Origin of the sequence: Solidesulfovibrio sp. DCME, assembly GCF_049995385.1 — a bacterium.
In the GTDB taxonomy this organism is placed as follows: domain Bacteria; phylum Desulfobacterota; class Desulfovibrionia; order Desulfovibrionales; family Desulfovibrionaceae; genus Solidesulfovibrio.
Genome location: NZ_CP188261.1, coordinates 2910014 through 2966507, shown reverse-complemented (window position 1 = coordinate 2966507; position 56494 = coordinate 2910014). Strand labels below are relative to the sequence as shown.

Annotated in this window: 57 protein-coding genes, 2 tRNA genes and 1 pseudogene (1 of these 60 only partly in view); 34 read left to right on the top strand and 26 right to left on the bottom strand. The window is 60.1% G+C overall.

Features of this window, described 5'->3' with window-relative positions; all coding sequences use genetic code 11:
• Positions 1-434: the beginning of a glycine cleavage system aminomethyltransferase GcvT gene (gene gcvT, locus ACP59X_RS13095; RefSeq protein WP_428558982.1), read on the bottom strand. Its footprint begins 655 nt before the window's first position; 434 of the gene's 1089 nt are visible here — the first part of the coding sequence; its start codon is at positions 432-434; its stop codon lies beyond the left edge, outside the window.
• Between the two features lie 61 nt (positions 435-495).
• The gene (locus ACP59X_RS13090; protein WP_428558980.1) at positions 496-2253 is read right to left on the bottom strand and encodes a hypothetical protein; all 1758 of its coding nucleotides are present in this window, start codon (positions 2251-2253) and stop codon (positions 496-498) included.
• Between the two features lie 471 nt (positions 2254-2724).
• Between ACP59X_RS13090 and ACP59X_RS13085 the strand changes: the two genes are divergently transcribed.
• The 3 genes from ACP59X_RS13085 (at position 2725) to ACP59X_RS13075 (ending at position 5652) form a co-directional block, all read left to right on the top strand.
• Entirely contained in the window at positions 2725-3699 is a 975-nt protein-coding gene (locus ACP59X_RS13085; RefSeq protein WP_428558978.1) for a GAF domain-containing protein, read from the top strand.
• 88 nt (positions 3700-3787) lie between these two features.
• On the top strand, positions 3788-4813 hold the full coding sequence (gene mreB, locus ACP59X_RS13080; RefSeq protein WP_428558976.1) for a rod shape-determining protein: 1026 nt from the start codon (positions 3788-3790) through the stop codon (positions 4811-4813).
• A gap of 23 nt (positions 4814-4836) precedes the next feature.
• Positions 4837-5652 carry an inositol monophosphatase family protein gene (locus tag ACP59X_RS13075; RefSeq protein WP_428558974.1) on the top strand — a complete coding sequence of 272 codons (816 nt, stop codon included), beginning with the start codon at positions 4837-4839 and terminating at the stop codon, positions 5650-5652.
• A gap of 87 nt (positions 5653-5739) precedes the next feature.
• Here the strand turns inward: ACP59X_RS13075 and ACP59X_RS13070 are convergent, their stop codons facing one another.
• The gene (locus ACP59X_RS13070; protein WP_428558972.1) at positions 5740-6270 is read right to left on the bottom strand and encodes an NUDIX hydrolase; all 531 of its coding nucleotides are present in this window, start codon (positions 6268-6270) and stop codon (positions 5740-5742) included.
• Between the two features lie 53 nt (positions 6271-6323).
• Here ACP59X_RS13070 and rimI point away from each other — a divergent pair, with 53 nt between their 5' ends.
• The 17 genes from rimI to ACP59X_RS12985 all read left to right on the top strand — a co-directional run bounded on the left by rimI (position 6324) and on the right by ACP59X_RS12985 (position 25142).
• Entirely contained in the window at positions 6324-6818 is a 495-nt protein-coding gene (gene rimI, locus ACP59X_RS13065) for a ribosomal protein S18-alanine N-acetyltransferase (protein WP_428558970.1), read from the top strand.
• 150 nt (positions 6819-6968) lie between these two features.
• Positions 6969-8171 (top strand): phosphoglycerate kinase, encoded by a 1203-nt coding sequence (locus ACP59X_RS13060; protein WP_428558968.1) that lies wholly within the window; start codon positions 6969-6971, stop codon positions 8169-8171.
• The gene (gene tpiA, locus ACP59X_RS13055; protein ID WP_428558966.1) at positions 8168-8926 is read left to right on the top strand and encodes a triose-phosphate isomerase; all 759 of its coding nucleotides are present in this window, start codon (positions 8168-8170) and stop codon (positions 8924-8926) included. Before ACP59X_RS13060 ends, tpiA begins: the two co-directional genes overlap by 4 nt.
• Before the next feature lie 42 nt (positions 8927-8968).
• Positions 8969-9361, top strand: coding sequence for a preprotein translocase subunit SecG (secG, locus tag ACP59X_RS13050; RefSeq protein ID WP_428558964.1), 393 nt, complete (start codon positions 8969-8971; stop codon positions 9359-9361).
• A gap of 9 nt (positions 9362-9370) precedes the next feature.
• Positions 9371-9456: transfer RNA gene (locus ACP59X_RS13045), tRNA-Leu, on the top strand.
• A gap of 164 nt (positions 9457-9620) precedes the next feature.
• The gene (locus ACP59X_RS13040) at positions 9621-11951 is read left to right on the top strand and encodes a DUF6538 domain-containing protein (RefSeq protein WP_428558961.1); all 2331 of its coding nucleotides are present in this window, start codon (positions 9621-9623) and stop codon (positions 11949-11951) included.
• A gap of 144 nt (positions 11952-12095) precedes the next feature.
• Positions 12096-12803: an ERF family protein gene (locus tag ACP59X_RS13035; protein WP_428558958.1), complete on the top strand. Its 708-nt coding sequence runs from the start codon at positions 12096-12098 to the stop codon at positions 12801-12803.
• 91 nt (positions 12804-12894) lie between these two features.
• Positions 12895-14133, top strand: coding sequence for a hypothetical protein (locus tag ACP59X_RS13030; RefSeq protein ID WP_428558956.1), 1239 nt, complete (start codon positions 12895-12897; stop codon positions 14131-14133).
• A gap of 11 nt (positions 14134-14144) precedes the next feature.
• The gene (locus ACP59X_RS13025; protein WP_428558954.1) at positions 14145-15122 is read left to right on the top strand and encodes an AAA family ATPase; all 978 of its coding nucleotides are present in this window, start codon (positions 14145-14147) and stop codon (positions 15120-15122) included.
• A gap of 19 nt (positions 15123-15141) precedes the next feature.
• Complete coding sequence (locus tag ACP59X_RS13020) at positions 15142-16161, top strand: DUF3150 domain-containing protein (RefSeq protein WP_428558952.1); 1020 nt, start codon at positions 15142-15144, stop codon at positions 16159-16161.
• A gap of 14 nt (positions 16162-16175) precedes the next feature.
• Positions 16176-16793, top strand: a complete 618-nt coding sequence (locus ACP59X_RS13015; RefSeq protein WP_428558950.1) for a hypothetical protein — start codon at positions 16176-16178, stop codon at positions 16791-16793.
• Positions 16794-16830: 37 nt separating this feature from the next.
• A complete protein-coding gene (locus tag ACP59X_RS13010; protein WP_428558948.1) occupies positions 16831-18039 on the top strand; it encodes an IS256 family transposase in 1209 nt (402 codons plus the stop codon).
• 295 nt (positions 18040-18334) lie between these two features.
• Positions 18335-18856: a transposase gene (locus ACP59X_RS13005; protein WP_428558946.1), complete on the top strand. Its 522-nt coding sequence runs from the start codon at positions 18335-18337 to the stop codon at positions 18854-18856.
• A gap of 917 nt (positions 18857-19773) precedes the next feature.
• Positions 19774-20100, top strand: a complete 327-nt coding sequence (locus ACP59X_RS13000) for a type II toxin-antitoxin system RelE/ParE family toxin (RefSeq protein ID WP_428558944.1) — start codon at positions 19774-19776, stop codon at positions 20098-20100.
• A complete protein-coding gene (locus tag ACP59X_RS12995; RefSeq protein WP_428558942.1) occupies positions 20094-20378 on the top strand; it encodes a helix-turn-helix domain-containing protein in 285 nt (94 codons plus the stop codon). Before ACP59X_RS13000 ends, ACP59X_RS12995 begins: the two co-directional genes overlap by 7 nt.
• 636 nt (positions 20379-21014) lie before the next feature.
• Positions 21015-22370 (top strand): group II intron reverse transcriptase/maturase, encoded by a 1356-nt coding sequence (gene ltrA / locus ACP59X_RS12990; RefSeq protein ID WP_428558878.1) that lies wholly within the window; start codon positions 21015-21017, stop codon positions 22368-22370.
• A gap of 378 nt (positions 22371-22748) precedes the next feature.
• A complete protein-coding gene (locus tag ACP59X_RS12985) occupies positions 22749-25142 on the top strand; it encodes a PAS domain S-box protein (protein WP_428558940.1) in 2394 nt (797 codons plus the stop codon).
• Positions 25143-25887: 745 nt separating this feature from the next.
• Here ACP59X_RS12985 and ACP59X_RS12980 read toward each other — a convergent pair.
• Positions 25888-26235 (bottom strand): antibiotic biosynthesis monooxygenase family protein, encoded by a 348-nt coding sequence (locus ACP59X_RS12980; protein ID WP_428558938.1) that lies wholly within the window; start codon positions 26233-26235, stop codon positions 25888-25890.
• A gap of 335 nt (positions 26236-26570) precedes the next feature.
• Positions 26571-27104, bottom strand: a pseudogene (locus ACP59X_RS12975) (IS3 family transposase); the annotation flags it as partial.
• Positions 27105-27257: 153 nt separating this feature from the next.
• Between ACP59X_RS12975 and ACP59X_RS12970 the strand changes: the two are divergent.
• Positions 27258-28466, top strand: a complete 1209-nt coding sequence (locus ACP59X_RS12970; RefSeq protein WP_428558936.1) for an IS256 family transposase — start codon at positions 27258-27260, stop codon at positions 28464-28466.
• Here ACP59X_RS12970 and ACP59X_RS12965 read toward each other — a convergent pair.
• The 3 genes from ACP59X_RS12965 to ACP59X_RS12955 form a co-directional block, all read right to left on the bottom strand.
• Entirely contained in the window at positions 28382-28720 is a 339-nt protein-coding gene (locus tag ACP59X_RS12965; RefSeq protein WP_428558933.1) for an IS3 family transposase, read from the bottom strand. The genes ACP59X_RS12970 and ACP59X_RS12965 overlap by 85 nt on opposite strands.
• Positions 28721-28842: 122 nt before the next feature.
• The gene (locus ACP59X_RS12960) at positions 28843-29127 is read right to left on the bottom strand and encodes a transposase (RefSeq protein WP_428558930.1); all 285 of its coding nucleotides are present in this window, start codon (positions 29125-29127) and stop codon (positions 28843-28845) included.
• Between the two features lie 477 nt (positions 29128-29604).
• The gene (locus tag ACP59X_RS12955; RefSeq protein ID WP_428558928.1) at positions 29605-29844 is read right to left on the bottom strand and encodes a hypothetical protein; all 240 of its coding nucleotides are present in this window, start codon (positions 29842-29844) and stop codon (positions 29605-29607) included.
• Between the two features lie 679 nt (positions 29845-30523).
• Between ACP59X_RS12955 and ACP59X_RS12950 the strand changes: the two genes are divergently transcribed.
• The 5 genes from ACP59X_RS12950 (at position 30524) to ptsP (ending at position 37102) form a co-directional block, all read left to right on the top strand.
• Positions 30524-31309, top strand: a complete 786-nt coding sequence (locus tag ACP59X_RS12950) for a DUF2092 domain-containing protein (protein ID WP_428558925.1) — start codon at positions 30524-30526, stop codon at positions 31307-31309.
• A 417-nt stretch (positions 31310-31726) separates the two neighbouring features.
• Positions 31727-31996, top strand: coding sequence for a hypothetical protein (locus ACP59X_RS12945; RefSeq protein WP_428558923.1), 270 nt, complete (start codon positions 31727-31729; stop codon positions 31994-31996).
• A 537-nt stretch (positions 31997-32533) separates the two neighbouring features.
• The gene (dhaK, locus tag ACP59X_RS12940; protein ID WP_428558921.1) at positions 32534-33592 is read left to right on the top strand and encodes a dihydroxyacetone kinase subunit DhaK; all 1059 of its coding nucleotides are present in this window, start codon (positions 32534-32536) and stop codon (positions 33590-33592) included.
• A gap of 150 nt (positions 33593-33742) precedes the next feature.
• Complete coding sequence (gene dhaL / locus ACP59X_RS12935; protein ID WP_428558919.1) at positions 33743-34372, top strand: dihydroxyacetone kinase subunit DhaL; 630 nt, start codon at positions 33743-33745, stop codon at positions 34370-34372.
• Positions 34373-34489: 117 nt separating this feature from the next.
• Positions 34490-37102, top strand: coding sequence for a phosphoenolpyruvate--protein phosphotransferase (gene ptsP / locus ACP59X_RS12930; RefSeq protein WP_428558917.1), 2613 nt, complete (start codon positions 34490-34492; stop codon positions 37100-37102).
• 160 nt (positions 37103-37262) lie between these two features.
• Here ptsP and ACP59X_RS12925 read toward each other — a convergent pair whose 3' ends face one another.
• The 5 genes from ACP59X_RS12925 to ACP59X_RS12905 all read right to left on the bottom strand — a co-directional run bounded on the left by ACP59X_RS12925 (position 37263) and on the right by ACP59X_RS12905 (position 41278).
• On the bottom strand, positions 37263-38081 hold the full coding sequence (locus ACP59X_RS12925; RefSeq protein ID WP_428558915.1) for an alpha/beta fold hydrolase: 819 nt from the start codon (positions 38079-38081) through the stop codon (positions 37263-37265).
• Between the two features lie 7 nt (positions 38082-38088).
• Positions 38089-38376, bottom strand: coding sequence for a hypothetical protein (locus tag ACP59X_RS12920; RefSeq protein ID WP_428558912.1), 288 nt, complete (start codon positions 38374-38376; stop codon positions 38089-38091).
• 298 nt (positions 38377-38674) lie between these two features.
• On the bottom strand, positions 38675-39184 hold the full coding sequence (locus tag ACP59X_RS12915) for a cyclic nucleotide-binding domain-containing protein (RefSeq protein ID WP_428558910.1): 510 nt from the start codon (positions 39182-39184) through the stop codon (positions 38675-38677).
• 199 nt (positions 39185-39383) lie between these two features.
• Positions 39384-39710, bottom strand: coding sequence for a hypothetical protein (locus ACP59X_RS12910; protein WP_428558907.1), 327 nt, complete (start codon positions 39708-39710; stop codon positions 39384-39386).
• Between the two features lie 1175 nt (positions 39711-40885).
• A complete protein-coding gene (locus tag ACP59X_RS12905) occupies positions 40886-41278 on the bottom strand; it encodes a response regulator (protein ID WP_428558905.1) in 393 nt (130 codons plus the stop codon).
• Positions 41279-41378: 100 nt separating this feature from the next.
• Here ACP59X_RS12905 and ACP59X_RS12900 point away from each other — a divergent pair, with 100 nt between their 5' ends.
• Together ACP59X_RS12900 and ACP59X_RS12895 are read left to right on the top strand one after the other, a co-directional pair.
• Positions 41379-41549 (top strand): hypothetical protein, encoded by a 171-nt coding sequence (locus tag ACP59X_RS12900; protein ID WP_428558903.1) that lies wholly within the window; start codon positions 41379-41381, stop codon positions 41547-41549.
• A gap of 12 nt (positions 41550-41561) precedes the next feature.
• Positions 41562-41837, top strand: coding sequence for a hypothetical protein (locus tag ACP59X_RS12895; RefSeq protein WP_428558901.1), 276 nt, complete (start codon positions 41562-41564; stop codon positions 41835-41837).
• A 70-nt stretch (positions 41838-41907) separates the two neighbouring features.
• On the opposite strand, the gene ACP59X_RS12890 is transcribed toward ACP59X_RS12895, so the two are convergent.
• The 9 genes from ACP59X_RS12890 to ACP59X_RS12850 form a co-directional block, all read right to left on the bottom strand.
• Positions 41908-42102 (bottom strand): hypothetical protein, encoded by a 195-nt coding sequence (locus ACP59X_RS12890; protein WP_428558899.1) that lies wholly within the window; start codon positions 42100-42102, stop codon positions 41908-41910.
• A complete protein-coding gene (locus ACP59X_RS12885; protein WP_428558897.1) occupies positions 42099-42404 on the bottom strand; it encodes a hypothetical protein in 306 nt (101 codons plus the stop codon). Before ACP59X_RS12885 ends, ACP59X_RS12890 begins: the two co-directional genes overlap by 4 nt.
• Before the next feature lie 58 nt (positions 42405-42462).
• Positions 42463-42966: an ERCC4 domain-containing protein gene (locus ACP59X_RS12880; protein WP_428558895.1), complete on the bottom strand. Its 504-nt coding sequence runs from the start codon at positions 42964-42966 to the stop codon at positions 42463-42465.
• Positions 42950-43120: a hypothetical protein gene (locus ACP59X_RS12875; RefSeq protein WP_428558893.1), complete on the bottom strand. Its 171-nt coding sequence runs from the start codon at positions 43118-43120 to the stop codon at positions 42950-42952. Before ACP59X_RS12875 ends, ACP59X_RS12880 begins: the two co-directional genes overlap by 17 nt.
• Positions 43117-43719 carry a hypothetical protein gene (locus ACP59X_RS12870; RefSeq protein WP_428558891.1) on the bottom strand — a complete coding sequence of 201 codons (603 nt, stop codon included), beginning with the start codon at positions 43717-43719 and terminating at the stop codon, positions 43117-43119. Before ACP59X_RS12870 ends, ACP59X_RS12875 begins: the two co-directional genes overlap by 4 nt.
• Positions 43631-44083 carry a hypothetical protein gene (locus ACP59X_RS12865; protein ID WP_428558888.1) on the bottom strand — a complete coding sequence of 151 codons (453 nt, stop codon included), beginning with the start codon at positions 44081-44083 and terminating at the stop codon, positions 43631-43633. Before ACP59X_RS12865 ends, ACP59X_RS12870 begins: the two co-directional genes overlap by 89 nt.
• A 384-nt stretch (positions 44084-44467) precedes the next feature.
• Positions 44468-44710: a helix-turn-helix transcriptional regulator gene (locus tag ACP59X_RS12860; protein ID WP_428558886.1), complete on the bottom strand. Its 243-nt coding sequence runs from the start codon at positions 44708-44710 to the stop codon at positions 44468-44470.
• A gap of 173 nt (positions 44711-44883) precedes the next feature.
• Positions 44884-45708: a hypothetical protein gene (locus ACP59X_RS12855; RefSeq protein ID WP_428558883.1), complete on the bottom strand. Its 825-nt coding sequence runs from the start codon at positions 45706-45708 to the stop codon at positions 44884-44886.
• A gap of 108 nt (positions 45709-45816) precedes the next feature.
• Positions 45817-46731, bottom strand: a complete 915-nt coding sequence (locus ACP59X_RS12850) for a tyrosine-type recombinase/integrase (RefSeq protein ID WP_428558881.1) — start codon at positions 46729-46731, stop codon at positions 45817-45819.
• A gap of 573 nt (positions 46732-47304) precedes the next feature.
• On the opposite strand from ACP59X_RS12850, the gene ltrA (ACP59X_RS12845) reads away from it, so the two are divergent.
• Positions 47305-48660, top strand: coding sequence for a group II intron reverse transcriptase/maturase (ltrA, locus tag ACP59X_RS12845; RefSeq protein ID WP_428558878.1), 1356 nt, complete (start codon positions 47305-47307; stop codon positions 48658-48660).
• A gap of 18 nt (positions 48661-48678) precedes the next feature.
• On the opposite strand, the gene ACP59X_RS12840 is transcribed toward ltrA (ACP59X_RS12845), so the two are convergent.
• The 4 genes from ACP59X_RS12840 to ACP59X_RS12825 all read right to left on the bottom strand — a co-directional run bounded on the left by ACP59X_RS12840 (position 48679) and on the right by ACP59X_RS12825 (position 50843).
• Positions 48679-49026 (bottom strand): Arm DNA-binding domain-containing protein, encoded by a 348-nt coding sequence (locus tag ACP59X_RS12840; protein ID WP_428558876.1) that lies wholly within the window; start codon positions 49024-49026, stop codon positions 48679-48681.
• 172 nt (positions 49027-49198) lie between these two features.
• A tRNA-Ser gene (locus ACP59X_RS12835) sits at positions 49199-49292 on the bottom strand.
• A 62-nt stretch (positions 49293-49354) separates the two neighbouring features.
• Positions 49355-49900 (bottom strand): tRNA adenosine(34) deaminase TadA, encoded by a 546-nt coding sequence (gene tadA / locus ACP59X_RS12830; protein ID WP_428558874.1) that lies wholly within the window; start codon positions 49898-49900, stop codon positions 49355-49357.
• A gap of 133 nt (positions 49901-50033) precedes the next feature.
• Positions 50034-50843 (bottom strand): phosphoribosylformylglycinamidine synthase subunit PurQ, encoded by an 810-nt coding sequence (locus ACP59X_RS12825; RefSeq protein WP_428558872.1) that lies wholly within the window; start codon positions 50841-50843, stop codon positions 50034-50036.
• Between the two features lie 186 nt (positions 50844-51029).
• On the opposite strand from ACP59X_RS12825, the gene ACP59X_RS12820 reads away from it, so the two are divergent.
• The 5 genes from ACP59X_RS12820 (at position 51030) to rapZ (ending at position 56344) form a co-directional block, all read left to right on the top strand.
• A complete protein-coding gene (locus ACP59X_RS12820; protein ID WP_428558870.1) occupies positions 51030-52661 on the top strand; it encodes a CTP synthase in 1632 nt (543 codons plus the stop codon).
• A gap of 173 nt (positions 52662-52834) precedes the next feature.
• Positions 52835-54271 carry an RNA polymerase factor sigma-54 gene (gene rpoN, locus ACP59X_RS12815; protein ID WP_428558868.1) on the top strand — a complete coding sequence of 479 codons (1437 nt, stop codon included), beginning with the start codon at positions 52835-52837 and terminating at the stop codon, positions 54269-54271.
• Positions 54272-54321: 50 nt separating this feature from the next.
• Positions 54322-54870, top strand: a complete 549-nt coding sequence (hpf, locus tag ACP59X_RS12810) for a ribosome hibernation-promoting factor, HPF/YfiA family (RefSeq protein WP_428558866.1) — start codon at positions 54322-54324, stop codon at positions 54868-54870.
• Positions 54871-55323: a PTS sugar transporter subunit IIA gene (locus ACP59X_RS12805; protein WP_428558864.1), complete on the top strand. Its 453-nt coding sequence runs from the start codon at positions 54871-54873 to the stop codon at positions 55321-55323.
• Positions 55324-55456: 133 nt separating this feature from the next.
• Positions 55457-56344 (top strand): RNase adapter RapZ, encoded by an 888-nt coding sequence (gene rapZ, locus ACP59X_RS12800; protein ID WP_428558862.1) that lies wholly within the window; start codon positions 55457-55459, stop codon positions 56342-56344.
• Positions 56345-56494: the final 150 nt, after the last annotated feature.

Sequence of the window (56494 nt, the reverse complement as noted above, 5' to 3'; positions counted from 1 at the left end):
TTGGCCGTTTCGGCCGAGGCGTCGACAAAGGACAGGCCGGCCGGCAGCCGGGCGGCCACGGCGGCGAAATCGACCTCGATGCGCGCGCCGTTGACCACGAGCATGTAGTCGTCTGGGGCCAGGCAATAGACGATGAGGTCGTCGACCACGCCGCCCTCGGGATTGAGCAGAAAGCCATAGCGGCACTTGCCCGGGGCCAGGGTGTCCAGGTCGTGGGTGACGGCCTTGCCCAGGGCCGCCGCGGCTCCCGGGCCCGAGAGGAAGAATTCGCCCATGTGGCAGATGTCGAACACGGCGGCCTTGGCCCGGGTCTGCTCGTGCTCGGCCAGGATGGACGTGTACTGCACTGGCATGTCGAAGCCGGCGAAGGGGACCATCTTGGCTCCGTGGCTCCTGTTCCAATCCGAAAGAGGCGTTTGCGTCAGTTGTTCCACGGGGTGCTCCGCTTGTGGTTCGAGGTCCGCGCTTGCGCGCGATGGGGGTGCCGCTGGGGCGTCAGCTTTGGGCGACCAGCGGCACGACGATGCCCTTGTCCTTTTTGGCCTTGCGGATGGAACGGAACTCGTCGAGCAGGGCCACCAGGCGGCCGTAGGTCTTTTTCACCGAAAGCCCGTAGGCCGACAGTTCCGTGTCCTTTTTCCGGATGTAATTGCGCAGCAAATAGCGTTCGTTGAGGATCATGTCTCCAAGGGACAGGACGCGCTCGACGAGTTGGTCGAAATAGTTGACGATTTCGAACTTCAGGTCGTTGAGTATTTCGGTGAAGAGGGCCAGCATGCGCTGGTAGCTCAGATTTTCGCCCTTGTAGTTTCGGTCGACCAGGTCTTCGAGGATCTTCACCTTGCGGGCCTGCTGGATGTAATTGTATTTGCTCCAGACTTCCTGGTAGAGTTCGCGCATGGCGCTGAAGTCGTCGTAGTGGTCGGCGCTTAAGAGATAGTTGTCCAGGACCTTGACCACGTTGGAGTAGAACTCGTCGGAATAGCCGATGATGCGCCGCTGGTGCTTGGCCAGCCAGGCGTAGAGGAATTTGAGCTTCTTTTCGTGGGTGTCGGTGTTTTCCACGATTTCGTTGCGCTTGTAGACGATGCGGCCGTTGTATTCGCCGCGCACGATGTCGTTTAAGCGCAGAAACAGGCTGTAGGTGTCCTTGACCAGGTTGAGGCGGTAGTAGGTCTTGCCCGTGACCGGGTGGATGACCTCCTGGCTGGCCACGGACAGGGCCCGGTCCTGGCGGACGTTGTTGGGGTCGTACTTGTGCTGGCGGTAGACCACCCGGGTGATGACTACCCGGCGGTCCGGGTCGACGAAATAGCCGTTTTCGGCCAGGGCCCGGATGGCCTCGGTCTGGTTCTTGTCCACGGCCACCAGGGCGATCTTTTCCACGCGCGGGTAGAACCGGGCCTCGGGATGGGAAGAAAGCGTGGTGATGGTCCGGTCGGTCTGGCCGAGCACCCGCACCAGAAACCGCTCGCCCATGCGGAACAACCGCCTGGCGAAAAGGGCCGAGGAGGTGCGCCGTTCGGACACGATGGGAAAGCCGTAGAGCTCCATGAGAAACTGGTAGACGAAATTGCGGTGGCGCTCGTAGCGCCGGTCGTCGCCGACCACGAACTTCTTGATGTTGAGCCCGAAACGCTTGAGCTCCGTGTCCAGGTAGGACGGGAAGGAGCAATAGACCCCCGAGAGGTAGAAGTCGTTTTGGCTATCCAGCGACATGACGTGGGCCCGGTCCATGTCGAGGATGGTCGGCAGCAGGCCGGCGTAGTTTTCCAGGCTCGTCACGTCGGTTTCGGAAAATTCCCGGCGGAAGCGGTCCTGGGCGGCCTTGGACAGCCGGGCGCAGAAGGCCCGGGTGTTCTGGCCGAAGATGGAGGTCTCCAGCGGGCACTGGTCCCGGTAGGTCTCGTCGGTGTAGTCGAGCAGGCAGTGCAGGATGTCGTACTGGAAGATTTCCTGGAAATACTTGAGCGGCCGGGCCAGGGCCACCATGGAAAAGCCCGGCAGGTCCTTGTATTCGAAGGCGTCGGCCTCGAAGGAGGGCAACAGTTCGCGGAAATCCACCACCGGGTAGTTGCCGTGCTCGAAATAGGGCTTGAGCAGGCACTCCTTGATGTGTACCCAGTCCAGGAAGCGCTTGAGGTCGGGCAGGCTCCGGACGCGCAGGATCTCCCCTTCCTTGCGGCGGTGTTCTTCCGCCAGGAAGGGGGCTTCGGCGACCTCGCTGAAGGCTTGCGTCCAGTCGAAAACCATGGCCATCCCGTGTTGTTGGCGTTGCCCCGGCCACTTCGGCCCGGTCCGGGGAAAACGTTTACATACCCCAAACTCCGGTATTGATAAAGGGCTTCGCCGCCGGGTGTCCCGGCCGGCCGTGGGGCCTCGTGCCCGCCCCGGGCGATCCGCCCACCCTGCCGGAGCTTTTGCCTGGGCCGGCCCGTGGCGGCCCGTCTCCGTCCTCCCTGGCGTGGTGCCGCGCCTGGCTGGCTGTGCCCAGGAGCACCGCGCCCGTCCCGGCTCCGGCCTCATTTGACGCGGGGGGCCGGGCTTCGTATGATACCCCCTTCGTAACCGCCGGGCCGGGTCCCGGCCACGGAGGGGAAATGGCCGCAGTCCGCCCGAAACGTCCCACACCGGTCGCGGCCCGCCCGCGCTACGTCATGATGCCGCACCGCGCGCCGGGAGCCTTGGCCCGGCCTTGCCGCCCCAGCCGTTCCTGACGCCGCCATGCCCGAAACCCCCTTCTACGACCAGCTCCTGGCCATCGTCGGCAACGTCTTCGACGCCTATTCCGCCGTGCTGTTCTTGCCGCAGGCCGGGGGTGGCGTCTGCCGGGCCGCCGCCGCCTTCAGCCTCGGCGACGCCCTGGACCGCGACGTGGCCATCAGCCCGGGCATGGGGCTCGTGGGCTGGATCATCCGCGAGTCCAAGCCGCTGCTGATCAGCAACTTCGACCGGCGCCGGGGGGTGCTGGGCTACTACCGCGGCGGCGAGGAGGAGCGCATCCGGGCCTTTATGGGCTATCCCGTGCCGGAAACCGGCGGGGCGTTGTGCCTGGACAGCCGCAAGACCTATACCTTCGGCGACAAGGACCTCAAAATCCTCTCCCAGTTCGCCGCCCTGGCCGGCAGCCACCTGGCCCGGTCCCGGGAGGTGGAAACGAGCCTCTACGAACACCGCTTCTACCAGTGTCTGGGCCTTATCGCCAGCCTCCACCGCAAACACCCCAAATGGGAAGCCTTCCGCCAGGGATTGCTGGAGCTTCTGGCCGCCACCACCGGCTACCGCTACTGCCTGCTGGCCGTGCGCGACGAATCGGGCCGCTCCTACTACCTGGAAGGGGCCAACGAGAGCCCGTTTCACGGCGGCCGCGAGGCGGCCATGCGCTTCACCGTGGGCCAGGGGCTGGTCGGCTGGGTGTTCAAGAACCAGACCCCGGTCTATTCCGGCGAAAAGGACGAGGCCGGGGCCACGGGCCTGCCCCTTTTCGGCCTGGATATCGCGGCGGCCGAATGCAAGAGCGTCCTGTGCCTGCCCATCCGCTTTTCCCGCAAGACCCGGGGCGTGCTCACCCTGGCCGATCCCAGGTCCTTGCCCGTGACCGAGGAGCTCAAGACCTTCGTGGCCATGGTGGCCGAGAACCTTGCGCTTTTCCTGGAAAACCTGCATCTGCGCACCCGGTTGGCCCTGCCTTCGGCATAGACTTTTTGCCACGCGCCATCTACCATGCCGCCACTGTGGCGACGTGGGGTTTTTCCCCGGGCATCCGAACCGCAATGCGAGCGTGGGCATGTTTTTCAGCAAATTCTTCCGGTTTCTCGGGAAAGATCTGGCCATGGACCTGGGCACGGCCAATACCTTGCTCTATACCCCCACCGACGGCATCGTGCTCAACGAGCCCTCGGTCGTGGCCATCGACACCCGCACCGGCGAGCTGATCGCCGTCGGCTCCGAGGCCAAGGAGTTCCTGGGCCGCACCCCCGAGCGCATCCGGGCCATCCGGCCCATGAAGGACGGCGTGATTGCCGACTTCGAGGTGACCCGGGCCATGATCGCCTTTTTCATCCGCAAGGTCCTGGCCGGGTTCCGTTTCGCCAAGCCGAAAATCGTCATCTGCGTGCCCACGGGCATCACCCAGGTGGAGAAGCGGGCCGTGGTCGAGTCGGCGCAGATGGCCGGCGCCCGCGACGTCAAGCTGGTGGAGGAGCCCATGGCCGCGGCCATCGGCGCGGGCCTGCCCATCGAGAAGCCCTCGGGCAACATGGTGGTGGACATCGGCGGTGGCACCACCGAAGTGGCCGTGGTCTCCCTGTCGGCCATCGCCTACGCCGAGTCCGTGCGCGTGGCCGGCGACGAGCTCAACGAGACCATCCAGCGCTTCGTCCAGGACGAATTCCAGATCCTGATCGGCGAGAACATGGCCGAGGAGATAAAAATCCGCATCGGTTCGGCCATGCCCCTGCCCGAGCCGCTGTCCATGGACGTGGCCGGCAAGTCGCTCATCGACGGCACGCCGACCACGGTCACGGTCACCGACGCCCACGTCCGCGAGGCCATCAAGGAACCCGTCAACATCATTGTCAATGCCGTCATGAAGGCCCTGGAGAAGACCCCGCCCGAACTCGTCACGGATATCGCTCGAAACGGCCTGCTGCTGGCCGGCGGCGGGGCGCTGCTCCAAGGCCTCGACGCCCGCATTAGCCAGGAGACCAACCTGTCGGTGCTGCTCGACGACGCGCCCCTGACCACCGTCGTTCGCGGCACGGGCCGGGCCATGGAAGACCGCCTGCGCTACCGCGACGTCTTCATCAACTAGCACAAGCAAAGCGACGCACGCCCATGCCCATCGACCCCGCCGCCGTGCTTGCGGCCGCGCTTGCGGCCGTGGATGCGTCCGACGCGCGCATCCGCGAGGACTTCGCCGCCCCGCGCGGGGTGCGCCACAAGGGCCGCATCGACCTCGTCACCGCAACCGACCTGGCCGTGGAGGCCCTGCTTAAGGAGCGCCTGGCGCCGCTTGTACCCGGCGCGGCCTTCCTGGCCGAGGAGACCGCCGCGGCCACGGTGCCCACCGGCCCGACCTGGGTCATCGACCCCGTGGACGGCACCACCAATTTCGCCCACGGCTTTCCCTTCGTCTGCACGTCCGTGGCCCTCTACGACGGCCAGACTCCCGTGCTCGGCATCGTCAGCGCCCCCATCCTGGGGCAGCGCTTCCATGCCCTGGCCGGCGGCGGGGCCTTTTGCAACGGCGCGCCCATGGCCGTTTCGGCCGTGGCCGAGCCGGTCGACGCCCTGGTGGCCACGGGCTTTCCCTACGCCCTCACCGACCGCCTCGACGAGATCGCGGCCGATTTGCGGGCCATGCTGACCGCCACCCAAGGCATCCGCCGGCCGGGCTCGGCCGCCCTGGACCTGGCCTACGTGGCGGCCGGTCGGCTGGACGCCTTCTACGAAATGGCGCTCAATCCCTGGGACGTGGCCGCCGGCGTGCTGCTCGTGACCGAGGCCGGCGGCACGGTCACGGGATACCGGCCCCGGGCGCCGTACCGGCTGGGGGATTTCCGGGTCCTGGCCAGCAACGGCCGGCTGCACGAGGCCATGCTGGCGCTCCTTGGGGCAGGACAGGCACGCCCTCCGTGCTGCGCCCCTTGAAAAATACGGGAGTATTTTTCAAGAAAAAACAAGTATTTTTAGCTGGTTTTTCCCTGAACAAGCTCCGTCCTGGTTGCAGGCGCGCCCCTAGACGGGGAAGAGGACTTTTCGCTCGGAAAAACGTATCACGGCCGGGGTGAGCAGGTCGCGGTAGTCGCGCACCAGGGCGGCCAGTTCCGCCGCGTCCACGAAGACGCCGCCGGCCACCTCGTTCGGGTTGGGGCGGGGCGGCCGGCCCAGGCGGCCGGCCGTGAAGAGGGTGACGAATTCATAGGCCGTTTCCTCGCTGGCCGGGACGGCGTCGAGCCAGGCGAGGCTTGGGGCCGTTAGCCCGAGTTCTTCCTGAAGCTCCCGGGCGGCGGCCTCCTGGCGGGATTCCCCGGCCCGGACGTGGCCCGTGGCCGAGAGGTCGAACCGGTTGGGGTAGAGGCTTTTTTGCGGGCCGCGCTTTTGCAGGTAGAGCTTGCCCTGGTCGTTGAAGACCAGCACCATGACCGAACGGTGGAACAACCCCTGGCGATGAGCCTCGGCCAGGGGCATGACGAGCAGGGGGCGGTCGGTCGCGTCCACGATATCCACCAGTTCCGGCGACGGGCCGGTGGGGCGTTTTTTGGCCATCCTGTCTTCTCCCGGTGTTGGAACCGAAACCGCTATGCCACAGGCCGCGTGCCATGAAAATCCCGCCCATCGGCGAGCCTGCCCGGCTTGGCCCGGACAGCGCCGCCGCCCTGGCCGCCCTTGAGGCGCGCTGTTTCCCCGATCCCTGGGACGCGGCCGCCTTCACCGCCGCCTTCGGCCGCGCGCCCTTTGCCGCCTTCGGCCTGGCCGACCCGGGGGGGGAGGGCCTTTGCGCCTATGCCACGCTCCATTTTCTTTGCGACGAGTTCGAGGTGCTCAATATCGCCGTGGACCCGGCCCGGCGCGGGCTTGGCCTGGCCACGCGGCTGCTGACCCACGTCTTGCAACAAACGGACAAAATGGGCATGAACCGGGGGTACTTGGAAGTTCGCGCCGGCAATGCCCCGGCCAGGCGGCTGTATGCGCGCCAGGGGTTCGTGGAGGTCGGCCGGCGCAGGCGCTACTATCCCGACAACGGGGAGGATGCCCTGGTCATGGCCCGGGAGATGTTGCCAGCCAGGGAAGGGGCGGCCGGCGACGGCCGTTGAGGCCTGCCGGCGACCCGGGCGGTGGGAGCCCTTTCGGCCAGGTCGCGGCCTTGCGCCGCCGCCTGTCCGGAACTTGGAACATGCGAACGTTTTTGGGGGAAGATGCTGCGCGCATTTTTCCGGTCGCACCTTTAGCGTCAAGGAGTCTGCATGGCACTCATCCGCATCGACCAGATCGACGTCAAGGGCAAGAAACTGCTGATCCGCGTGGATTACAACGTGCCGCTCAAAGGGGACGTCATCACCGACGACCTGCGCATCCGGGCCAGCCTGCCGACCATCGAATACGCCCTGTCCCAGGGCTGTTCGCTCATTTTGTGCTCGCACCTGGGCAAGGCCAAGGGCGAACCCGACCCCAAGTATTCCCTGGCCCCGGCGGCCAAGCGCCTGTCCGCGCTCATCGGCCGCGAGGTCAAGATGGCCCCGGACTGCCTGGGCGAGGCCACCAAGGCCATGGCCGCGGCGCTGGCCCCCGGCGAGATCCTCATGCTCGAAAACCTGCGTTTCCACCCCGGCGAGACAGCCGGCGACCTGGACTTCGCCAAGGACGTCATGTCCATGGCCGAGGTCTACGTCAACGACGCGTTTGGCACGGCCCACCGGCCCCACGCCTCCATGGTGGCCTTCGCCAAGGTGGCCAAGCAGTGCTGCGCCGGCTTTTTGCTCATGAAGGAATGGAAGTTCCTGGGCGAGGCCGTCCAGTCGCCCACGCGCCCCTTCGTGGCCGTTTCCGGCGGGGCCAAGGTCTCCTCCAAGCTCGGGGTGCTCAAAAACCTGCTGTCCAAGGTCGACGCCATGGTCATCGGCGGGGCCATGGCCAACACCTTCCTGGCCGCCCAGGGCTACAAGGTGGGCAAATCCCTGATCGAACCCGACCTCTTTGACGCGGCGCTCGGCATCCTCAAGGAGGCCAAGGAGCGGGGCGTGGGCTTCTACCTGCCCGTGGACTGCGTCATCTCCATGGACGCCGGCAAGCCCATCGCCGAGATGCAGCCGGCCGGCCAAGTGCCGTTTGGCGCCGTGCCCGACGGCGCGGTCATCCTCGACATCGGCCCGGTGACCTGCGGCCTTTACGCTCTGGTCATCGAACCGGCCAAGACCGTGGTCTGGAACGGCCCCATGGGCGCCTTCGAAAACCCGGCCTTCGCCCAGGGCTCCTACACCGTGGGCCACATCGTGGCCGGGGTGCGGGGACTGAGCATCGTCGGCGGCGGCGACACCGACGTGGTGGTGCACCAGGCGAACCTGGCCGACCAGATGGCCTTTATCTCCACGGGCGGCGGCGCGTCCCTGGAATTCCTCGAAGGCAAGGAACTGCCGGCCTTTGCGGCGCTGAAGGAGTGCCAGTCATGAAAAAGCTCATGGCCGCCAACTGGAAGATGTACAAGCTCGCCGGCGAGGCCGGGGACACGGCCGCCGCTTTGCGGGCCGCCCTGGACGGCAAGCTGCCGGCCGACCGCGAAGTGCTTGTCATCCCGCCCTTCACGGCCCTTGGCCCGACGCGGCAGGCCCTGGACGGCGCGGCCGGCTTCGCCCTGGGCGCCCAGAACTTCTACCCGTCCAAGCAGGGCGCCTTTACCGGCGAGATCGCGCCGGACATGCTCCTGGACGCCGGCTGCCGCTATGCCCTGGCCGGGCATTCCGAGCGTCGCCACATCCTCGGCGAGGACGACGCATTGGTCGGGCGCAAGGTGGCGTTCGGGCTTGCCGCCGGGCTTTCCATGATCCTGTGCGTGGGCGAAAAGATCGAGGAGCGCCAGGCCGGGGAGGTGGAGGCGGTGGTCTCCCGCCAGTTGACGGCGGGCCTTGCCGACGTGCCCGCCGATGTTTCCCCCGACGCTGTGGCCATTGCCTATGAGCCGGTGTGGGCCATCGGCACCGGGCTTACGGCTGGTCCGGCCGAGGTGGACGAGGCCCACGCCGTGGTCCGGGCGCGCCTTGTGGCGCGTTTTGGCCCGCAAATCGGGGCGAAAATCCGCATCCTGTATGGCGGGAGCGTGAAGCCGGGCAACGCCGGGGAGATTTTAGGGATTGACAATGTGGACGGAGTGCTGGTAGGTGGCGCGAGCCTTGAGGCTGGAAGCTTCGCGGCGATTGTGACGGCCTGATGAACGCGCGGCCATGTCCGCGAAAATAACGGGAAAAATCAGTTGACAACGCTCATAATTACGGTACATGTACTCGCCTGCGTCGCGGTGATCATCCTGGTTCTGCTCCAGTCGGGCAAGGAAGGGATGGGTGTCATCTTCGGTGGCGGCAGCCAGTCGGTGTTCGGCAGCACGGGTGCCGGTGGGTTGCTGGTGAAGTTGACGGCGCTTTTTGGGGCGATCTTTCTTATCACGTCGCTTGCCTACAACGTGTACTCGGGGTCGCACAAGCGCTCGGCCAAGTCGGTGATGATCGACGCCAGCGGGACGCCCATCGCGCCGCCGGCCGGCGTGGTGACCGAAGCGGGCAAGGATGCGGAGCCCAAGAAGGGTGTCACGTTCGAGGACGTGCCGCCGCTGGCTCCCAAAGTGCCTGGCGAGGCTCCGAAGCAGTAGACGATATTTGCCGAAGTGGTGGAACTGGTAGACACGCCATCTTGAGGGGGTGGTGGGCCATGCCCGTGGGGGTTCGAGTCCCCCCTTCGGCACCACATCTGTAAAGGGGTTCAGGCTGTAACAGCTTGAACTCCTTTACTTTTTTCAGGGGTTGAAATGGGCCGTTTTTCGATCCCGGCCTGCGAAAAATCCTTGAAATGAGTGAATCCGGTTTTTGGTACAAAGTGTTGGTACAAAATGCCAACGCCAGGAGGCCCCCATGCGGGCTTCACCTTCGGCTTGTCCCTCCCTCTCCCCAGGTACGAAATCCCCTTCCCATTTAGTCCTACGAAACGGCACGTGGCATTTCCGTATGGCCGTTCCTGGGCCATGCCGTTCGCGTTTAGGCGGCCTCCGCGAGTTCAAGGCGTCCCTCAAGACCGGCGTCCTCCGTGAGGCCAAGTTATTGGCAGGAAAACTTGCGGCCAACGCTCACCTCGTCTATCTTCATGCTCAAAAGAACTCGAGTCAGCTGGAAAGGCATGACAGGCAGACCCTTCGTGTTTTGGCCAAGTCATGGCTTTTGAATGGCCTTGATTGTTACGAAGCCGAGCATCTGTCCTGTGATAGTTGCATGAGTGCGGATTTGCGGACTACTTGCGTAAGTAGTTTTAGCAATATATCTGAGTGCGACGAACAACGACAATTGTCTCATGAATTTTTATGCGATAGTGCAAAGACTGGTGTTGAGTCGTTGGAAATAGAATGCGTAATTGTTCCTGGCCGTGACTCCCTTGGAATTGATAAATTTTCTGACAATCTTGCTATCGGTATGGTTAATGAGTTTTCAAGTTCCGCTTTATTTAGGCACCGTGAAGAGTTGTGTAAAACCAATGTTTCGGACGCCAGTTATAAGGTTGGACAAATAGTTTGCAATGATAAAAGTCCAAAGAAATTTGACATTGATGTTGCCGATAGAAGTGTTGATAGAATTTTTGACGTAATTATTGAATTAATTGGTGGCGGCATGTTTGACTACAAAAAAATCAGAGCACAGTTGGCTCAGTCGTTAGCCAACCTACTGGAAGAGCCAAATAAGCAACCAATTTCTCAAAAAGAAATCCAGGAAAGGTTCAATGGATATCTTCGTGCGCTCCTTGAGAAAGATGACATGGATATTCATCCTCGGAAAGGAGTGATTGGGCCTGGAATTGAGTTGACAGCCGCTCAGCTTTTAGCAAGTAATGCCAAACTCCTTAGTCATCTTGTTAATGATCCAGATACATTGGTGAAATTTGTGACAGAGTGCATTCCGATGTTGATATCTGAAGGGGTTTTTAAGCCAGATGAGATTTCGAATGAAAATGTTTTGCAAATTGTGAAAGCGCATTTGAAATGTCAAGTGCTTAGCAATAAGATTAGAGCGGCAAGATCGAATGGTGATTACATCATGGAGCAGGCTGTTTTTGCTGCTCCTTATAAACAATATCCTCCTGTTGCTGAAGAAGTAGTTGTCCAAATGGCTGAGTCTTATTCTGTTGGAGGGGAATTGATGTCTGATTTTATTGAGAAGTACATCCAGACAAAGATTTCTGACGGGGCTTGGAAAGGACATAGTGTTGGTGATCACAGAGTTCGACTCGCTAATTTGGTTGAAATTCTCGAAAACAAAATAGTTTCGACTGTTTCTAGAGAAGATATGCGCCGTTTTCGTGATGTTTTGCGGAGACTGCCTCCAAATAGGACAAAATTAAAAGCGTACAGAGGTAAGACCATAGAAGAAATTTTAAAAACGAACCCCGAAGATGTCTTGAGTGTCAAGACTGTCAATATGATTGTCGAGGCTGCATCAAGCATGTTTGATTGGGGTGTGCGGGAAGGACATTTGTCCCAGAATCCAGCGAAAGGGCTTTCCCTCAAGGACGATAGGCAGGAGATTGGCCTGCGAGATGCTTTTTCGCTTGAAGATATTCGGAAAATTTTTGCAAGTGATAATTATGTAAAAGGAAGCTTTAAACATCCTTCCTTCTTTTGGGCTCCGCTTATAGCTGTATATACGGGTATGCGCCTCGAAGAGGTGTGTCAGTTGAGTTGCGACGATATATATGAGCCCGAACCAGGAGGGGTATGGGTCATAGATGTCAACGTCAAACCTTCTCGTGATGGGAACGTGCATAAACTGCTGAAGAATAAGAACGCAGCCCGAACCATTCCTGTTCATCCGGACTTGATTCAGGTTGGGCTTCTTGAATATCATGCAGGTCTCAAGAGAAGCGGGGTTGAAAGGCTTTTCCCCGAATTAAATAAGACAAATTTATCGCCAAAGTTCGGCAAGCAGCCTGGAAAATCCTTCGGAAAGTTGGTTAAGTCTTTAGATATTTCCGGAAACAAGACCTTCCATTCGTTGCGACATTCTTTTAGTGACTTTTTTAAATTGAAAGGTCTTCATAATGATATTTTTCGACAGATATTTGGACACGAAATACCGAGTCTGGCAGGAAGGCAATATGGATCCAGGTTTGATGCTCAGAGGTGTTATGAAGAAATTATTTCAAAGATTGACTACGGGATTGACCTGTCTTTGATCAACTCGAAACCGTTTCTTCTGTAGTGATGTGTAAAGAATAGATTGTTGTGTCTAATGGTGTTGTTCAATGATTTTTAAATATATATTATTGTTCTGATTTAAAGGAAGATATCCGTTCAAACGCCATTCGAGGCGACAAGGGAGAACTTTTAGATAAGTAGGTACAATATGGAAGGCTATCAATCTCCAGAAATTTCAGAGTTAGCTAAGGCCCTTATTAACGTACAGCGAACAATTCAGCCTGCGATTAAGGATGCCACCAATCCTTTTGTTCAAAATCGTTACGCAACGCTCAATAGTGTTATGGAATCCTGCCGCGAAGCCTTACTCAGCAACAGCATTTGGATGACGCAGTTCCCGGTTCCTGCCGAACCAGGTTACCTGGGCTTGGTCACAAAATTGACCCATGCCGAATCCGGCCAATGGCAATCCTCATTGGCCGTGGTACCGTTACCCAAGGCTGACCCTCAGGGCATGGGTAGCGCCATGACGTACGCCAGACGGTATTCACTCAGCGCCATGCTGGGCATCGTCATGGATGACGACGATGGAGAACATGCAAAAATATCTCCGAAAACGGCCGATCCTTCTAAAAGGCCGCAGAATGCCCATTTGGCGCACAAAGACGCTCCTTGTGAACTTCGTCCTGGCCAAGTCGCTAAAAACGGCTCAAACTCGAAGCCTGGCGTTTCGAATCCGTTAGCGTCCCTGCCCAGGATCGATGGCATTTCCTACCAGACCGTTGCTGCCGAAGATGGGCGGACCTGCGTCATTGCCACGGGAAACACAGCGGCGAAAAAGGACATGCTCGCTGAAATTGGCTTTCGGTGGAACCCGCAACGCAAGGTGTGGTGGATGTATGCCAAGGCCTCCTGACCGGTCGCAAACAAATCAATCAACGTAAGAGGGCTGCCCACACGGGTGGCCCTCTTCGTTTTGGGGGATCGTTATGCACAGGAAATTCGCCATGCAAAAAGATCAAGCCTCGGTCTTGCTTGGAATTCTCTCGCAAGGTCTCAAGCGGTATGCTGCCCTTTCCACGCAAAAATTCCTTGGCGATCGCACGGGGTACGTGGGGCTCAGCGACGTGGGCCGGGCCATGGAATGCATGCGGGCGACGGTGGCGTCCAAACTGTCGCCGGCAGGGGGAGGGGACCTTGGCGCGACACCGGACGTGGTGCAGGCAACGCTGCGCCGGCATCTGACCCTGCAGCGCGGGCACTGCTTCGAAGACCTGGTCGGCCATGCCTTACGCGCCCACGATCTTCTCCTCATGCGGCAACTGGAGATCGAGATCATGCACCAGGGCACGCCCCTTCGCGCCCACCTGGACTTCGTGCTCGTGAGTCCGACGCCGGTGCCCACAGTGCGCATCCTGGAGTGCAAAAGCGCGCAGCGGTTGCCGGACGCGCTGTACACTTCTTACGAAACGCAGGTGTACGGGCAGGTTTGCCTTCTTCATGCCGCCTGGAACACCAAGGCCTTCTCGCTGCGGGACGCCACTGGCCAGGTGTGCTCCTCTCGCCTGACCTTTCCCGAAATCTGCCAAGCCTGCCTTGGCGTAAAATTGCCCAACAGCCCCGAGCAGGTCGACCTGCAGGCTTGGGTCCTGTGCCTGTCCATGACGGATGGCAAAGCGTTTGGGCCGTATGTGGCCCATCCGGCCATGCTGGAGATGTGCCTGAAGACCGCGTCCGCGCTTTGGGGGCACGTGACGGCCTGTCGGGAAGGCCGGGGCGACCTCGACACATTGCCCACGGCCCACGGCTGCCATGGGCTCTGCGGCTACTGCGATTGGAATGCGGACTGCCCGAAGTTTCGGGGGGAAGAGCATCCCGACTGGGAAGGGGATCTGCGAACGCTTTTTACCCTGAAGGCGAAAAAGCAGGCGCTCGAGGAAACGATTCAGGAAAAGGAGGAGGTGATCCGGACCGCCTGCGCTCTGAGCCAGGCAAATCACGCCTGGATTCGGGCCGGAGGCTACCGCTGCAAATTGGCGCAGCAAAACGGGCGGCGTAGCCTCGATACGGAGAAACTCCGTCAGGAAGTCGTTGCCCTCACAGGGTCCGCTGCCGAGGCGGAGCAGCTTCTCGCCCGGTGCCAGACGCGAGGGCAACCTACGACACGACTGCTTGTGCGGGCGATGCGCGCCACACCAGAGGCCACCGATCCTACGGTGGCCTCTTCGTTTGCAACCGCAACTTGATGGAGAATGCCATGGAAAGCGACCTGCAGGAGCTCGATGCCCTGGAAGCCACGGAACTGGATGCCGGGATGGTGTTCAGCGGCACGCCGTCCGGGAAGGGGGTCCGGGGATTTGCCGCGCCGTGCCGCTACACGCCGATTCCGTCCCTGGATTACGTGTTCCACGAATCGAGCCGCGACATCATTGTCTGGTTTTTAGAAAGAAGCGATCCGCTCTACGTGTTTGGCCCAACGGGCTCCGGCAAGACCTCTCTAATCAAGGAACTGGCCGCGAGGCTCTACTATCCCGTCTTCGAGGTGACGGCCCACAGCCGATTGGAATTCGCCGATCTGGCCGGCCACCTGGCCGTGCGCGAGGGCTCCATGGAATACGCCTATGGTCCCTTGGCCCTGGCCATGCGCTACGGCGGCCTTTTTCTGCTCAACGAAATCGATCTGGTCAGTCCCGATGTGGCCGCCGGCTGCAACGGCATCTTGGATGGCCAGCCGCTTTGCCTGGCCGAAAACGGCGGGGAACTCGTGGTGCCGCATCCCATGTTCCGGTTCGCGGCCACGGCCAACACCAACGGCTCCTTTGACGAAACCGGGCTCTACCAGGGGACGCTGCAGCAAAATCTGGCTTTCATGGACCGCTTCTGGTTGTGCGAAGTGGGGTATCCCGAGGCCACGGCCGAGCTTGCGCTTTTGGAGCGCCGGGCGGCGCAACTGCCCGAGTCGGTACGATCCCGCATGGTGGAGTATGCCCAGGAGGTGCGCAAGCTCTTCGTCGGGCAAGCCTCGGGCGAAATCGCCAAGACGATCGAGGTGACCTTTTCCACCCGCACGTTGCTGCGCTGGGCCGCGCTGACCCTGCGTTTCCAGCCCCTTTCCCGTCAGGGCATCCAGCCGGTGACCTATGCCCTGGACCGCGCCCTGGCCTACCGGGCCACCCGGGAAACCCAGGCCCTGCTCCACGAACTGGCCCAGCGGATGTTTCCGCTGACGGCATAACGAAGCCCTTGGAGGAAAAATGGATACGCCCATTCTTTCCGATATCCGTGTGTTGGACAACATCCTGGCCGTCAACCTCAACGTCACCTTGTGGTCGGCCCGCAGGAAGCTGACTCTCGAAGACTTCGGTCCTGTGGACCTGCCGCCGGAAGATCTGGCTTCCCTTGGCAGCAAGCGCATCGCGCCGCCGGAGAGTCTGCGCATCTTCGGCACGCTCAAGGCGCGGGCCTTTGCGCTCCTGGACCGGCACGGCATCCGCTTTCTCGGAGGCTGGGCCATCCCCGAGGACAAGGCGACGGAAATCGTCCAGGAACTGACCGTGATCCGCGACGAGTTTTTTGCCTGCAAGGAAGCGTTTCTGGCCGAATACGACGGCCTAGTTCGGGATTGGATCGACAGGCATGCCGCGTGGGCCAACATCTTGGCCAACGCCACCGTTGGTAGCGACTATGTGCGCTCCCGGCTGGGGTTTGCCTGGCAGTTCTACAAGGTTGCGCCGCTGATGGGGCATCCCGATGCCGCGACCATGGCCGCTTCTGGTTTGTATGAGGAGGTGGAGCAGCTTGGCGCAGCGCTTTTCACCGAGATCGCCAAGTCTGCCGATGAGACCTGGCGCAAGGTGTATGCTGGCCGCACGGAGGTCACCCACAAGGCGCTTTCGCCGCTTCGCACCATGTACCAAAAGCTCATGGGCCTGACCTTTGTCGAGCCCCATGTGGCTCCGGTGGCGGAGATCCTCGAAATGGCGCTGTCGCGTCTGCCGCGCAAGGGGACCATTGCCGGCACCGATCTGCTTATGCTCCAAGGCCTGGTCTGTCTGCTGCGCGATCCGGATGCGCTGATTGAGCACAGCCAAAAGGTCATCGAAGGCTACGGCCCGGCCACGGTGCTGGACGCGGTCCTGCGCGCGCCGTTGCCGGCCGGGGATGCCCGCGACATGGACGAGATGCTGGATGGTCCGGAGGGGGAGTCGCTGGACGTTGCCCCCATGCCCGAGCCCGTGGCCGGGGCCCGGATACCCAGTATGGGACTTTGGTGAGCGCCATGGGAGCCATGCGCCACGTGCTGCGTTCCCTGCCGCTTCTGGCGGCCGTCCTTGGCGATGCCTACGGCGTCTCCGTGGTCATGGGCGGCAAGGACGCCCATACGGACGGGAAGGTCATTTGCCTGCCCAGTTTGCCGGCGGAAGGAGAGGCGACGCTGCTGCCCCTGGTTCGGGGCCTGATCGATCATGAGGCGGCCCATATCCGGGAAACGGACTTTGCCGCGCTGGCCGCCTGGCCGGCGACACCGTTTTCCAGGCACATCTGGAACTCGCTGGAGGACTGGCGGGTGGAGAACAAGCTGGGAGACCTCTTCCCAGGCTGTCGCCACAACTTTAGGTGGCTGATTGAGCATTACTTCGCAGGCGCAAACGACAGGGCCGGGGACACCACCCCGGCCTTGTCCGTTTTAAATGCCATCTTGCTCACCGTGCGCTGCTGGGACGCACCAAGTGTGTTGGACAATCGGGACAAAGCGGTGGCCGCCATCGAGGCTGACTTGCCCGGGCTGTGGCAGGGTAGCGTCCACGGAGGTGGTGTAAATTCTGAAGTCGTCCAGGCCGGGGGAGAGCCTCCGGCCCGGACGGAATGGGCGAGGTGGCCATCGGGTCAATTGGCTGTAAGGTGAAGTTACGACGCCGCACCTGCAACCAAAGGAGACCACGATGGCCGAGGACAGCATGGCATTAATCGAGCTGATGCAAAAGGCCGACGGCGGCGATTTTCTCCGCTCCCTGGCGGAAGCCGTCCTGCAGCTTCTCATGGAAGCCGATGTGGACGGCCTCATCGGGGCCAGCCGCCACGAGCGAAGCCCCGAGCGAGTCAGCTACCGCAACGGCTACCGTGACCGCAGCCTTGATACCCGCATCGGCTCCTTGCAACTGCGCATCCCCAAGCTGCGCCAGGGCAGCTACTTTCCGCCCTTCCTGGAGCCACGCAAGACCAGCGAACGCGCCTTGGTGGCCGTCATCCAGGAAGCCTGGATCGGCGGCATCTCCACGCGGCGCGTGGATGATCTGGTCCAGGCCATGGGCCTTTCCGGCATCTCCAAGTCCCAGGTGTCCAAGCTGTGCAAGGACATTGATGAACGGGTCCATGCCTTTCTTTCTCGGCCGCTGACCGGCGAATGGCCCTATTTGTGGCTGGACGCAACCTACCTCAAGCAGCGCGAAGGCGGCCGGGTGGTCAGCGTCGCCGCCATAATCGCCGTGGCGGCGAACACCGAAGGCCGCAGAGAAATCGTGGGACTGCACATCGGCCCCAGCGAGGCCGAGCCGTTCTGGTCTTTTTTCCTCAAAAGCCTTCTTTGTCGGGGACTTGGCGGCGTGAGGCTTGTCGTCTCCGACGCCCATGAAGGCCTCAAGGCCGCCATGGCCAAGACGTTCGGGGCCACGTGGCAACGCTGCCGGGTCCACTGGATGCGAAACGCCTTGGCCCGGGTTCCCAAGTCCCAGCACGCCATGGTCTCGGCCGCCCTGCGCCAGGCCTTTTTACAGCCGGATGCGGCCAACGCCAGCCAGACCTGGCGGCATGTCGCCGATCAGCTTCGTGGAAAATGGCCACGGCTCGCCAGCTTCATGGACGAAACCGAGCACGACGTGCTGGCCTACATGACCTTCCCGGCGCAGCATCGGGTCAAGCTGCACAGCACCAATCCGCTGGAAAGGCTCAATAAAGAAGTGAAGCGGCGGGCGGACGTAGTCGGCATCTTCCCCAACGAACAGTCCATCATCCGGCTCATCGGGGCCATCTTACTGGAGCAAAACGACGAGTGGCAGCTGCAAAGCCGCTACATGCAGGTCGAGGCCATGGCCGAACTCAACACCCAACCAAACGAGGCGCAGCCAGCCCAAATTCCACCAAGAGCAGCCTGACCGAGGGCCACCTCAAGCACACCAGAATTTACACCACGTTGACGGACGTGACCGTGCATTTTCAGAATTCTCTTTAAAAGGTTTGCCTCAAAATGCCCATGAAAGACTTGTCAGGCTACATTGTAGCGAACGATTGATTGGGCATATTAGTCGTGATTCGACAGAAATTAACGCCAGAGAAAAACCAACTAAAAAAATGAATCCGCCCAAACCCAAAAAACGCCGCCGCAGGGGGCGGCCGATTAATAGCAAGACAAAGCCAAAGACAAAGAAGCTACTTGAGCGACAGATAGAAATGACTAGCGACGAAGCCAGAATGACTCTTCCTATGGCATGTGATATCGGTGCTAAATCTAGCAGTAAGGGGCATTTTCGTCGATGGATTGGATATAAATTACATATTGATTCGGCGGATGGTCAAATTCCTATCAGTTGTATACTTACTTCTGCTTCACTACACGATAGTCAAGCAGCCATACCGTTGGCAAAAATGTCCGCTGAACGAGTAACAAGTCTCTATGACTTGATGGATTCAGCGTACGATTCCAAAACAATTCGCGACTTTAGTCGTTCATTGGGGCACGTTCCGATTATTGATTTTAACAAAAGACGCAATGGAATAAAAAAAGAAATGGAGCCAGCAACTAGCATTCGATACAGAGAAAGAACTAATTCTGAACGTGTTAACAGCCGTCTTAAAGATGATTTTGGCGGAAGAAGTCTTATGGTTCGTGGTGGACCTAAGGTTTTTGCTCATCTTATGTTTGGCATCCTTGCGTTGACAGCAGATCAATTGATTCGTTTGTTGACAGTATAGCAACAATATGATTTTGATACTCATAAATCAGGATATTCGTTTCTGAATTATGTGAAAAATAGAAACACGACAGCATTAAAACACATTAGTGTTTAAAAATGAGCACTCATGCCCGTTGGAATGTGTTAATTCTGTAGCTCGTATTATTTTTGCAAAACCCTCATCTGTTAATAAAATATCGTTTTGCATAAAATGCGGCACCTTAGCTTTCTCTTTGTCATGACATAATCTCAGCACAGTTAACCCTAGAGAATTATTTGTCATGTTGTGAGTTTAAATTTAATATTAAATATTATGCCATATAAAATATTTGTTTGCAAGCATTCGCTAATCCTTCAATCTGTTTTACTCGCATATTTCAATCTAACAACATGTAATTATTTACTATTCACATTCTCCTATCCTCTTCAATCCCCGTTTCTCCTCCCCCCGTGAAAAAATCCCAGCAAACCCCTTGACCTCCCCGTACCAAATCCGTATTTACCCCGAGCCAACGACGCGCCAACGAAGCCAACGGTTTTGGCCCCCAACTTTTTCTTGGGAACGAAAGATTTGGGGTTGACTTCGGGACGAGTTTGGGGCATTTAGCCTGTTCCCTGATTCTGTTTATAGGACCGTAGCTCAGGGGGAGAGCGCTTGCTTGACACACCACAAGCGTGATTTAACCCCTTAAAATCCTTCAAAAAGCCCCTGTGAAAAAGTGATCTCGTTGGCGAGTAGCCAACGGGATCTTCTTCTTTTTATTGGTTTGGAATTCGTACTTTGGCGCAGCTTTGGTCAGCCGTTGGCGTGACTGTGGCGGTGGCTGCCAACCGCCTCTCTTTACTTATTGATTTTATTATATATTCGTCAATGAGCCCGCCTCATCTTTAGCAATACCCCTTGACGGCTAGTAACATATTTGTTATCTATAGGCTGTGGCATGGGAAATACTCTATTATAGCGATTGGTTGCAGGAGGAGATCTTGGCGATGCCAGTTACCCTCCAAGCTCGTTATCTGCACCTTACGGCACGAATGCGAATATTCGGCGCTGATCTTGGGTTACCGCATACCAGGGCGATGGGAGATGGTCTCTTTGAACTTCGTTTGAAAGGTGCTGAAGGAATCGCCAGAGTTTTCTATTGTACTCTTGTCGGGAAGAAAATCGTCATGCTTCATCACTTTATCAAGAAATCGGAGAAGACTCCCAAGCGGGAGTTGGTGGTTGCGATAAGACGAATGCAGGAGGTTAAGGCATGTTAACCCATGAAGAACTTTCAAAAAAGATGCTTGCGAATCCTGCTGTTAAGGAAGCCTATGATGCCATGGCCCCAGAGTTTGCTCTCCTGGATGAACTTCTGCGGGCAAGAAAAGAAGCTGGTCTGAGTCAGGCCCAGGTGGCTGCCTTGATGGGAACTAAAGCCCCGTCCGTCGCCCGCTTGGAATCTGCTCTGTCCAGCGGTAAACACTCGCCGTCCGTGGCGACACTGCGAAAATATGCCAAGGCGGTAGGTAAAGAACTGCTTATTCAGTTGAAATAGTTTGTATTTCACTGCCAAGCTCAAAAACGAAGAAAAACGCGCTTTTGGAGCCTCCCCTGGACCAGGATCGCAGAGTGCTGGTGCGCCAGGCCAAGCCTGGAGAAGGAGGATGTAAGGAATGCTGAAACCTTCTTTGAAACCCTACGGGTACCCAAGCCCGTCCGGCCAAGTGTGCTGACAGCCGGAACCGAGTGTTGCGCGGACTGGAGCAATCCAGGACGTGAAGCGTACACAGGGAGTTTGTAGGCCTTGCTATTGAGCCCCGAAATTGCGTTCCCGCGGGAGCTGACGACTTCAGAATATCGGAAGGCACCATCTGGGGGCAAGACAGCATCGCTCTCAGGTCCCGCCGGGGTCGAAGAACAAGGCATGCGGACAGGGGGTTTCCCAGGAACCTGGGAGACCCTGTCGTCTCCGCTTGAGAATACGGAAGGGAAGAGCCGGTAATTTCTTCCAGGCCTATCCCGGGTTCGTCTGCTCGGGAACAGGAGCGAAAATCCAGACGACAAGCGGTATCCGAAGGCGAAGGAAACGAAGTCTGAGGAGATGGACGGCAGGGAGTCGGAACGCCTCATAGTACCGATGAATCAGGGGAACCCACCCGGGGACCCAGAGGAGGGAAGGAGGCGTCTGTTCATGGAACTTCTGGAGGGAAAGATGCATGGGAAATCGAGCCCGGAAAGCGTCTCAACGAAACTGCAGAAGGTAGCGGATCTGGCCAAGCAAGCGCCGGAAATGGTGTTCACGACGTTGGCCCACCATATCGACCTCGTCTTTCTGAAGGAAGCATTCCACCTCACCAGGAAGGACGCGGCGTCAGGCGTGGATCAACAGACAGCAGCGGAGTACGAGGAACAGCTGGATAGGAACCTGACGTCGCTTTTGGATCGTTTCAAGAGCGGAACGTACAAGGCCCCTCCGGTCAAGCGGGCGTATATCCCCAAGACAAACGGGGCGGCCCGTCCGATCGGCATCCCGACCATCGAGGACAAGGTACTGCAACGCGCGGTAACCATGGTTCTGGGAGCGGTCTACGAGCAAGATTTCCTCTCTTGCTCATACGGTTTCCGTCCCGGCCGGTCCTGTCACCAGGCGTTGGAGACGCTGTGGCGTGGCATCATGGGCATAGGTGGCGGGTACGTCTACGAAGTGGACATCCGCAAGTTCTTCGACACGTTGGATCATGGACATCTTCGGAGCTTTCTTGACCTGCGGGTGCGCGATGGTGTGATACGACGGGTCATTGATAAGTGGCTTAAGGCTGGAGTTCTCGAAGCAGGCCAGCTTGTGTATCCAGACGCCGGCACGCCACAAGGAGGAGTGATCTCGCCCCTTCTGGCGAACATCTACCTTCATGAAGTCCTGGACAAATGGTTTGAGCACGTCGTCAGACCGCGTATGCGAGGTGAGGCGTTCCTCATCCGCTACGCTGATGACTTTGTCATGGTCTTCAGCAACGAGATGGATGCCCGGAAGGTCGAGGAGGTGCTGCCGAAGCGACTTGGTCGGTTCGGTCTCGCCGTTCACCCAGAGAAGACTCGCTTGGTGCGATTCCTGCCGCCTTGTGGCGGATCAGGAGGTACTGGACACCAAGGGTTCAGCTTCGACCTGTTGGGTTTTACCCACTACTGGGGCAAGTCGCTCAAGGGAAATTGGGTTGTCAAGCGCAGGACGGCAAAAGATCGTCTTGCCAGGGCCTTGAAATCGGTAGGGGAGTGGTGTCGATTCAATCGGCATAGTGATATCGCCGATCAGTACCGGACTCTCATACTCAAAATCAAAGGTCATTGCCAATACTATGGGATAACCGGTAACTCCCGCAGGCTTAACGCCTTCCGTGATGGAGTGCAGAAGCTGTGGTGGAAGTGGTTGAACCGGCGATCGCAAAGAAACAACATGAGCTGGCAAAACTTCAACCTCATGAAGAAGACTTATCCATTACCAATTCCCGTAGCAATGCATTCTATCTGCCATCGTGTAGCAAGACCATGAACAGAGGAGCCGGATGCCTTAAAGGGGCACGTCCGGATCTGTGGGGGGCGGGGGAAGGAAACTTCCCTCGTCTACCCGACCGAATTTTCAGTCCAGATCAGTGCCCGTATCCCTGAAATAGCCCAGTATGGCTTCTTTTGATGCTCCACGGAAAAGGAATTAAAGTAGGTGGTTACGAGGAAGAGCTTGTATCGCTGTAGCTTTCTCTTGCGTTAAATCTTGGGTTTATGAGAAAGAATAGTAGAAGGCTTAAATATCTAGCAACTGTCCTGATTATTTAGTATAATTTCAGGAGAATGCAAATAATGTTATGGTTATTATACGGCTGTTTTGACGTGACATAGATGTCGAAGCAGTATGTTGTTGAGGTGCAGAAAGATGAAATATGAGATCATATCATCGTCACGTCCATTTTGGTTGAAATGTATTTTTTCAGTTATTCTAGTCTTTTTTGCGTTCATGTTGAGATATTCACTCTTTGGAGGATTGGGCTCAGCAATCCCTTACCTCACATTTTACCCAGCAGTAATGATTGCATCCGTTGCCGGGGGTATCATTTCCGGTGTTTTAGCCACGATATTTTCTGCGTCATTAGCAATGTACTTTTTTATTGAGCCAATAGGTGTCATTGCCATTGAAAATCCACGGGATTTGCTTGGACTGATCACGTTTGTCCTGGGATGCATGATAATGTCGGCTGTAGGTGAATTAGTTATTCGAAGTCAAAAAGAATTGAAAAAGAAATCGACCGAACTTGTAGAGATAAATAGGGCGTTACGAATAGAGGTGTTGGCGCGGGAAAAGGTAGAGAATGATCTGAGGGAAAGTGAAGAAGATCTCCTGGTCACGTTAACGTCTATCGGCGATGCGGTTATTGCAACAGATCTATCTGGTAATATTACGCGGATGAATCCAGCAGCAGAGCGACTCACAGCTTGGTCCAGAAATGATGCATTGGGTCGACCTCTGGTGAAGGTATTCCATATCGTCAATTCTAAAACGCGTGAACCGGCAGATGATCCGGTACTACGAGTACTAGCGACAGGCAATGTCGTAGGGCTAGCTAATCATACCGTGTTAATCGACAGGGAGGGCAGAGAATATCAGATCGCAGACAGTGCGGCTCCCATACGCAGTATCTCAGGTAACGTTATTGGTGTTGTTCTTGTTTTTTCCGATGTGACCGAAGAGTACGCCATTTCAGAAAAGCTGGCTGAAAGTGAAAAGCGATTTCGCACTTTAGCTGATACCGGTCAGGCTTTGATTTGGACTTCGGGGTTGGACAAGTTATGCGACTATTTTAACTTGCCTTGGCTAAATTTTACAGGACAGACCTTGGAGCATGAGCTTGGGAATGGTTGGGTTGATGGAGTACATCCAGATGATGTAGCTGATTGCATCAACGTCTATGTCGACGCTTTTGATAAGCGTACTCATTTCAGCATGGCTTACCGTCTGCGCAGATATGATGGAGAATATCGGTGGATTCAAGACAATGGATCTCCTCGTTTCAGTAGCAAGGGAGAGTTTCTTGGGTATATTGGGCATTGTCTTGATATAACAACACGTAAAATGTTAGAAGATGAGTTGATACAAGCGAGGAATTGTGCAGAATCTGCTAATAAATCTAAAAATGAGTTTCTGGCGAATATGAGTCACGAGGTACGCACTCCACTGAATGGAATACTGGGCATGCTTCAATTGCTAAAGACCACTGAACAAACAAATGAACAAAAAGAATATATTCTTGCTGCGATCAAGTCAACAAATCGTCTGACACGTTTGCTGTCGGATATCCTTGATATTTCAAGAATTGAAGCGGGAAAATTAGTGTTGGATGAAGTTGAATTCGAAGTAAAAAGTCAAAAAGATTCAGTCCTTGAATTGTTTGACGTAGCAGCCAGGCAAAAGAGAATTGATCTTAAATACAGCGTTGACGGAAAAATTCCTTCTAAAATAATAGGAGATGAGGCAAGATTGCAGCAAATTATATTCAACCTAGTGGGAAATGCTATTAAATTTACTGAGAGAGGGTTTGTTAGGATAGATGCTTCCCTGTTGCCGTTGCATTCATGTGAATCGTCTATACGAATTTTATTTACAATAGAAGATACAGGAATTGGAATCAAGGAAGGTGCGGTTAAGGATATTTTTGAGCCTTTTGTTCAAGTCGAGGGCTCTTATGTTCGCAATAATCAAGGCGCAGGGTTGGGCCTCTCCATAGTTCGCAAGCTTGTAAGCCTTATGGGTGGGAATTTATGTATTAGCAGTGCGGAAGGCGATGGTGCAATCTTTTATATCTCAATGCCATTCAAAATCCCTGCCGTGCAGGAAAATGGTTACGAAAGTGTGACTTACTCAAGGAATACTACTTCTAGTTATGCTCCACTTAAGATTCTTTTTGCAGAAGATGATGCAATAAGTTTACTCTCTGGTTCGCGGCTGCTTGAAAAATATGGATTTGTTGTTTCCATCGCCAGAGACGGTCGGGAAGCCCTCCAACGTTTAAAAGATCAGGAATTTGACCTGATTCTCATGGACGTTCAAATGCCCATCATGGACGGTGTAGAGGCCACTAAGATTATTAGAGAATCAACTTCACTTGGTGTAAAATCTAAAATCCCAATCGTTGCCATGACCGCTTACGCCATGGCTGGAGATAAAGAGAAGTTCCTTGCAGCTGGGATGAATGATTACATATCAAAACCTGTCGACAATGAATCTTTACTGGCAGTAATTGGAAAAGTACTGGATCAGGTTGCGAAAGTTTGAGGCGGATTGGGTTCATGGGCTGTCCTGCCCTGATTAAAAGAGCGAGCTTTGGGAATAAGGATATCCTGGTGCGGGGAGTCCGTCACGAAGACAGGGAAAAAGCTGGAACTGCGGCTGAGCGTTTCGTACGTTGGGTCGGTGCAGGATTCTCCTGGAAGTTCAGGACTGGGTGAGTCCAATGGGGGAGCTTTAGAAAAACGTCCCAGGAGGAGCCCGGTAGAGGGCAGGAGAGGGGTGTCCGGGGGAAAAGCCCAAGCCCAAATATCCCCCGGGGGAGGGCTTCGACTGTTTTCTCGGAGAAACTACTGCTATTTTAGCTAGTTCGGAAATGCAGGTTCCTTCATCTTTTGATTTTCAGCAGATTGGGCAGTGAAATCGGTCTGTTTCGTGAAGATCAGCGGTACAAGGGCCAATTAAGTCTTTCCCTGGAATTCCGCTGAAGTAACTCGATTTTGCTGAAATCAGCAAGAAAATAGTGTGCCTCTCGCAGAGTCCTGCGAATTTTCAGTCCCGATTGGTACTAATACGCCGAGAACAGCCCTGTTTCTGATCCTGGTGTAGGGTAGGGCAGTGTTGTTCAGCTACCTAGCTGTAATCCCGTACTTTTTGAAATACGCGTTTTCTCGCGTTTTTGTTGTTCCAAGATCTCTGATAGCCAAGTTAAGGACTGATAAGGTTTTCTATGTCACTGGCTATCTTTTTTGAATCGAGCGAAAAGGATGGTGCGCTGAACGAGCTATAACTATCAGTCGCCAAAAAACTGCTTTGAATCATCTGGGGTTTCCGTTCGTTCTGAATTTGTATAAATGCGAAGTGTTGACGTAACTGAGATTGTATAGCTTTCAAACAGCGAATCATGGCCTTGGCGCTGGCTCATGCGGTGCATCATTTCGTTTCGCCATTTTTCAACCGCGTGTTCGGTTTCCCAGACGGATATGCTGAGTAGTTTACCATCATTGGTAAGACTGGAAAATCTTTCCGAGCGTATAAAACCTTCAGCATTTGCGAGCAACTTGCTTAGATTAGCGGCTAGAGCTAAATAATTTTCCATACCTTCTTTCTTAACAGTAACTTCAAACAAAACGATTATCATATATACTCCTTTGATGCTCTCTTCAGGTTTTATGGGAACGTTCGTATCAAAAAGAGCAAGATGTTTATTGAAATGATCATGTGAAATGCATATAGTTATTAATTATCAAATACATCTAACGTCGTCAATCTTATCTTGGAGCAAGAGAAAAGGTCACGGGAGCAGATGCGGGAACCGATACAGCCACGGAGAAAAGAGGACATTGGGCTGAGACTGCGATTCCCTGGGATCTTGTCCCAGGGGAAGCCCAATGGGGGAGCTTCAAGAAAAAGTTGAGGTGGTCCGGGTAGGTTGGACAGGTTGGCGGCGCAGTTAAGCTATAGTCCGGTTGGTGCTCATGCCGCCTTGGAGGCCGAGTGGCCATCCCGGTATACGTCCATGGGGCGGCGACCGTCAAAAGCCGTATGCGGCCGCTGCTCGTTGTAGAAGCGGAACCAGTCTCCAAGCGCTTGGCGAGCCTGACTGCCGGTTTCGAATTCCCGCAGGTAGACGCATTCCCATTTCACCGAGCGCCACAGGCGTTCAATGAAGACGTTGTCCATCCACCGGCCTTTGCCATCCATGGAGATGGCGACGCCGGCATCCTTGAGCGCCTGGGTGAAGTCCTGGCCAGTGAACTGCGAGCCTTGGTCCGTGTTGAAGATCTCCGGTACCCCGTAACGATTCATGGCCTCTTCCAAGGCGGCAACGCAGAAATCGGCATCCAGGGTGTTGGATAGCCGCCAGGACAGCACCGCCCGGCTGTGCCAGTCCATGACCGCCACCAGATACAGAAAGCCCCGCTTCATGCGGACATACGTGATGTCGGCGCACCACACCTGATCCGGCCGTTTGATCGCAAGATCTCGCAGCAGATACGGATAGATCTCTTGTGGGTAGCGTCCACGGAGGTGGTGTAAATTCTGAAGTCGTCCAGGCCGGGGGAGAGCCTCCGGCCCGGACGGAATGGGCGAGGTGGCCATCGGGTCAATTGGCTGTAAGGTGAAGTTACGACGCCGCACCTGCAACCAAAGGAGACCACGATGGCCGAGGACAGCATGGCATTAATCGAGCTGATGCAAAAGGCCGACGGCGGCGATTTTCTCCGCTCCCTGGCGGAAGCCGTCCTGCAGCTTCTCATGGAAGCCGATGTGGACGGCCTCATTGGGGCCAGCCGCCACGAGCGAAGCCCCGAGCGAGTCAGCTACCGCAACGGCTACCGTGACCGCAGCCTTGATACCCGCATCGGCTCCTTGCAACTGCGCATCCCCAAGCTGCGCCAGGGCAGCTACTTTCCGCCCTTCCTGGAGCCACGCAAGACCAGCGAACGCGCCTTGGTGGCCGTCATCCAGGAAGCCTGGATCGGCGGCATCTCCACGCGGCGCGTGGATGATCTGGTCCAGGCCATGGGCCTTTCCGGCATCTCCAAGTCCCAGGTGTCCAAGCTGTGCAAGGACATTGATGAACGGGTCCATGCCTTTCTTTCTCGGCCGCTGACCGGCGAATGGCCCTATTTGTGGCTGGACGCAACCTACCTCAAGCAGCGCGAAGGCGGCCGGGTGGTCAGCGTCGCCGCCATAATCGCCGTGGCGGCGAACACCGAAGGCCGCAGAGAAATCGTGGGACTGCACATCGGCCCCAGCGAGGCCGAGCCGTTCTGGTCTTTTTTCCTCAAAAGCCTTCTTCGTCGGGGACTTGGCGGCGTGAGGCTTGTCGTCTCCGACGCCCATGAAGGCCTCAAGGCCGCCATGGCCAAGACGTTCGGGGCCACGTGGCAACGCTGCCGGGTCCACTGGATGCGAAACGCCTTGGCCCGGGTTCCCAAGTCCCAGCACGCCATGGTCTCGGCCGCCCTGCGCCAGGCCTTTTTACAGCCGGATGCGGCCAACGCCAGCCAGACCTGGCGGCATGTCGCCGATCAGCTTCGTGGAAAATGGCCACGGCTCGCCAGCTTCATGGACGAAACCGAGCACGACGTGCTGGCCTACATGACCTTCCCGGCGCAGCATCGGGTCAAGCTGCACAGCACCAATCCGCTGGAAAGGCTCAATAAAGAAGTGAAGCGGCGGGCGGACGTAGTCGGCATCTTCCCCAACGAACAGTCCATCATCCGGCTCATCGGGGCCATCTTACTGGAGCAAAACGACGAGTGGCAGCTGCAAAGCCGCTACATGCAGGTCGAGGCCATGGCCGAACTCAACACCCAACCAAACGAGGCGCAGCCAGCCCAAATTCCACCAAGAGCAGCCTGACCGAGGGCCACCTCAAGCACACCAGAATTTACACCACGTTGACGGACGTGACCGATCTTGTGCCCGGGATGTGGCTGGCTGGTCTTGGGCTTCTGGTAGATCGCCATCAGTCCCATTTTGCGCATCAACCGCCGCACGCGGCCACGTCCGATCTCGATGCCCTGATGCCGCAAGTGCCGTCGCATCTGGCGCGAACCGTAAAACGGCGTCTCCAGAAACTGCTCGTCGATGCGCCGCATCAGGTCCAGATTCATGGCCGACTCGCCTTTAGGGCGATGGTACCAAGTCGACCTGGCCAGTCCGAGGATGTTGCACTGCCGGCAAATACTGAGTCGGGGATGCTCGCGTTCGACCATCCCACGCCTTCGCCCGCGACTCACCGTTTGGCGAAGGCTCGCTCTAAAAAATCCTTTTCCACGGTCAATTGGCCGATCTTGGCGTGGAGTTCCCGGATTTCGGCGGCGGCATCCTTCTGCACGGTCGCAGCCCTCCCCGAAAAGGCAGCAACCATACCTTCCTTGGCCTGACGCTTCCAACCCGCAATCTGCGTCGGATGCACGTCGTACTTGCTGGCCAACTCGGCCAAGGTCAACTCGCCGGACAGGGCCTCGAGCGCCACTTTGGCCTTAAACTCCGCTGAAAACTTGCGTCGATGGGACATCGAAAACCGTCCTCCTCGTTTGAGGACTATAGCTTAGCAGACTGTCCAATTTTCCGCGACCAGCTCAGGGAGATAGCCCTCTCAGATGAAACTCGCTTTTCGAGTGAAACGAAAGGGGACAAGGAGAAGAGGCGTGGCGGGAAAAGGGGCCAAGCGGGGGAACAGGTAACCAATGTCTACGCCGAACATAATCGGTAATCCTGTCTCTGCCAGTTCGAAAAGCGGATAACCTCTTATGCCAAGCCAACCGACACCTGGCAACGGAAAAGCTTTGGTATGAAATCCTGAAAGGGGCCAGATGGATGGCCACGGCCCGGAAAGTCACCAAGCGGCAAGCGGATTGGGACATGGCCGGGGAGATCGGCCGCATCCTCATGAAGCACGCGGATAAGGCATTCCGCAAGGCTCTCGGGCTGGATTAATCTCCCGGCAACCGGATCATGGGCGGCCTGTCTCTTCGGAGGTGGGCCGCTTTTATTACTTGCGAATGACAGTGTTGAGTCCGAATTCCGTAACTTCAACAAGCAACAATTCTCTAACGTCGGTCATTTCGTCATCGTTGAAGTAACACCGAACAATTCCCCGGGACTGGAGTTGAAGCAATGCTGTTTCAAAATTCGGCTGACCATAACCAGGAAGATCCCAAGCGGCCACATCCCCAGCGTTTGTTTCACGGAAATACGTAATGACACCAGTTCTGATTTCGCTGTCCGTCATGCTTTCCTCCTCTGTTTTGGGGACGATATCCGGAGCGCAGGGGAATTTGATGGGAAAGAAAAGCGATGAAGATGAAGCGCCCGGTACCAGGAGGCGTGGAGGGAGTTTGGGCTGGCCGTCGTGGGCAAGAGTCGAGGACCGGATCGAGTGGGAATCGAGCGCAAAGAGCTTGGCGACCTGGTGGGCTGTCTCATGGGGGCCAGTCGGGTATCGCCAGGGCCTGGTGACGGTGGAAGTGGCGCGGGGAGGTCGACCGAGTGGCCACTCGGAAGCGGTTGCGGACACGATCTGCCAGGAACGTAGGGCGGGCTGGAGCCTGCGGGCGATCGGCGCCATGAAAGGGAAGCCGGTGGCTTCGATGGTCTAGTCGGGCTGGGGCAGTACGCGGAATTGGGGACAGCGATACTCGCGCCCAGTCCAGGCCGATGCGTTGGCCGACGAGGTGATCGGGATCGCGGACATGGAACCCGTTTTCCGCAAGGCGGCGACGGCCGCGAGGGCGGACGCGTGCATATTTCAGCCAGGGAGGACGGTACATGTGCGCTAAAGAAGTAAAAAGTGTTTGCCTGTGAACGTCCTCGTGCGCTACCGATACAGTAACTTGCGGACTGTGTCCGCGGCGCGGTTGATATTCGCCCTTTCGTTTAGGGGCGTATGAACCTGCATCCCGGGAGGTTACATGCGTCATTGTCGCTCTACGCCGATTTTCGTTCTCGCGCTCATCGCTGTGCTTGTTGTCCCCGGTCTTTCTCCGGCCGCGGGCAAAGGCAAGAAACAGGCGGCCCAGGAGCCCGCCTCCGATGCGCAGGCCGCCCAGATCCTGGAAAAGTGCTGCAACGCCCTGTCCGCCCTGACAAGCTACTCCTTTCGCGCCGCCGTGACCCTGGACAAGGTCTACCAGGACGGCTCGAAGGTGCAGTTCGGCAGGACCATGGACGTGCGCGTGAAACGGCCTGGGGAATTCTCTGTCGCAACCGACGGCGACGATTTCCAGGCGGTTTCCGCCTTTGACGGCAAGGTCTTCAGCCTCATGCTTCCGCAGCGCAAGGTGTACGGCCAAATCGAGGCCGCCATGGATACGGACGCCCTCATGAGCATGCTGTCCGAGCGCTACGGCATCGAATCCCCCCTCGGCGACCTCCTCTCCAACCATCCTTGCGCCAACATGCACGCGACCGCCGGCTTTTACATCGGCAAGGTCAAGATCGACGGTGTGGCCTGCCAGCACCTCTTTTTCCAGGGGAAGGATGTGGACTGGCAGATTTGGATCGAGGATTCGCCCGAAAGCCTGCCGCGAAAGCTTGTCATCACCGAGAAAAAGCAGCTCGCCGCACCGCAGTTCACGGCGGTCCTCGGCGACTGGAAGACCGGCGGGGCCGCGCTTGAGGTGGCCGCATTCGCCCCGGACGGGGGCATTGCTCGGGATGATGGCGTCATCACCAGCCACAAGCCCGGCAAGAAGTAGGAGGGTGCCATGGCTTCCGCACATGCGCCGCAGGCGCGAAGGTTGCGCGTCCTTGTTCGTCATGGGCTTTTGTTGTGGCTGATAACGGGTGTGACCCTCATGGGGTCCTGGCTGTCGGTGCCCCGGCCTTGCGACGCCCGGCCTGGGGGCGGCGGGGCGCGCGTGGCCGCGGGACCTCGCGGCGGCATCGCCACTTCGCCGCGTGGAAGCGTGGCGGTGGGGCCCCGGGGCGGTACGGCCGTTCGCGGCCCTTACGGCGGAGCCGCCGTGGGTCCCCGGGGCGGCACGGCGGTTCGCGGCCCTTACGGCGGGTCCGCCGTGGGCCCCCGGGGCGGCACAGCCGTCAGAGGCCCCGGCGGGACTGCCGTCCGGGGGCCGTACGGCGGGGCCGCGGTGCGCGGGCCGTACGGCAATGTCGTGGCTGCCCCGCGCGGCCGGGTGATACCGCCGCCGGTTCCCGTCCCCGTGCCGGTGGCGCCGGGCTACGGCTACAACAGCTATGGTTCGTATGGGGCCGGCGTGGCGACGGGCGTGGCTGTCGGGGCCATGCTGACCGTCCTGCCGGCCACGGCCATCGCCATTTCCAACGCCAATGCCAGGGAGAAGGTCTACCGGGCGGATACCCAGTGCTACCGCGAGGTCCTGCGTGACGGGCAAACCGTCTATCAGAGTATTCCCTGCCCATAGAGACGAGAGCGCCCCGGCCGTCGGCCGGGGCGCTTTTCTGTCGGCCTGGAGTCGGATTTTGCACCGCCCTCCATTGGCTCGACGGTATGGAACTGCTTCCCGACCCTTGCAAGCCGTCGTTTGACGGCGAGGCGTTCCCCTTGCCGTCCGGTGACGAGGCTGCCGTCTCGCTTGAGGGGAAATATAATAATAATTAATAAATTCATTGAAATATTGCGACGGCCCTCGGGAGGCGGCCGCGTCAGCGGTTGCTGCGCCTTGGAAAAGATGCGAGGAAGTGCAATGCCTGTCGATTTAGGAACCATTGCTCCACCCTGGCGGACCCGGTCGTTGCGACTCGAAAAGTTCCCCTCCGCTTTGTGCCTTGCTGTTTTTGCCCCGGCTGTCCCCTGTTGCGGCGTTTCGCCCAGGGGAGGGCGGGTGTTTCCCTTGCCGCCGTGCCAAGGCCGGCGGCCCCGAGCCATGACCGCTCCTGTTGTCGCTGCATCGTTTCGTCCTGGCAAAAGAACGTAACACACAACACGAGGTGGCCTTGCGATGAAAAAACTGATTAATGCCGTGGAAAACGTGGTCAAGGAACAGCTGGAAGGCCTGGCCCTGGCCCACCCCGAACTGACGGTCCACTTCGAGCCCAGCTACGTCTGCCGGGCCGATGCGCCGGTGGCCGGCAAAGTGGCCCTGATTTCCGGTGGCGGCTCGGGGCATGAACCCATGCACGGCGGTTTCGTCGGCCCGGGCATGCTCGACGGCGCCTGCCCCGGCGAAGTCTTCACGTCCCCCACGCCCGACCAGATGTACGCCTGCGCCAAGGCCGTGGACAGCGGGGCGGGGGTGCTTTTCATCGTCAAGAACTACACCGGCGACGTGATGAATTTCGAGACGGCCGCCGAACTGGTCGCCGCCGATGGCCTGCAGGTTCAAAATATCCTCATCGACGACGATGTGGCCGTCAAGGACAGCCTGTACACGGCCGGCCGGCGCGGCGTGGGCACGACCGTCCTGGCCGAAAAGATCGTCGGCGCGGCCGCCGAGGCCGGCTACGACCTGGCGGCCTGCGCCGACCTTTGCCGCAAGGTCAACCAGTACGGCCGTTCCTTCGGCGTGGCCCTGTCCTCCTGCACCGTCCCGGCCGCGGGCAAGCCCACCTTCGAACTGGGCGAGGGCGAGGTCGAAATGGGCATCGGTATCCACGGCGAGCCCGGCACCCACCGCATGCCCATCGCGCCCGTCGACGAACTGACCCTGTACGCGGCCGAGCAGATCATCGACGACCCGGCCTACAGCCGCACGGTGCGCGAATGGGACGGGGCCGGTTGGGTGGACAAGGTCCTGGTCGACGAACCCTTTGCCGCCGGCGACCAGGTCATCGCCTTTGTCAACAGCATGGGCGGCACACCGGTGTCCGAACTCTACGCCATCTACCGAAAGCTCGATGCCGTCTGCAAGGCCAAGGGCCTGACCATCGTGCGCAACCTGATCGGGCCGTATATCACCTCCTTGGAAATGCAGGGCTTCTCCATTACCCTGCTCAAGGTGGACGCGGAAATCCTGAAATTCTGGGATGCCCCGGCCAAGACCCCTGGGTTGGTCCGCTAAGCGCGGCGGCATGTCCGGCCACGGCGGCGGGGCAGGCGGAAACGGCCGTCCGTAAGGCCTGCCTCGCCGTTGCGGCCTGGGACCCCGCCCGGATCACAGCCGGCGGCGAGGCTGCCTGGGAATGCCCCGCCGCCATGGAGGACACAGCCAATGCCCCTGAGCAAAGCCCAGCTTCTGGCCTGGTTCGGCAAGCTGGATACCGTCTATGCCGCACAAAAAGAGTACCTCACCGCACTCGACGCAGCCATCGGCGACGCCGACCATGGCATCAACATGAACCGTGGCTACGGCAAGGTCATGGAAAAGCTGCCGGACGTTGCGGACAAGGATATCGGCACCATCCTCAAGACCGTGGGCATGACGCTCATGTCGAGCGTCGGCGGGGCGAGCGGCCCCCTTTACGGAACGTTCTGGATGAAGGCCGGGATGCTTTTTGGCGGCAAGGAGGAACTGGGCGCCGCCGATTTCGCCCGCCTGGTCGCGGCGGGTGTGGACGGCATCCTCCAGCGCGGCCGGCCCGCGCGCGGCGACAAGACCATGTACGACTTCTGGGCGCCGGTCCTGGATGTGGTCAACGCCCGCGCCGCCGCCGGCGACGACGTGGCGGCCATGGTGGCAGCGGCCCTGCCGGTCGGGGAGCAGGCCCTGGCCGACACCATCCCCTTGCAGGCCCGCAAAGGCCGGGCCAGCTATCTGGGCGAGCGCTCCATCGGCCACCAGGACCCCGGTGCGACGTCGTCGTGTTACATGCTGCAAACCCTGCGGGACGTGCTGGGCTAGTGCCCGGCGCCACGACCCCAACCCGGGCAGGCCCCGGGGCCCGCGCCGCCCCTTGGTGACGCGGCCTGCCGGCCTGCGCCATTTCCCGTCCCGGCGGGACGGACGTCGGAGTCGGACGTGATCGGAATAGTCATCGTCTCCCATAGCCGGAAGCTGGCCGAAGGCGTGCTGGAACTGGCCGGGCAGATGACGCGCGGCGCGGTCCCCATGGAAGCCGTGGGCGGCATCGACGACCCGGACAACCCCATCGGCACGGACCCCATGCAGGTCCTGGCGGCCATCGAATCCGTGGCCGGCCAGGCCGAGGGCGGGGTGCTGGTGGTCATGGACCTGGGCAGCGCGCTCATGAGCGCCGAAACGGCCCTGGATTTCCTGGACGAGGCGGTCAGGGCCAAGGTGCGCCTGTGCGCCGCCCCCTTGGTGGAGGGGACCGTGGCCGCCGCCGTCCAGGCCGCCACGGGCGCCTCCCTCGGCGAGGCCGATGCCGAGGCGGCCACGGCCCTGGAAGTGAAAATCCATCAACTGGCGCCCGTCACCGGCACCGCCTCGCCGACCGGCCCGGCTTCCGTCCCGGTGAGCGCCCCGACGGACGCCCCGGCGACCACCCCGACGGACGCCCCGGCGACCACCCCGACGGACGCTGCGGCGACCGCTCCCACGGACGGCATGTCTGCCGCTTTGGCGCCAGCCCCGACGTCGTTGCCCCACGAGGCGGCCCGGCTGGAACTGGTCATCGCCAACAAGCTCGGCCTGCACGCCCGGCCGGCGGCCAACCTCGTGGCCACGGCCGGAAAATTCCGGGCCGATATCCGCCTCCACAAGGGCGACAAGTCGGCCAACGCCAAGAGCATCAACCAGGTCGCCCTGCTGGCCGTCAAAAACGGCGACGCCGTCGCCGTCACGGTGTCCGGCCCGGATGCGGCCGAGGCCGTGGCCGCCCTGGCCGCCTTGCACAAGGACCATTTCGGCGAGCGCGACGAGGATATCCTGGCCGCGCCCGCGACAGCCCCCGAAACCCCGTGCGCAACCACGGGCGACGGGGCCATCACCGCCACGCCCGCCTCGGGCGGCTATGCCGTGGGGCCGGCGGCCGTCCATGAGGCCCGGCTGCCCGAAGTCAGCCGCCGGGACACTGCCGACCCCGAGGCGGAAATCCGCGCACTGGACCAGGCCATTGCCACGGCGCGCGCGGCCATCGGGGCCTTGCGCCAGGAGGCCGAACGGGCTTCCGGCCCGGCCGGGGCTGGTATTTTCACGGTGCACGACCTCATCCTCGGCGACGGGGCCATGCGCGAGGCGGCGGTGGCCCGCATCACCGGGGAGCACTGCGACGCCGCCTATGCCTGGTCCCAGGCCGTGGCGGCCATGGCCACGGCCTATGCCGGGCTCGACGACGCCTACATGCGGGCCAGGGCCGCCGATGTAAGTGACTGCGGCGGCCGGGTGCTGCGCATCCTGGCCGGGGAGGGCGAAGGGGGCATCCGTTTGACGGGCGAAGCCGTGGTCGTGGCCCACGACCTCACGCCCTCGGACGTGGCCGGGCTCGATGCCGGGCTCGTCCGGGGCCTCGTGACGGAAGTCGGCGGCGCGACTTCCCATGCGGCCATCCTGGCCCGTTCCCTGGGCATCCCGGCCGTGATCGGCGCCGCGGGCTGCCTGGGGCGGATCGCCGACGGCCAGGTCATCGCCCTGGATGGCTTCACGGGCACGGTCTGGACCGCCCCGGAGGCGGCCCTTCGCGCGGACATCGCCGCAAAGCGGACCGCCTGGCAGGCGGCGGGCCGGGAGGCCAAGGCCCGTGGGGCCGCGCCGGCGGTCACCCGGGACGGCCTGGCCGTGCCGGTCTGGGCCAACATCGGCCAGCCCGCCGACGCGGCCAAGGCCCTTGCCGGCGGGGCCGAGGGGGTGGGGCTTTTCCGCACCGAGTTCCTGTTCCAGGACCGGGACCGGGCCCCGGACGAGCAGGAGCAGTACGAGGCCTACCTGGCCGCGGCCAAGGCCATGGAGGGCCGGCCGGTCATCATTCGCACCCTGGATATCGGTGGGGACAAGCCCATAAAATATCTGGATATGCCCCGGGAAGCCAACCCGTTTCTGGGCCAGCGGGGGGTGCGCTTCTGCCTGGCCCGGCCCGAACTGTTCCGCAGCCAGTTGCGCGCTCTGCTGCGGGCGGCGGCCGAGGCGGATATCCGGATCATGTATCCCATGATTGCCGACGTGGCCGAGCTTGAGGGCGTCCTGGCCTTCCAGGCCCGGGTCCGCCAGGAGCTCGCCGGCGAAGGGCGGGCCGTGGCCGGTCGCGTCAAGACCGGCATCATGATCGAGGTGCCCTCGGCCGTGGCCATGGCCGACAAGTTGGCGTCGCGGTGCGATTTTTTCAGCATCGGCACCAACGACCTGACCCAGTACGCCCTCGCCGCCGACCGGGGCAACGCGGCGGTCGCCACGTTGTGCGACAGCTTGCATCCGGCGGTTTTGCGCCTGATCGGCCAGGCCTGCCGGGCGGCGGCGGCGGCGGGGATCGCCGTTGGCATGTGCGGGGAACTGGCCGGCGACAGCCGGGCCACGCCGCTGCTGCTGGGGCTGGGGCTTACGGAGCTCAGCATGAGCGCCCCGGCCATCGCCACGGTCAAGGAAGCCGTGCGCGCGGCGGATAGGGGCGCCTGCCGCGCCCTGGCCGCCAAGGCCATGGACGCGCCAAGCGCCGCGGCGGTGCGGCAACTGCTGTAACCGGCTGGCCCGGGCGGGCGCTACGCAGTGCCGCGATGGCGCCAAGGCAGGCCAAGGCCTTCTTCCGATTCTGCTCCCCAAGCAGAACGGACCTCATATATCCTATGAATATGATAGAATAGTTATAAAACATACCTGACGGTATGTTTTCTCTTGGGAATTACCGGAAAAAATCCAGCAGCAGGGAATTGACCTTTTGCGGCGCGTCGAGCTGGAGCCAGTGGCTGGCACCCGTGATCCGTTCGTAGCGCCAGGGGCCTGCGACGTAACGCTGTGAGCCGGTCATCTGGCGTTCCACCAGGAACCTGTCCCCGTCGCTCCACAGGCCAAGGACCGAGGTGGTCACGGGAGGCCAGGTTCGCGGCCGCAATAACAGGCCGCAATTGGCCCGATAGTAGTTCGCCCCGGCCGTCAGGCGGCCGGGCCGGGAAAGGTTGGCCCGCCAGCGGGGGAACTCGCCGGGGTAGTGGGTCAGCAGGCGGAAAAGGAACCAGTCGCGGCAGGTTACGAGGTATTCCGCCAGGCCGGGCAGTTGCAGCAAGAGGATGTAATGCCCCTTGCATTTTTGCAGGAAGCCGCCCCGGGCGTAGGCGGCCGGATGGCCGACCGAGAGGGCGGCGAAACGGTCGATGCGCTGGGGATGGCGCATACAGAGCTGCCAGCCGATGATGGCTCCCCAGTCGTGGCCGGCCAAGCGCACCGTGCGGCTGCCCAGGGCATCCAGCAGCCCCGTGGCATCGGCCACGAGGTGCTCCATGGCGTAGGCCGACGGGTGGCCCGGCATGGCCGTCTGGCCGCAGCCCCGGGTGTCCGGGGCGATCACGCGGTAACCGGCGGCCACCAGGGCCGGTATTTGCTCGCGCCAAACGGCGTGGGTGTCGGGAAACCCGTGCAGCAGCAGGACATCGGGGCCTTGGCCGGCGATGACGACGGACATGTCGATGCCGTTGACGCGGATGGTCTGGGGCTGATGGGTCATGACGCCCTCACGTCCTGGTCAACCCGGCGGGTTGACGCGGGGATGTTGGATGGCAGCGGGGCAGGCCTTGCCCCGCTTTGCGGCAGGCGCTTCCTTTGGCCCCGGCGATCTCGGCCAGGTCGACGGCGGCGCGGTGCAGCTCCGGCCATGGGCCGGCCTCGGCCTGGGCCACCCGGATGCCCCCTTTTTGGATGTCGCGGTCGAAGGCGACCGTGTAGGCCCCGGGCAGGGCGGGAGGCGCGGCCGGACCCGGCAGCAGGGGGCGGCCGATGTTGGCGTAGATGCGCGCCACCATGTCCCGGTGGCGGTCCGGGATAGTCCCGCCGTTGTCGCCAGGTCCCGGACATGGTTTTGGACCATGGCCAAAAACCGCCCGTCGGCCGGAACGCGCAATTGGGTCTGGATGGGGCTTGCCATTTCCCCTTGTATCGCCGGGGGGCGCGACCTGTCCATCCGCACGGCACAGCGAGAAGGGGCTTGGCCGGCCATGGTCGAGTACCCATCTCGCGCGTGGGCCCCCTGGCAACCACTCGTTCGTCGCCGCCTCCCCGCGCGAACGGATCACGGGTGACTTGGCCGGGATGCCCGAAACCTTATTCCCTGAGAAAGACCCACTTTCCGGTTGTGGAGCGTAGGCGATCGCTGATCATCCTGGCGATCAATTTCAACATTTTGATGCCGATTTTCGGCTGCGCCTCAATCAAGGCCTCAAAATTCTCCCTGGTCAGCAAGAGCAGGGAGACGCTGTTCTTGGCATAGGCCGACGCCGAGCGCGACTGTTCGTCAATGAAGGCCATCTCGCCGAAATGTGACCGCCTGGACAGGGTGACGACGATCTTTTCCGTGCCGTCGCGACTTTCCTTGTAGATGTCGATCGCGCCCTTGACGATGAAGGCCATATAGCGTTCGCGGTCCCCTTCGGAAAATATCTTCTCTCCATCGATGTAGGAGACAAGGCTCATGTAACTGGCGATATGTTCGACTTCGCTTCTGTCGAAGTGGTGTCCCCAGTTTGTGTCATCAAGCATATTCGCAAGTTCTGTGTTCGATTTTACGGTGCGGTGCTGCATCGTCTCATGCCTCCACTTTTCGGCTACTTGCACGATCTTGTATCGTTTTAAGGGGAATGTGTGAAGAATTTGTTCCTTGATATTGGTCCGTACATCAATGTGGCTCTTATTGCTCCGAGGTCGCGGAGGCCGGCTTGCTTCTTATCGACGAATCCCCATGAAACCTTTGGGACGAGGATGCATGGTGCTACGTGAATGCCTGACGCCGTGGCCGGCACCTTGCCTTTGGCGGTCAAGATGCCGTCGCCCTGATACAGGTCCTCTTCCCCGCGATCCGATACCGCCCCGCCCCGCCGCGATCTTGAGCTTCCCGGCGGCCAAAAGCTGATAGGCTGATCTCGGCCACGTCTCGGGTTCCGTCCAGCTGCAGCCGATACCAATGCTCGATCACGCGGCGGATGCGCTTTCGGTCCTCGGAGCGCACGAACTGCCCAAAGCGGAGACGGATTTGCCCGGCAGGATTGGGGAACGCCTCGGTGCTCTTGCTGGCCAGCCACGCCAGCGAGTCAAACGGGGTCGGCATGGTCGGCAGGATGCCATGGACGGGGATGATCGCCAAGGGGGCGGGCAGCCGTCCTCGATAGCCCTGGCGGCGGCGTTCAGGCGGACATCGCGGCAACGAAAAGCGGCCCGCTCCGCGAGGAACAGGCCGCCTTGGTGTCGCAAGTGGGACGGGATGAGCGCCACGCTGTGCTCCGCTCCTGCTGGGCCACAGCGGGCCGGGCCATAACGCGCGCAGCACCCGGTTGCGGATCGTCTGGCCGGAGGGCTCGAATTCCTGGCCCGATCCTCAGGGTTGCGCCCGGAGCGCGATTATCCGGCTGCGGAATTCCAGGGGAAACGGGGGGCGTTTCGACATCGTGAACCACTCCTTCGCAAAGGATTCGCTGTCCACGAAATCGGGGAGGGTGACAGTCACATTGTATGATTATCTATCGTGAATAATGGGATAAAAATAATGTGGCTTTTGCCTGTTATCCGGAAAGTTATCCGGTTTTGATGCTCCCTGCACTTGGGCAATCACGGTCGCGGATGGTTCGTCACCCTGCCGAGGCCCACCACCCACTCGACACAAAACCGTGTCCAGCCCGGCCCACCTCGCGGCTCAAAATTCAGTCACCAGCCCGCCGGCCACTCGGCGCAATAGTTCGCTCAGTGCCCGGCAAGGGGTAGCCAGGACCGACACCACGGGCTTGCCGTCACCGCAACGGCTCCACCCGGGCCGAGGTCCACCACGACCGCATAAGCGCCCGCTCCAGCGGCTTTCCCTCGGCAGACAGCCAAAGGTCATCCTGGCGAGGAAAGCCCGGCAGACGGGCGGATATGGCCCCAGGCTGGGGACCTGGCCAGGTTGGTGTCGGACTCCGCAAAATTGCGGCGTCAGCATGGGGGGCCGACACAATTTTGTGCTGGCGTCCTGCCGGGTAGCCGCCACCAAACCGTGGGCGTCGAGGCCCGCGCCGACCAGTGCAATTTTGCGCCCGTTGGTCGGCTCAATTTTGAGCCCAGCACCACGCCCCCAGACGGCGAAGGTGGGTTTTCAAAACTCGGCTTGCCCCCGGTCCACACGCCATATCCGCCCGCAGGAGCGACGGAAGCCCGCCCGCGACACATTGCCCATGTCGACCTCCATTCTGCAACAATAAAAGCACTACGGGATGGAGACTGAGTGCAAGCGAGAGCACAGCGCATTTGCACCTCAAATAAGTTTGCTTATTTTGCTCATCGCCAGAGCTACGAGTTCTGGCCTGTCTCGGGTTTTTCCATAATTTTTGTTATCGCCTGCAACAAATCCCCCCTCTGTAGGGGCTTGGCAAAGGCATAGTCGGCTCCGAGTCCAATGGCGTATTCAAGAAATTTGTCTCCCTCAACAAGGATGCCGCCGCCAGACATTACAATGATTCCCATGGAACAATCATTAGTCAATGCCTTAAGCAGGACCTCAAGCCCGTCGCAGCCGGGCATGAATATGTCAGTAATAATCACATGGGGGTGGACGGATTTGCATAATTCGAGGCCCTCTTTTCCATCAGCAGCCTCGAAAACCTCGTACCCTTCTTTGACAAGCCACCGGATAAGCATCCTGCGCATTATTTCCGAGTCATCGATTACGAGGATTCGAGCCATAGCACTTCCCCCTTGATTTTTATTTACACTTAGTCGCAAGCGATGTGCAATGCCGAAGTCAGGATGACAACTCCCGGCCCCCTCCTGCTACCTGCCCGCCATGGAATGGATCATAGGCATCGCCCTTGCCGTGGGCGTTCTTGCCCTGGTGGCGGTCTTCGTCTTGCGGACCAAGCGCCATGATGCCGGCAGTGTGCCCGGCCGCTTCGATTTCGATCAATACAAGGAAGGCGAGTTGAATCGGCGGGGGATGCCGGATCGGCCGAAATAGAAATGATGCTGTATGCGTGGCCGCGCGTCTCAGCGGGAAATCAATAATGACCAAATTGAAGCTTGCAGGCTACCGGGATTGTGGTATCGCCCGAGCATGGGAAAACTTCTCGTGCATGTCCAGGTGGGCATAGCACTTGAGCAGTTAGTTTCCGATGCTCTTGATGCTTTGCTATTTGATGGTCACTATCCCGAGGCAATCGAGTTAAATTCATGCGTGTTTGACGCACCTTCCCCAGACGCGACACTTCAATGCGTTCTGCAATTTGTTGATTTGAGCATTGATTGAGACTCAATACAGAGAGCGGCCCACCTCCAACGAGACAGGCCGCCCTTGATCCGGTTGCCGAGGCCCGGGCCTAGACCTGCATCTCTTCCCGGCTCCCCAGTGCGCGCCCCAGGCGTTCGACGGTCAGCCCTAGCAGATAGGCCACGCCCTGGACATTGAGTGCCGGCACGGGGCGGTTGCCATCGGCCATGGTGGATAGCTGGCCTTCAAGGACTTCCAGGGCCAGGACCGCCTGGGCAAGCTCTCGGCGTTCGGTGGCGTTCATATTGTGCCGTTCTCCAGGCGCTCCCGGTCCCGCTCCCGTCCCTTCCACTTCACCAGGAAGCCGTCAGGGTCGCCCGGCTCGGCAAGGGTCAGGCCGGCGCGCTCCAGGTGTTCCTTGTCCAGTTCGAGATAAAAAGCCGCCTCCTCGGGCGTGGCCTCCCGGTCGCCGTCACGGCACATGGCGTAAAGGCGGGAATGGCGCGGATCGTTGGGGAACCACAACGGTAGGCCCCGCCATTGGAGAGCCGCCGCCCGCTCTTGCTCGGGAGTCAGACCCACCTTGCCGCCAAAAGGGATTTCCACGCATCCGCTTTGAAAACCGCTCAAAAGGACCCGTGATCACCTTGGTTGCCGGCTCGGGTCACGCCGTCGTCAACTCCGCCCGGGAGGGGGGAGGGGCGTTTGCCTTGGCCTGGGCTTTGGTCAGGGCCTTCATGCGCTCCTCGATCTCGCGGGCGTACTTCGCCAAAAGCCAAAAGGTCGTGTATTCCGCGCCGGATCGGTCGCCGCACCACAGGAAGGGAACGGCGTAGCGCACCTGGAAGGCGAGGACCGATTGAAGCACGGCGTGCGGTTTCATCTCCGACCGGTAGAGCCCATCCGCCACGTCGCGCATGGACGCCTCGATCACCACGGCCTTGAGGTCATAGGCAGACAGGCGGCGAAGCTCCTTTTCGAAGCGTTCCCGATTGGCCCCCATGAGGCAGCCCACAAGGTCGCCAAGCTCCTTGCGCTCAATGCCCACCCGATCCTCGAAGCCTGGCAAGGAATAGTCGGCAGTAGGCAGGGCGGCGCGTTCCACCGTGGCCTCATACTTGGCGAAGGGGAACGGGCGTTGCTCCCGGGTATCAACCACGATTCGCATACCGCCCCCGGCGCTTGGGCCTGTAGTTCGACCGCTTGGCATTGAGTGCCCGTTCCATGCGCTCCAGTTCCCGGATGGCCTCCCGTTCCATTTCTTCGTCGGACTTAGGCGGCAGGTGGACAGGCTGGGCCTGTTGTGTCTGTGTGGCGCTCATTGTTTCACCTCGCAGGTCATCATGACCGTGATTGCTTCGAGACCACCGGGGCCGTCGTCTTCCGCGCCGCAGTCGCACGATAAATATTGCGTCCCGCACCTGGGGCACTCCTCAATGTCACAGCCGGGGTGATGCAGGCCGCCATGAGAAACGCCGCACTCAGGACAGAAGTCGAACTCCTCCCAGCGGTTCCCGCTCTCCTGGCCGAAGCGCACGCGCTCATAGACTTGACCGGCAACCTGAATCATCGGACCGTAGCAGCTTTCGGCATCGCGCATGTCCTGGCCGCAGGCGGGGCAAATGCGTTGGCCCGGTTCGGCGGGGGCCATGACAATGGGGGCGGCGACCGGGGGCGGCATCACGCCGTCCGTGGGCTGGGCCTCGTAGATGGCTAGGAGTCTGCGATAAACGATGTCGTAAGCCTCGCTGGTCCGAAGGCGCGAGTCAGCGTGTTTGGACAGAACGCCCACCAGGGGCAGGAAAGCCGGCTTCACAATCCGATACCACGGCTCATAGGTCGAACTTCCAGACAACTCCTGGGCAAGGGCCTCGGCTTCCAAGATGCGCGGCTCCAGGGCCACGATTTTGCTGTAGGTCAAGGATGGCTTCACAGGCGTCCACAGCCTCGCTCATGGCCCCGTTGATGAGGCGGATGGGCTTTCCCTTGTCCTGTGCGCCCTCGGCCGTCTCCTGGTCGCTTGGGGCCTCTGCGGACGGTTCCCAGGCAGGTGCGGCCTTCACCATCTCCAAGAGGCTTTCCCGCGTCCCACCTGCGGCCAGCCAGTCGGACACGTCGCCCTTGGGCGGCAGGCCGGGCAATTCAATGATTTTGACCACCTCGGCCAGGTCGTGAAGTTGCCGGGCCACGTCGCGGGCGTGCTTGCGGCCGGGGTCGTCGTTGTCGGGCAGGATGTCCCCCAGACGCGAAAGTGCGGCGGAATTGACGGCTTTGAAGTCGATCACCCGCTCACCTCCTCCTGCCGTTCCCGCAGGGCCTCGGCCGCGACCTCGCAAGCGTCCACAGCACGATGCGTCCACGCCCACCGGGGCCAGCCGGCCAGGGCAACAAGGGATATGATGCCATCACGGGTCCAGAGAGCGCAGGCGAGCTTTAAGGCGTTCATGAGCCCACCGCCTGAAGCCGCCGCATCTCCTCCAGGAGGACCGCGTTTTTCTCGCGAAGCCGGATGATCCGTTTGAGGTTGCGGTCGAACTTCCGCAGGGCTCGCCACAGACGGAGATTGCCGGTATTGACGGCCTGGGCTCGGCAGGGCAATGAGGGATGTGCCGTCCATCTCATTTTCCCTGCCCGCAGGTCCGCCCGGCTTGCGGGCTTTGTGGTTCATGCTACGCCCCCCGCCCCGACGCCAGACGATTCACAAGGGCATCCACGACGGACTCAGGCCATGCCACAGCACGCGGCCCCAGCTTTACAGGTTTGGGGAACACGCCTTGGCGCACAAGGTCGAGAAAGCGGCTACGCTTGTAGCCTACGCGATCAAGGACAGCAGGGAGACGGAGGAGACGTTCTTTCTGGGCAGCTTGGACGCGCTCAAGGAGGGGGTCTTGGGGACGAGATTCGGCTTGCACTGAAATATCCTCTCGGATTCGAGGGCCGCCTTCACGGGGCGGAATATTCAGCTTCTGCCGAAACGGGCCAAATAAGTGAGCGTCAGATAAAGGGGGGGATAACTGTCACCGTCAGTTATCGTGCTGCATAACTGACACCGTCAAATATTGACCGGAATATGTGACGGCAAGGATTATCCTACCAGTGGCAAGACCTTGCCAGCTTTCACACAAGCTCGTGTACCAGCAAGCCAGCGTTCAAGTGGTCTGTCATCGTCGATAGCTGTAGATAATTCCAAGGGGCGAAGGTAGTCGTGTTGTCGAATTGCAGAGAATGCTGTTGGTCCGCCACAATTATTAGCGACACAGAAGTCAAATAGCCAAAGACCAATGGCACGTTGCTCGTTATTCTTCCAGTTGCCAATCCTCCCTCTCGATTTTTTTATCACAGAAGCATTGTATTTGCCCCACTCCTCTTGATATTCATCTTCTGTTTTTGTCGCGTCAGCTATCACAGACTCGACAAAATTAAAAAAAATATCCTTTGTCCCTTTTGTGACATTAAAACTGAACAGTCTGTCCCCGGTATAAAAATCTAACCCTAACTGTTTGTAAATACGGTCACGTTCTTGTATTGCTTCTTTCTCAAGTTCCTCAAGAGGAATATGTTCTCCTTCGTGCTTCTTTATCGAATTTGTCAATAGAGAGTGTAGAGGATTGTAAATCTCATTCATATATTCTACTCGATAAGGATGATTATAATTAAATTCATTTATTATAATGCTATGGATAATAGTGTCAGGATTGAGATAGTAAGTCATATTGTCGCTTCGTGATATTCCAACAAACGGGCCAACGTTGATTAAGAAAAAGTCAATACCATTTTCGTCTGTAAATATGTTTTTCCCGCTTGTTTGCTCTTGAAAAATATTTATCCATTGTGGGTTCCGTCGAGTATATTCCCACTCCCAAAAATGCATAAAGTTGACAAATTCAGTCTCTGTATTCGATTGCGGCATTCTTAAGCCCCCTCGGCTTATTTCCCTGCATTAAACCAGGGCCGGCCGCCAGGGACGCGGCTTTTCGCCAGGGTTCATGAGGCCCCGGCTAGGCCCTGGAAGTGTCGTCTACTCGACTGCCGTGGCGTGGATCGGCGTCACCTTCGCCCCGGCCCGCAGCTTGTCGAGAAAGTCACTCCATGCCGCCATCATGCGGCGGCGTTCGGGAAGATATTCAGCAAAGTTGTAGCTGGCCCGGATGGCGTTTCTTTCACCGTGGGCAAGCTGGCGTTCGATGGCGTCCCGGTTCCATCCCATTTCGTTGAGCAGGGTAGAGGCCATGGAGCGGAATCCGTGGCCGGTCATTTCTTCCTTGGTGTAGCCCATGCGGCGAAGGGCTCCGTTGATCGTATTTTCCGACATGGGCCTTGCCGAGGACCTCACGGACGGGAACACGTACTTGCCCGATCCGGTCAGGGGATGCAGTTCACCCAGGACAGCGAGGGCTTGACGGGAGAGCGGCACGATATGTTGCTCTTTCATCTTCATGCGCTCGGCAGGGATGCGCCATTCCGCGCCCTCAAGGTTGAACTCTGTCCATTCCGCCTTGCGTAGCTCGCCGGGGCGCACAAAGGTCATGGACGCCAGTCGCAGGGCGCACAGGACCACCAGGGAACCCTGGTAAGCGTCGATGGAGCGGAGTAGGCCGGCAATGTCCTTGGGATCGGTCAGGGAAGAAAAATGGCGCTTGTTGGCAGGGGGGAGGCATCCCCGCAGGTCGGCGGCGGCATCCCGTTCGGCGCGGCCCGTGGCCACGGCATAGCGGCCGATGCGGCTGAGGTATTGGAGACAGCGGCGGGCGGTTTCCGGTGCGCCCCGGGATTCGATGCGACGGACCACGGCCAGCAGTTCCGGCGCGGTCACCTCCCGAACGGGACGGGAGCCGATCCAGGGGAAGACGTCGCGCTCCAGGCGGTGAAGGATTTCGGCGGCGCTGCACTCGGTCAGGCTGGCCTTGAACTTGTCGTGCCACTCCCAGCCCACAAGCTCGTAGGTTTCTGGTGCGCCAGGCCAAGCCTGGAGAAGGAGGATGTAAGGAATGCTGAAACCTTCTTTGAAACCCTACGGGTACCCAAGCCCGTCCGGCCAAGTGTGCTGACAGCCGGAACCGAGTGTTGCGCGGACTGGAGCAATCCAGGACGTGAAGCGTACACAGGGAGTTTGTAGGCCTTGCTATTGAGCCCCGAAATTGCGTTCCCGCGGGAGCTGACGACTTCAGAATATCGGAAGGCACCATCTGGGGGCAAGACAGCATCGCTCTCAGGTCCCGCCGGGGTCGAAGAACAAGGCATGCGGACAGGGGGTTTCCCAGGAACCTGGGAGACCCTGTCGTCTCCGCTTGAGAATACGGAAGGGAAGAGCCGGTAATTTCTTCCAGGCCTATCCCGGGTTCGTCTGCTCGGGAACAGGAGCGAAAATCCAGACGACAAGCGGTATCCGAAGGCGAAGGAAACGAAGTCTGAGGAGATGGACGGCAGGGAGTCGGAACGCCTCATAGTACCGATGAATCAGGGGAACCCACCCGGGGACCCAGAGGAGGGAAGGAGGCGTCTGTTCATGGAACTTCTGGAGGGAAAGATGCATGGGAAATCGAGCCCGGAAAGCGTCTCAACGAAACTGCAGAAGGTAGCGGATCTGGCCAAGCAAGCGCCGGAAATGGTGTTCACGACGTTGGCCCACCATATCGACCTCGTCTTTCTGAAGGAAGCATTCCACCTCACCAGGAAGGACGCGGCGTCAGGCGTGGATCAACAGACAGCAGCGGAGTACGAGGAACAGCTGGATAGGAACCTGACGTCGCTTTTGGATCGTTTCAAGAGCGGAACGTACAAGGCCCCTCCGGTCAAGCGGGCGTATATCCCCAAGACAAACGGGGCGGCCCGTCCGATCGGCATCCCGACCATCGAGGACAAGGTACTGCAACGCGCGGTAACCATGGTTCTGGGAGCGGTCTACGAGCAAGATTTCCTCTCTTGCTCATACGGTTTCCGTCCCGGCCGGTCCTGTCACCAGGCGTTGGAGACGCTGTGGCGTGGCATCATGGGCATAGGTGGCGGGTACGTCTACGAAGTGGACATCCGCAAGTTCTTCGACACGTTGGATCATGGACATCTTCGGAGCTTTCTTGACCTGCGGGTGCGCGATGGTGTGATACGACGGGTCATTGATAAGTGGCTTAAGGCTGGAGTTCTCGAAGCAGGCCAGCTTGTGTATCCAGACGCCGGCACGCCACAAGGAGGAGTGATCTCGCCCCTTCTGGCGAACATCTACCTTCATGAAGTCCTGGACAAATGGTTTGAGCACGTCGTCAGACCGCGTATGCGAGGTGAGGCGTTCCTCATCCGCTACGCTGATGACTTTGTCATGGTCTTCAGCAACGAGATGGATGCCCGGAAGGTCGAGGAGGTGCTGCCGAAGCGACTTGGTCGGTTCGGTCTCGCCGTTCACCCAGAGAAGACTCGCTTGGTGCGATTCCTGCCGCCTTGTGGCGGATCAGGAGGTACTGGACACCAAGGGTTCAGCTTCGACCTGTTGGGTTTTACCCACTACTGGGGCAAGTCGCTCAAGGGAAATTGGGTTGTCAAGCGCAGGACGGCAAAAGATCGTCTTGCCAGGGCCTTGAAATCGGTAGGGGAGTGGTGTCGATTCAATCGGCATAGTGATATCGCCGATCAGTACCGGACTCTCATACTCAAAATCAAAGGTCATTGCCAATACTATGGGATAACCGGTAACTCCCGCAGGCTTAACGCCTTCCGTGATGGAGTGCAGAAGCTGTGGTGGAAGTGGTTGAACCGGCGATCGCAAAGAAACAACATGAGCTGGCAAAACTTCAACCTCATGAAGAAGACTTATCCATTACCAATTCCCGTAGCAATGCATTCTATCTGCCATCGTGTAGCAAGACCATGAACAGAGGAGCCGGATGCCTTAAAGGGGCACGTCCGGATCTGTGGGGGGCGGGGGAAGGAAACTTCCCTCGTCTACCCGACCGTCGGCTTGGACCTCAGCCTTTTCCGCTTTCCTGGCGTCGCTGGGGTCAATGCCGTTGGCGATGAGCTTACGGGCGGCGTCGCGGCGTTCCCGTGCTTCCTTGAGGGACACGTCGGGGTAGACGCCAAGGGAAATGCGATTCTCCTTGCCCCCGATCCAGTAGCGTAGCCTCCACCATTTGCCGCCGTTCGGAGAGATTTCCAGGTACAAGCCCCTTTCATCTTTCAACCGGACAACAGACTTCCCAGGTTTAGCGTTTGAAATCGCTATGTTGGTAAGTGCCACCGGACAACCTCCTTGCGGAAAAGCGAGGAACGGGCGTGTTGTCCGGTAAGTTATCCGGTCAGTTGTCCGGATGTCAAACGACGTAGTCGAACGCTATCGGACTATCTCTAGCCGATTTAGCGTTGATTTTGCTGGACTTTCGGACTTTATCGGACTTGGCTGGATGATGAATTGGCGGAGAGGGTGGGATTCGAACCCACGTGCCGGTTACTCACCGACAACCCGATTTCGAGTCGGGCCCGTTACGACCACTTCGGTACCTCTCCGCACAAGAAAGAACCGTCAGGAATTTGGAAGCATAGACCAACAACGGGCTTTTGGCAAGCGCTTATTTGCCGGGCCCGCCCACCGCCGCCTGGCGCCTGGCCCGGAAAAAATCCCGCAACAGGCTGCCGCAGGCCGGTTCCGACACGCCGGAGAGCACGTCGAAGCGGTGGTTGAAAAACGGCAGATCCGGCCCGGACAGCTGAGAGGCAATCGCCCCGGTGCGCGGGTCGGCCGCACCGTAGACGAGAAGCCCCACCCGGGCGTGGATCATCGCCCCCAGGCACATCAGGCATGGTTCCAGGGTCACGGCCAGGATCGCGCCGGGCAGGCGGTAGTTGCCGACGGCCCGGGCCGCCTGGCGCAGGGCGAGTATTTCGGCGTGGGCCGTGGGATCGGCCAGGGTGATGGGGGCGTTGCCCGCCGCGCCGAGCACCTCGCCCGACGGCGCCAGCACCACGGCGCCAACCGGCGCCTCCCCGGCCTGCGCCGCCTCGCGGGCCTGTATCAGGGCGAGTTCCATGACGTCTTCGAAGCCGGCGAACCCCGGCGGCGGGGGGGGCAGCGCCGTCTCGCCCGCCACGAAGCGCCTTGCCGGCAAAAGGGCCATGATTTCTGCTCGCGTCCGGGTAACGGCGGTGTGCGCGCCTCGCTCCGCTTCCCCCCTTTCGGGAGGTCCAGGAGGGGCAGTGCCCCTCCTGGCCGCCGGAGGCATCTTTATTGTTCTTCTTTTCTTTCCCGCTTTAATTCGCCCGCAAATAGGCCACGGCGTTGTCGAACAGCACCGTGCCGAGGCTGGGGCGCTGGCCACGGGTGTAGCCTGGGTGGTTGGTCGGGTGGTTGAAGGCCTCGGGGTGGGGCATGAGCCCAAGGATGCGGCCGGTGGGGTCGGTCAGGCCGGCGATGGCGTGGGGCGAGCCGTTGGGATTGGCCGGGTAGTCCATGGTGGCCGTGCCCGAGGCCGGGTCGGCGTAGGTCAGGGCCATGGCGCCGGTGCGCACGATTTCCTCCAGGACCTGGGGCGTGGCCGGCACCAGTTTGCCTTCGCCGTGGCGCACGGGCAGGTCCAGGCGGGTCACCCCCTTGGTAAACACGCAGGGGCTGGCCGGATTGGCGGCGAGCGTCACCCAGCGGTCCTCGAACCGGGCCGAGTCGTTGTTGGAAAGGGTCACCTGGCGCGCGAAATAGTCGCCGCCCAGGGCCGGCAACAGCCCGAGCTTGACCAGGAGCTGGAAGCCGTTGCAGATACCGAGGATGAGGCCCCCGGCCTGGAAAAAGGCCTTGAGCTGGTCGAGCAGGGCCTCGCCGGCTTCGGTGGCCGCGTGCTTCCAGCGTATGGCCGCGGCCTGCCCGGCGCCCAGGTCGTCGCCGTCGAGGAAGCCGCCCGGGAAGATGAGAAAGTTGTAGGCGTCGATGCGCGACCGGCCGGCCACGATATCGGAAAAATAAACGATGTCCGTGACGTCCGAGCCGGCTTGCCTGGCGGCGTGGGCCGATTCCACTTCGCAGTTGGTGCCGTAACCGGTGATCACGAGGGTGCGCACCTGGGCCATAGGGGAAATCCTCCCGGGGGTTCCTTGAAAAATTGCGCCCGAAGGCATAGTTTGCGCGGCTGAACATAAGGGGCCGCCCGGGCCGCGTCAACCAAGGCGCGCCACGGGCCTCCGACACGCGCAAGCGGTGGCCGCCGGGGCCGCCGGCGCGGCATGAACCTTTTTTTTCGCAAGGACGGCGGCATCATGAAGACCAAGTATATTTTCGTCACGGGAGGCGTGCTGTCCTCCCTGGGCAAAGGGCTGGCCGCCGCGTCCATCGGTGCCTTGCTCCAGGCCCGGGGACTCAAGGTCACCATCCAGAAACTCGACCCCTACATCAACGTCGACCCCGGCACCATGAACCCCTTTCAGCACGGCGAGGTCTACGTCACCGACGACGGGGCCGAAACCGACCTGGACCTCGGGCACTACGAGCGCTTCCTCGGCGTGCCCATGAGCCAGAACAACAACTACACCTCGGGCCGGGTTTATTTCAGCGTCATCCAGAAGGAGCGCCGGGGCGACTACCTCGGCGGCACGGTGCAGGTGATCCCGCACATCACCGACGAGATCAAGCGGGCGATTCTGGGCGTGGCCGGCGACGAGGACGTGGCCATCATCGAGATCGGCGGCACGGTGGGCGACATCGAGGGCCAGCCGTTCCTGGAGGCCATCCGCCAGTTGCGCATGGACCTCGGCAAGGAAAACGTCCTCTACATCCACCTCACGCTCGTGCCCTACCTGCGCGTGGCCGGCGAGGTCAAAACCAAGCCCACCCAGCACAGCGTCAAGGAATTGCGCTCCATCGGCATCCAGCCCGACATCATCATCTGCCGCAGCGAGATCGAGCTCACGCGGGACCTCAAGGAAAAGATCGCGCTTTTTTGCGACGTCGACGCCGACGCCGTGTTCACGGCCGTGGATGTGGGCAACATCTACGAGGTGCCGCTGAAGCTCTACAACGAGGGCGTGGACCAGAAAATCGCCATCTTGTTGCGCCTGCCGGCGAAAAACGCCGACCTCGAGGCCTGGCGCGCCATGCTCCATCGCCTGGAGCACCCGGCCGGCACGGTGTCCATCGCCATCGTCGGCAAGTACGTGGACCTCAAGGAGGCCTACAAGAGCCTGCACGAGGCCCTGGTCCACGCCGGCGGCATCTGCGGCGTGGCCATCCGCTTCGTCTACGTCAATTCCGAGGAGGTCACGCGGGAGTGCGCCGCCGCCACCTTTGCCGGCATCGACGGCATCCTGGTGCCGGGCGGTTTCGGCTCGCGCGGGGTGGAAGGCAAGATCGCGGCCATCGAATACGCCCGCACCGGCGGCATTCCCTTCTTCGGCATTTGCCTGGGCATGCAGTGCGCCGTCATCGAGTACGCCCGCAACGTCCTGGGGCTTACCGGCGCCAATTCCGAGGAATTCGACCTGACCACGCCCCATCCGGTCATCTACCTCATGCGCGAGTGGTTCGACTTCCGCACCCAGAAGCTCGAACGCCGCGACCCGACCTGCGACAAGGGCGGCACCATGCGCCTGGGGGCCTACCCCTGCATGGTCAAACCCGAGACCCAGGCGGCCCGGGCCTACGGCGCCGGCGAGATCTCCGAGCGCCACCGCCACCGCTACGAGTTCAACAAGGCCTATGCCGAGCGTTTCGAGGCGGCGGACATGGTCTTAAGCGGCCTGTCGCCCGACGGCGAACTGGTGGAAATGGTCGAACTGCCCGGCCACCCCTGGTTTCTGGGCTGCCAGTTCCACCCGGAATTCAAGAGCAGCCCCATGCGCCCGCACCCGCTTTTCCGTGAATTCGTGGCGGCGGCCAAACGGGCCAAAGGCTAGGGGACGGTTTTTCCCGAAACGGCCTCGGCCCGGATTGGTTTCCACGGCAACGGACAATCTGGCGGATTGCCACAACCCTTCGATTGTGGCATGCTTTTTGTTGTGCGGGGGCGGGCCTCGGCCGGCCCCCGCGTTTGCGACGAACTCAACCACAAGCACGCACGGCGGTAGCAATGGCGCTCGAACTGCGACAGCAGCTCAAACTTTCGCAGCAGTTGGTCATGACTCCCCAACTGCAGCAAGCCATCAAGCTCCTGCAGCTTTCCCGGCTGGAGCTCCTGGAAAGCGTGCAGCAGGAGCTTCTGGAAAATCCCCTCCTGGAGGAATCCGTGGAGGAGGACCGGCAGCCGGAACGGACCATGGCCGAGGAAAACCTCGGACCCTCGGGCGATTCCAGCGACGCGGCCATGGAAAAGGAACTGCTCAAAAACGCCGAATGGGAGGACTACATCGGCGATTTCGCCAGCACCAGCCGCCAGTCCCTGGCCCGGGAAACCGAACTGCCCGAGGAGGGCATGTCCTTCGACGCTAGGCTCGCCTCCAAGCCGTCCCTGGAAGGCCACATGAGCTGGCAGATGCGGCTGTCCAATTTCACGGACAAGGAACTGGAGATCGGCGAGACCATCATCGGCAGCCTCAATTCCTCGGGCTACCTGCGGGCCTCGCTGGAGGAGCTGGCCCAGATGGCGGGCGCCGGCGTCGCGGAAGTGGAGGGCGTGCTCCACCGCATCCAGCGCTTCGACCCGGTGGGCGTGGCCGCCCGCACGCCCAGCGAATGCCTGCTGACGCAAATCGAGGTCTACGGCTGGGACGACCCCATCCTCATCGAACTGGTGCGCGACCACCTGGAAGACCTGGAAAAGAAGCGCTACAAGCCCTTGGCCAAGAAATTTCGCCTGACTATGGAAAAACTCAAGGAATATCTTGAGCTTATCCAGACGCTCAATCCCATGCCCGGGGCCAGCTACGGCTCCAGCGACCCCATCTACGTCAGCCCCGACGCCTTCGTCTACAAATACGGCGACGACTTCGTCATCCTCTTAAACGAGGACGGCGTGCCGCGGCTCAACGTCAACATGGCCTACATGGACGGGCTTGGCTCCAAGGCGGACAAGGACAAGGACTACCTGCAGGACAAGATGCGCTCGGCCATGTGGCTCATGAAAAGCCTGTACCAGCGCCAGCGCACGCTGTACAAGGTGCTGGAAAGCATCGTCAAGTTCCAGCGGGATTTTTTCGAGCACGGCGTGACCCGCCTGCGGCCGCTGATTTTAAAGGACGTGGCCGACGACATCAGCATGCACGAATCCACGGTCAGCCGCATCACCTCGAACAAGTACGTGGCCACGCCCCACGGCATCTTCGAGCTGAAGTTCTTCTTCAACAGCTCCCTTGACCTCGACGACGGCGGCACCGTGGGCTCGGAATCGGTCAAGGCCATGATCAAGCGCATCATCTCCGGCGAAAACGCCAAACGCCCCATAAGCGACGAGGCCATCGCCGACATGCTCAAGGACGAACTGCAAATCAACATCGCCCGCCGCACGGTGGCCAAGTACCGCACGGCCATGGGCATCGAGTCCTCGTCCAAACGCAAGGAAGTTTTCTGATGCTTCGGGCCGGGCAACCGGCCCAATACCACGCAGCCCCGGAGGATCCCATGAACATCACCTTTAATTTCAAGAATTTCGAACCGTCGGACCATCTGCGGGACTATGCCCGCAAACGCTTCGACAAGCTCGCCAAATATACCGTCGCCACCGACGCCTCGGAGCTGCAAGTCAACCTGGCCGTGGAAAAGACCCGGCAGATGGCCGACGTCATCTTCCTGGCCGACAACATGCACATCTCCGCCCACGAAGCCTCGGAAGACATGTACTCCACCATCGACATGATCCTGGACAAGGTCGAGGCGCAAGCCAAGAAGTTCCGGGAAAAGCAGAAGGACCGCCGCCGCCAGGCCGCGGAAACCGTGCAGACCCAGGTCATCAGCATCAGCGAAGACGCCAAGGGCGGCCGCACGCCGACCATCGTCCAGACCGACGCCTACGAGCCCAAGCCCATGGCCGTGGAAGAGGCGGCCGAACAGCTGACCAGCCTGAAGCTCGAGTTCCTGGTCTTCATCAACTCCGAAACCGAACGGCCCAATGTCATCTACCGTATGCGCAACGGCGACTTCGGCCTCATCGATCCCGGAACGGGCGCGTAAATGAAGCTTGAGGACTATCTCCAGCCCGATTTCGTCATCGGGGAGCTTGCCGCCGAGTCCAAGGCCGACGTGCTGGCCGAACTGGTCGCGCCGCTTTCGGGCCATTGGCCGGATTTCGACGCCGCCAAGGCCCGCCAGGTCCTGCTGGACCGGGAAAGCCTCGGCACCACGGGCATCGGCGACGGCGTGGCCATTCCCCACGGCAAGATGGAGAGCCTCCAGCAAATCGTCATCGTCGTCGGCCGAAGCCTCAAGGGCGTGAACTTCGATGCGCTGGACTTCAAGCCCTGCCGCATCTTCTTTCTCGTCCTGGCCCCGGAGCACGTGGCGGGCCTGCATTTGCGCATCCTGGCCCACATCTCCAGGCTTTTGTCCGACGAGTCGTTCCGGCGGGCCTTCCTGGCCGCCGAGGACGACGCGGCCTTGTGGCGGGTGCTGACCGCCGCGGCCTGACCCGAAACCGTATCGCCGCTTCCCGGTCACGCCGGCGTCACGCCGGCCGGCCGGGGAGCGGTTACTTGTTTTCCCGCTTTCGGGAACGTTTGGGATGCCGGCCACACCGCGCCGGCCGGAGGGCTTGGCCGCCATGGACGCGACATCCGGGGACATGAAGATCGTCATATTGACCGGCCTGTCGGGTTCCGGGAAAAGCACGGGCCTGCGTGTCTTCGAGGACCTCGGCTTTTTCTGCGTGGACGGGCTGCCGGTGAGCCTCGTGCCCAAGCTCATCGGGCTGTTCGACGAGAAGGGCGGCCAGCGCTACAAGGGCTTGGCCCTGGGCATGGACGTGCGCCAGGCCGACCTCGACCGGGACTGGGGCATCACCCTGGCCCAGATCAAGGTCAAGGACGTCGCCCTGCAGATCCTCTTTTTCGAGGCCGACACCCAGGAGATCATCCGGCGCTACGCCACCACCCGCCGGCCCCATCCCCTGGAAAGCGCCGCCATGGGCCTGGAGCAGGCCGTGCTGGCCGAGCGCGAGCGCATGACTCCGCTTCGCGACGCCGCCGACATGGTGCTCGACACCACCCATTTCTCCATCCACGACCTGCGCCGCAAGCTCCAGGAGAAGTGGGCCTCCATCCGCCCGTCCCAGGGCAGCCTCAAGGTCCATGTCATGAGCTTCGGCTTCAAGTACGGCCCGCCGTCCGAGGCGGACATGGTCTTCGACCTGCGCTTCCTGCCCAATCCCTATTTCGACAAGGAGCTGCGCGAGCAGACCGGCAAGGACGCACCCGTGCGGGACTACGTGCTGGCCCGGGAGCCGGGCCTGGAGTTCCTCGCGCGCCTGACGGATTTTTTGCGCTACCTCCTGCCCCTGTACGCCAAGGAAGGGCGCTACCGGCTGACCATCGCCTTTGGCTGCACGGGCGGGCGGCACCGATCCGTGGCCGTGGCCGAGTCGATCTTTGACACCTTGTCCAAGGCTGGCTACAGTATTTCCCTCGAGCACCGGCATATCGAGCGCGGTTGACGCGCGGGGCCGCGCCCCTGCCGGACGGCCGCCAGCGGTTTCGCCGGCGGCATGTGTTTGGAAGCCGCTGGCCGGCGGTGCCGTGTAGGCGTCGCGGGCCGGCTGGCCTTGCCGACGGTTGGCGCCTGGCGCGACGCCGCCGTGACGGCC

Coding starts and splice junctions, on each gene's coding strand:
- ACP59X_RS13090 (WP_428558980.1), bottom strand. CDS start 2,253: ATGGTTTTCGACTGGACGCAAGCCTTCAGCGAGGTCGCCGAAGCCCCC.
- ACP59X_RS13085 (WP_428558978.1), top strand. CDS start 2,725: ATGCCCGAAACCCCCTTCTACGACCAGCTCCTGGCCATCGTCGGCAAC.
- mreB (WP_428558976.1), top strand. CDS start 3,788: ATGTTTTTCAGCAAATTCTTCCGGTTTCTCGGGAAAGATCTGGCCATG.
- ACP59X_RS13075 (WP_428558974.1), top strand. CDS start 4,837: ATGCCCATCGACCCCGCCGCCGTGCTTGCGGCCGCGCTTGCGGCCGTG.
- ACP59X_RS13070 (WP_428558972.1), bottom strand. CDS start 6,270: ATGGCCAAAAAACGCCCCACCGGCCCGTCGCCGGAACTGGTGGATATC.
- rimI (WP_428558970.1), top strand. CDS start 6,324: ATGAAAATCCCGCCCATCGGCGAGCCTGCCCGGCTTGGCCCGGACAGC.
- ACP59X_RS13060 (WP_428558968.1), top strand. CDS start 6,969: ATGGCACTCATCCGCATCGACCAGATCGACGTCAAGGGCAAGAAACTG.
- tpiA (WP_428558966.1), top strand. CDS start 8,168: ATGAAAAAGCTCATGGCCGCCAACTGGAAGATGTACAAGCTCGCCGGC.
- ACP59X_RS13040 (WP_428558961.1), top strand. CDS start 9,621: ATGCGGGCTTCACCTTCGGCTTGTCCCTCCCTCTCCCCAGGTACGAAA.
- ACP59X_RS13035 (WP_428558958.1), top strand. CDS start 12,096: ATGGAAGGCTATCAATCTCCAGAAATTTCAGAGTTAGCTAAGGCCCTT.
- ACP59X_RS13030 (WP_428558956.1), top strand. CDS start 12,895: ATGCAAAAAGATCAAGCCTCGGTCTTGCTTGGAATTCTCTCGCAAGGT.
- ACP59X_RS13025 (WP_428558954.1), top strand. CDS start 14,145: ATGGAAAGCGACCTGCAGGAGCTCGATGCCCTGGAAGCCACGGAACTG.
- ACP59X_RS13020 (WP_428558952.1), top strand. CDS start 15,142: ATGGATACGCCCATTCTTTCCGATATCCGTGTGTTGGACAACATCCTG.
- ACP59X_RS13015 (WP_428558950.1), top strand. CDS start 16,176: ATGCGCCACGTGCTGCGTTCCCTGCCGCTTCTGGCGGCCGTCCTTGGC.
- ACP59X_RS13010 (WP_428558948.1), top strand. CDS start 16,831: ATGGCCGAGGACAGCATGGCATTAATCGAGCTGATGCAAAAGGCCGAC.
- ACP59X_RS13005 (WP_428558946.1), top strand. CDS start 18,335: ATGACTAGCGACGAAGCCAGAATGACTCTTCCTATGGCATGTGATATC.
- ACP59X_RS12995 (WP_428558942.1), top strand. CDS start 20,094: ATGTTAACCCATGAAGAACTTTCAAAAAAGATGCTTGCGAATCCTGCT.
- ltrA (WP_428558878.1), top strand. CDS start 21,015: ATGGAACTTCTGGAGGGAAAGATGCATGGGAAATCGAGCCCGGAAAGC.
- ACP59X_RS12985 (WP_428558940.1), top strand. CDS start 22,749: ATGAAATATGAGATCATATCATCGTCACGTCCATTTTGGTTGAAATGT.
- ACP59X_RS12980 (WP_428558938.1), bottom strand. CDS start 26,235: ATGATAATCGTTTTGTTTGAAGTTACTGTTAAGAAAGAAGGTATGGAA.
- ACP59X_RS12970 (WP_428558936.1), top strand. CDS start 27,258: ATGGCCGAGGACAGCATGGCATTAATCGAGCTGATGCAAAAGGCCGAC.
- ACP59X_RS12965 (WP_428558933.1), bottom strand. CDS start 28,720: ATGAATCTGGACCTGATGCGGCGCATCGACGAGCAGTTTCTGGAGACG.
- ACP59X_RS12960 (WP_428558930.1), bottom strand. CDS start 29,127: ATGTCCCATCGACGCAAGTTTTCAGCGGAGTTTAAGGCCAAAGTGGCG.
- ACP59X_RS12955 (WP_428558928.1), bottom strand. CDS start 29,844: ATGACGGACAGCGAAATCAGAACTGGTGTCATTACGTATTTCCGTGAA.
- ACP59X_RS12950 (WP_428558925.1), top strand. CDS start 30,524: ATGCGTCATTGTCGCTCTACGCCGATTTTCGTTCTCGCGCTCATCGCT.
- dhaK (WP_428558921.1), top strand. CDS start 32,534: ATGAAAAAACTGATTAATGCCGTGGAAAACGTGGTCAAGGAACAGCTG.
- dhaL (WP_428558919.1), top strand. CDS start 33,743: ATGCCCCTGAGCAAAGCCCAGCTTCTGGCCTGGTTCGGCAAGCTGGAT.
- ACP59X_RS12925 (WP_428558915.1), bottom strand. CDS start 38,081: ATGACCCATCAGCCCCAGACCATCCGCGTCAACGGCATCGACATGTCC.
- ACP59X_RS12920 (WP_428558912.1), bottom strand. CDS start 38,376: ATGGTGGCGCGCATCTACGCCAACATCGGCCGCCCCCTGCTGCCGGGT.
- ACP59X_RS12905 (WP_428558905.1), bottom strand. CDS start 41,278: ATGGCTCGAATCCTCGTAATCGATGACTCGGAAATAATGCGCAGGATG.
- ACP59X_RS12900 (WP_428558903.1), top strand. CDS start 41,379: ATGGAATGGATCATAGGCATCGCCCTTGCCGTGGGCGTTCTTGCCCTG.
- ACP59X_RS12895 (WP_428558901.1), top strand. CDS start 41,562: ATGCGTGGCCGCGCGTCTCAGCGGGAAATCAATAATGACCAAATTGAA.
- ACP59X_RS12890 (WP_428558899.1), bottom strand. CDS start 42,102: ATGAACGCCACCGAACGCCGAGAGCTTGCCCAGGCGGTCCTGGCCCTG.
- ACP59X_RS12880 (WP_428558895.1), bottom strand. CDS start 42,966: ATGCGAATCGTGGTTGATACCCGGGAGCAACGCCCGTTCCCCTTCGCC.
- ACP59X_RS12875 (WP_428558893.1), bottom strand. CDS start 43,120: ATGAGCGCCACACAGACACAACAGGCCCAGCCTGTCCACCTGCCGCCT.
- ACP59X_RS12855 (WP_428558883.1), bottom strand. CDS start 45,708: ATGCCGCAATCGAATACAGAGACTGAATTTGTCAACTTTATGCATTTT.
- ltrA (WP_428558878.1), top strand. CDS start 47,305: ATGGAACTTCTGGAGGGAAAGATGCATGGGAAATCGAGCCCGGAAAGC.
- tadA (WP_428558874.1), bottom strand. CDS start 49,900: ATGGCCCTTTTGCCGGCAAGGCGCTTCGTGGCGGGCGAGACGGCGCTG.
- ACP59X_RS12825 (WP_428558872.1), bottom strand. CDS start 50,843: ATGGCCCAGGTGCGCACCCTCGTGATCACCGGTTACGGCACCAACTGC.
- ACP59X_RS12820 (WP_428558870.1), top strand. CDS start 51,030: ATGAAGACCAAGTATATTTTCGTCACGGGAGGCGTGCTGTCCTCCCTG.
- rpoN (WP_428558868.1), top strand. CDS start 52,835: ATGGCGCTCGAACTGCGACAGCAGCTCAAACTTTCGCAGCAGTTGGTC.
- hpf (WP_428558866.1), top strand. CDS start 54,322: ATGAACATCACCTTTAATTTCAAGAATTTCGAACCGTCGGACCATCTG.
- ACP59X_RS12805 (WP_428558864.1), top strand. CDS start 54,871: ATGAAGCTTGAGGACTATCTCCAGCCCGATTTCGTCATCGGGGAGCTT.
- rapZ (WP_428558862.1), top strand. CDS start 55,457: ATGGACGCGACATCCGGGGACATGAAGATCGTCATATTGACCGGCCTG.